Origin of the sequence: Sorangium sp. So ce185, assembly GCF_051526825.1 — a bacterium.
Taxonomy (GTDB): Bacteria; Myxococcota_A; Polyangia; order Polyangiales; family Polyangiaceae; genus Sorangium; species Sorangium cellulosum_D.
This window is the reverse complement of record NZ_CP150316.1, coordinates 5,533,673-5,591,146: the sequence shown is the minus strand read 5'-3', so window position 1 is coordinate 5,591,146 and position 57,474 is coordinate 5,533,673. Positions and strand designations below refer to the sequence as shown.

Sequence of the window (57,474 nt, the reverse complement as noted above, 5' to 3'; positions counted from 1 at the left end):
CTCGCCATCCCACGCCTCCTCCCCCCACGCCGCGCCGCCCTCCTCGAAGGGCGGCGGGCTCGCCGCGCGCCTCGCCGAGCTCCAGGTGAACCGGCCGGCGCTGCCGCTGCTCGCGACCGGGCTCCTCACCGTCATCGCCCTCTTCCTGGCGACGCGGCTCACGGTGCTGACCGGCTTCGAGTCGCTCCTGCCGGCGTCCCGGCCCAGCGTGCAGGAGCTCGACCGGGTCGCGGCCAAGACCGCCGGCGTGTCGACGCTCTTCGTCGTGCTGCAGGGCGGCGAGGGCACGCCCACGGTCGCGCTCCAGAAGGCCGCGGACGCGCTCGTGCCCGAGCTCGAGCGGCTCGGGCCGCCGTGGGTCGGCAGCGTCGAGGACGGCGTGCACGAGGCGTTCCGCTACCTCTCGCCGCGCGCCGGGCTCTACGTCGATCGCGACCGGCTCACGAAGCTGCGGGACGACATCGAGGCGCGCTACGCCTACGAGGTCAACAAGGCGACCGGCGCGCTGCTCGACGAGGACGAGCCGCCGCCCGAGGTGAGCGCCCGCTCGATCGAGCAGAGCCTCGGACTGAACGGGATCGACGCCGGGCGCTACCCCGACGGCTATTACCAGTCGAAGGACGGCAAGACCGTCGTCGTCGCCATCCGCTCGAAGGTGCTGGGGAGCGATTTCGCCGCCGGCAGCGAGGCGATCCGCCGCGTGCGCGAGGTCGTCGATCGCGTGCGCCCCGCCTCGTTCGACCCCGGGATCACCTACGGCCTCGCCGGCGATCTGCAGACCGGCATCGCCGAGTACGCGGCGATCAACGAGGACCTGACCGACGTCGGCGTCGCGGGCGCCGTCCTCATCGGGGCGGTCGTGTTCCTCTATTACCTGCGCGTGCGCATGCTCGTCGCCATGCTGATCACGATCGGCACCGGCGTCGCCTGGACGTTCGGGGTCACGCAGCTCGCGATCGGCCACCTCAACATGGCGACCGGGTTCCTCTTCTCGATCGTCGCCGGCAACGGGATCAACTTCGGCATCATCTACATGGCGCGCTACCTGGAGGCGCGCCGCGGCGGCGCGAGCCTGCTCGAGGGCGTGCGCGTCGCCCACCGCGAGACCTGGCTGCCCACGCTCACGGCCGGCTGCGCCGCCGCGGCCGCCTACGGCTCGCTGCTCGTCACCGAGTTCCGCGGCTTCCACGACTTCGGGCTGATCGGCAGCGCCGGCATGGTGCTCTGCTGGGTCGCCACGTTCCTCGCGCTGCCGAGCGTCCTCGCGGTGATGGAGCGGCTCAGCCCCCTCGATCGGGAGTCGCCGGGCCTCTTCGGCAGGCTCCGGCGGCGCACCCAGGGCGGCATCGCGTTCGGCGAGCCGTTCGCGCGGCTCGCGGCGCGGAGCCCGGTCGCGCTGACGGTCGCCGGCCTCGCCCTGGCCGCGGTCGGCCTCGTCGCGACGGTCGCCTACGTGCGCGCCGATCCGATGGAATACGACCTCCGGAACCTCCGCAACGACGAGAGCGCGCGCGCCGAGGAGATCCGGCTGAGCGCGCTCGCGGAGGAGATCACGGGCTACGTGGGCACCGACGGCATGGCGATCCTCGTGGATCGGCCCGAGCAGGTCGAGCCGCTGCGCGCGGCGCTCTACGCGCGGCGCGACGCGGCGCCCGAGGGCGAGAAGCCGTTCAAGGAGATCTACGCCCTCCAGGATCTGGTGCCGAAGGATCAGGCGGCGAAGATCCCGTTGCTCCTCGAGATCAAGGAGCGCGTCCTCCGGGCGAAGAAGCGCGGCCTCATCGGCGACGAGGACTGGAGCCGGATCCAGGCCATCATTCCGCCGGACGATCTCGCGCCGTTCGGGATCGAGGACCTGCCGGCGGGGGTGGCGCGGGCCTTCACGGAGACGGACGGGACGCGCGGGCGCATCGTGTACATCAGCCCGATCACGCCCGAGAGCGTGCACGACGCGCACTACCTCTTCCGCTGGGCGGACGCGTACCGCGAGACGCGGCTGCCGGACGGCAGCGTCGTGCGCGGCTCGGGGCGCGCGGTCATCTACGCGGACATGTGGGCGGCGGTCATCGACGACGTGCCGCCGGCGGTGCTCTTCTCGCTGGCCGCGACGGTCCTCGTCGTGCTCGTCGCCTTCCGCGGCGGCCGCCCGGCGTTCGCGGTGCTCGGCGCGCTGCTCGTCGGCGTCCTGTGGATGGCGGGGCTGCTCGTGCTGTTGGGCGTGAAGCTCAACTTCCTGAACTTCATCGCCCTGCCGCTGACGTTCGGCATCGGCGTCGACTACGCCGTGAACATCGTGCAGCGGTACGCGCGCGAGGGCGCCGGCGGCGCGCTGACCGCCGTGCGCGAGACGGGCGGCGCGGTGATCCTCTGCAGCCTCACCACGACGCTGGGCTACCTCGCCCTGGTGCGCTCGCAGAACCACGCCGTGCGGAGCCTCGGCGTGTCCGCGGTCCTCGGCGAGCTCGCCTGCCTCTTCGCCGCCGTCCTCGTGCTGCCCGCGGCGCTCCTCTGGCGCGACCGGCGGCGCCCGAAGGGCGAGGAGAGCTTCCTCGCCGTCGGCCGCCCGACGACCTGAGCGCTCCGGCAGCGGCTCCGCTCCATCCGGAACGCGCCCACGGGGCGCCCTCGGGGGGCCGCCGCGGGGGCCCGGGCGGCCTGCGTTTCAGCGCGGGCTCACCGCGGCTCGTGCTACAGACGCCGGAAGCGGAGCCATGCACCCGAGGATCGCGCGCCTCTACATCAACAACTACCGCTGCTTCATCAATTTCGAGCTGCGGCCGGAGCGACGCACCTTACTCGCGGGCTACAACGGCGCCGGGAAATCGTCGATCTTCGACGTGCTCGCCGCGATTCAGGATCTCGTCGCCTGGAACAGGGACGTATCCGAAGCCTTTCCGCCCGGGACTGTCACCAGGTTCGGCGGTTCGCTGGAGCAGCGGTTCGAGATCGACGTGACGTCCGAGTGGGGCGTGTTCCGCTATGCCCTGTGCGTGGCGCACGACCTGGATCGTGGCGAGGCCGCGATCGCCTCCGAGGAGGTGACGCTCGACGGGAAGCCGCTCTACCGCTTCGCCGAGCGGGAGGTGCAGCTCTATGGGGACGATCATTCGCCGGCGAGGGACACGTTCTCGTTCTCGCCGCGCAGATCGTTCCTTGCGTCGATGGAGCCGAGGCCGACGAGCTCGCGGCTCACCTGGCTCAGGTCGTTCCTTCACCGCGTCCGGGTGCTGCGCCTCGATCCTGCGCGCATGGCCGCGCTGGCGCGCACGGACAGCGACGTGCTCCTCGCGCGCGACGCCTCGAATTTCGCGTCCTTTTGCCGCTATCTCCTGCAAGAGGAGCCGGACGGCCTGCAGCGCGCGCAGGGGGTGCTCCGCGAGATCCTCCCCGGGTTTCAGCACCTCCGCGCGCAGGCGGCCGGTCGCGCGAAGGTGCTGACGGCCAGGTTCGGCTATCCGGGGGGCGAGGCGTACGACCTGGACTTCGACGCGCTGTCCGACGGGCAGAAGGCGCTCATCGTGCTGTACGTGCTCCTGCACGCCAGCCTGGGCACCGCGACGGTCCTCTGCCTCGACGAGCCGGACAACTTCGTCTCGATCCGCGAGATCCAGCCCTTTTTGGTCGAGCTCGCGGATGTCAGCGACGAGAGCGGCGTGCAGGTGCTCCTCATCTCGCACTCGTCCGAGGTGATCGACTACGTCGGGGCTTCGGAGACGCTCCTCCTGGAGCGGCCCGAGGGTGGTCACACGCGCGTCGGCGCGATCGCGGCGGGCGGGACGCTCCGCCTCTCGGAGCTCATGGCGCGAGGCTGGCATGTCGCGCCCTGAGGTCAGGCTGGTCGTCCCTCTACGAGGACAAGGCCCACGACAGCTTCCTGCGGCGTCTGTTCAAGAAGCGCCCTGGTCACGGGCGCGTCCGCTTCGAGAAGTGCGTCGATTCGAGCGGCGTGCTCGGCAGGCTGGGGCGCGAGGTCGACGCGCTGCGCTCGCAGAAGCACCAGCAGAACCTCGGCCTCGTCGTGGTCATCGACGCTGACGAGAAGGGCCTGTCCCAGCGCGTGGACGATCTGGAAGGTCGCATCGAGGCCGACGCCCGCGGCGGCGCTCGCGCCGCGGGCGAGCGCATCGCGTTCGTGGTCCCTGCGCTGGAGATCGAGACCTGGTACGTGCACCTCTGCGTCCCCTCGGCCCGCCCTGTCGACGAGACCAGGGACTACAAGGCGAGCGCCGCGTGGCGGGAGCTGGAAAAGGACCTCAGCGCCGCCTCCCGGCGAGCGGTGGACGCGTGGCCGTCCGCGCCGGATCGCCAGGATCCGCCGTCGTTGTCTGCGGCGCGCGACGAGCTGAAGCGCGTCGAGTGAGGCGTCGGTTCAGAACGCGCCATCGATCCGTTCGCGGCCCGGGTGCAGCGCCCCAGCCGGTACCCGCTCCGGCGCACTCGAACCGTTGCGGCCCCCCTAGCGCCGGCCCCTGCACGCGCACTCGAACCGTAGCGGCCCCCCTGGCGCCGGCCCCTCCTGACGGTTGCGATCCGTTACGCCCCCCTGGCGCCGGCCCCTGCACGCGCATTCGAACCGTAGCGGCCCCCCTGGCGCCAGCCCCTCCTGACGGTTGCGATCCGTTACGGCCCCCCGGCGCCAGCCCCTCCCAACGGTTGCGATCCGTTGCGGCCCCCCTGGCGCCAGCCCCTCCTGACGGTTGCGATCCGTTACGCCCCCCCGGCGCCGGCCCCTCCTGACGGTTGCGATCCGTTACGCCCCCCCGGCGCCGCCCCCCCGTCAACGGATCCGCTCCGACGTTAGCCCCCGCGGCCACCCCTCGCCGGACCGTGTGTGCTCGACATGGGCCCGCGCGCTCCACCCGCGCCGCTGCCTATCACCCGGAGCGGCGCCGCTGCGCGAAGTACTCCTTGATGGCGACGAGCTCCTTCGCGGTGAGGGCGGCGATCGACGGGGCGACCTTCTCCGGCTCGTGGCCCGGCGCGACGCCGAATTCTCGGGACCACTCGAGGAACGTCTTGCCCGGCTCGCTCGTGACGGGGCGGAGCCGGTACGTCGCGATGTACCCCTCCGCGCCCAGGACCTGCCCGAGCAGCCGGTACGTGACGGAGCGCTCGGTCTCGGATCGCGCGACCACTTCCTCCAGGGCCCTCTCTCCCGACGGATGGAGCGTGAACTCGAAGCGCGACGGGATCTTCTCCCCCGAGCCGCCGTCGATGTAACGGTAGTCCTTGACGGCGTCGCCGAAGACGATTGGCAGGAGCTTGACCACGTCGCGGAGCTCTCACCATGCGTCCTCGACGGGCGCGTCCACCACCGCCGAATCGTAGACGTGATACCGGGCTGCGAGCATCGATGTTCCTCCCCGCGGCGTCGCACGAGCGCGACTTCCTTCCGCGCAGCGGACGATGCTACCAGATCGCCCCGCGCCGCCGTGAACGCACCCCTCACGGCGTCTCGCGCAGATCCGCGCAGCAGCGCACGCCGGTCGAGTAGTCGAAGTACGTGAAATCGTGCGACGCGACGCGCGCCATGCACCCCTCCCGGGTCGCGCGCGCATAGAACCCGCCGACGAAGGTCCCCTCGGGATCGTCGATCCACTCGTCCAGGTTCCCCACCATGTCGGCGATCGCGTCGCCCTCCCACGCGCTCGCGCACGTCGCGGTCTCGCCCGTACGCCGCAGGAGCGGCGCCCCGGCGACGCGCACCAGGTTGAGCCGCGGATCGCTGTGCCCGAGGCTCACGTCGCGGTGGAGCACGCCGGCCGGGTGCGCCTCGCGGAAGACATTGCACTTCCCGTCCGCGTACGTCGGCCCGTACGGGAACTGCTCGTCGCGCTCGCCGCGGCACGCCGTCCGCCACTCGTCGAGCGTGCAGAGCCGCTTGCCCGCGTTCCGGCACGCGAGCTCCGCCTGCGCGCCGGTCGTGTAGCCCTGCGGGAGCACGCCCCGGCGCGACACGGCGCGCGGCTCGAACTCGCGCTGCTTCTGCCACCCGGGCAGCAGCGGCAGCTCCATGCTCCGCGCCTCCGCGTCGCCGAGCTGGAGCCGCATCTTCGACCACGCGCGCTCCACCGACGCGGCCGCCTGCCGCGACGGCGGGTAAAACGCCGAGATCTCGAGCCCCGTCTCCCGGTCGAGCAGCACCGCCTCGTAGCGATCCACGCAGAACCGGCGCGCCACCCGCACCATCTCCGGCGGGCAACGCGGCTCCGCGACCGGCGCCGGCGCCCTCGGCCCGGGTGGCGCCCCCACGAGCGGCGGCGCCGCCTCCACGGCGCCACCCCCCGCGTCCGCCGCGCCAGCCCCGCCGTCCACGGCGCCGGCCCCCGCGTCCGCCACGCCGCCGTCTCGCTCCGAGCGGCAGCCGGCGAGCGCCGCGCACGCGAGCGCGACGGCCGCGAGCGACGCGCCCGCGAGGCGGCGACGGACGGCGCGAGGCCGCGCGGAGCGCTCAGCGGATCGCGCCGGCATAGGGATCCATGGACGCGGGCGCCCGGCAGAAGAAGCGGCGGAGCACGAGGTAATGGTGGACCGGCAAGAGCAGCGTCTGCTCCCGCATCGAGAGCCCCATCCGGCTGATCTCGGCGCCCGGGAACGGCGTCTTCGGGTAGCAGCGGACGATCCCGGAGAGCGCCTCGTACTCGTCGAGCAGCCCGAGCACGTGCCCCACCTCGTGCGCGAGCACCGGCAGCGACCAGCCGGCCCGCATCGCGCTGAAGTACGGCGTCCGCCCGCAGGTCGGCGAGAGCGGCACCGCGAGGTCCACCCGGAGCGCCCTCCCGCGCGCGTCGTCCCCGAGCACGAACTCGAAGTCGTAGCGCACCGGCAGCCCGAAGGCGCGCGCGTCGCGGTTCCAGTACCCCTCGACCTCGGTCGACCAGCGCGCCAGCAGCGCGCGGATCGCGGCCGGCGTCGCCCGGGCCGAGAACTCGCCGGAGCCCGGGCAGGCGTCCGTCGAGCCGGAGCGCGCGTACGGCGTCCCGCGGCACGCGATCGCGCCCCCGAGCGCGCCGGCCAGCCCGCAGTCGGGCAGCTCGAGCCAGGCGCCAGCGCCCGCCGGCGGCTCGACCGCGATGCGGACCTCGACCTCCCAGGCGCCGCCGCGCCGCCGCACGAGGTAGCTCATCGGGCCGAAGAAGAGGCCATAGTGCGGCATCATCCCGGCGATCCGCCGCTCCCCCTCCGGCGCCTCCCCGTGGAAGACGTCCCGCGGCGCCGGAAGGCACAGGTAAGCGTCCTTCGCGATCGTGTCGGCCAGGATGTCCCGGAACGTGGCCTCGCGCCCTTCGAGGACGGGCCCGCTCATGGCCTCGAGCTCCGCGGCCGCCGCCGCGATCGAGACCTCGCGCCCGGCCGCATCGGCTCCTTCGCCCGCAGCCCCGCTGCAGCCCGCCGCGCTGAGCGCGAGCGCCGCGAGCGCCGCGAGCGTCGCGACCACCGCGCGCACCGCGAGCACCGGCCGGGCCGCGCCGCCGTGGACGCTTTGTCTTGCGCGAGCGCTCCGAAGCAAGCTACGTCGTACGTGGAACGCCGCGCGCTGGCCGGCCGTCCGAGCCGCAGAGGACACGCCGCCGGACGCGGTGCGCGCAAGGGGGGCTCGCGTGGGCCTGGAGGTCAACGCCGCTCACTTACGGGGAGTTGAAGGAAGAATCAACGCGTCCGAGGTGAAACCGCGCAGCCGGTCGGCCGTAAGGACGCGTAGCGAAGGGCTCGGCGCGGTCGAGGAGACCGGCGAGGCCCGAGGAGCCCACACGCGCGGGCCGCCATGCGGGCGAGGCGCGCGATGGGCTCGGTGCTCTCGATGAATGACGAAGGTGGAGGCTCCGATGGCGATGGACATGGGCAAGTCGTTGGCGTTCACGGCGGTGTCGGGCATGGTGGCGGGCCTCGCGGGCTGTGCCTCGTCGCCGCCGCCCGCCCCCGAGACCGGGGCCTCCCCGGCCGAGCCGGCGGCCGCCGAGGCGCCCGCGGCAGGCGCCAAGGAGTGCTGCGCCGGCAAGAACGAGTGCAAGGGCAAGGGCGGCTGCAAGAGCGACACCCACGGGTGCGCGGGCCAGAACGAGTGCAAGGGCCAGGGCGGCTGCAAGCCGGCCGACTGCGGCGGCCACTGAGCCGCTGAGCCGCGCGGCGCCCGGCCATGCGGGCCGGGCGTCGCCGCGGCGTGGTGACCCATGGCGACCCTCGAGCGCGCGAACCTCGAGCGCATGCGGCTCGGGCTCCCCGACCTCGGCGTCGGCGTCGGGCTGCGCATCCCGCACTACCGCCACATCTTCGAGCACCGGCCGCGGGTCGACTGGTTCGAGATCATCAGCGAGAACTTCATGGTCGACGGCGGCATGCCGATCGCCAACCTCGAGCGCGCCCTCGCGAGCTACCGCCTCGTCCAGCACGGCGTCTCGCTGTCGATCGGCAGCGCCGATCCGCTCGACTTCGACCACCTGCGCCGGCTGAAGGCGCTCCTCCGCAAGGTGGGCTCGCCGTGGGTGAGCGATCACCTCTGCTGGAGCGGCGCGCACGGCGTCCACCTGCACGACCTGCTCCCCCTGCCCTACACGGACGAGGCCGTGCGGCACGTCGCGGCGCGGGCGCGGGTGGTGCAGGACTTCCTCGAGGTGCGGCTCGCCCTCGAGAACGTGTCGAGCTACCTGACCTTCACCTCGAGCCGGATGAGCGAGTGGGCGTTCCTCTCGGCGGTCGTCGAGGAGGCCGACTGCGGCATCCTGCTCGACGTCAACAACGTCTACGTCTCCTCGCACAACCACGGCTTCGATCCGGGCGCGTACATCGACGGCGTGCCCCACCACCGGGTCGTGCAGATCCACCTCGCCGGCCATACGGACCAGGGCAAGTACATCCTCGACACCCACAGCGATCACGTGGCCGACCCCGTGTGGGCGCTGTACCGGCGCGCGCTGGGCCACACGGGCGACGTCTCGACGCTGATCGAGTGGGACGACGATCTGCCGGCGTTCGAGGTCCTCGCGGCCGAGGCCGAGAAGGCGCGCGCGATCCGGGAGGAGGTGGCGCGTGCGCGCGCCGCGTGACGCCGCGCCCCCGCCCGGGCTCGCCGCGATGATGGGCGAGCTCGCCCGCCTGTTCACGGCCGGCGCGCCGCTCCCCGACGACCCGGAGCTCGCCGCGCGCTGCCGCGCGCACGTCGCCGGGAGCTGTCGCCTCACGCCCGCCGAGCAGGCCGACATCTACCGGCGGCAGTTCTGGCTGCGCCATCGCGACGCCCTGCGCGAGGACTTCCCCGCGCTCGCGCACGTCCTCGGCGACGACGGCTTCGACGCGCTCTGCCGGGCGTACCTCGCGGCGCACCCGCCCGCGAGCTTCACCCTGCGCGATCTCGGGCGGCGCGTCGCCGACTTCGCGGCCGCGCATGAGGGGTTCCCCCCTGCCCTGCGGGATCTCGCGCGCGACGTGGCGCGCTACGAGCAGGCGCTCGCCGATCGGTTCGACGGCGCGTCGCCGCCGCCGCTCGATCCGGCGAAGGTGACGGGCATGCCGGAGGACGGCTGGTCCACGGCCCGGATCGTTCTCCATCCGCTGCTCGCGCTGATGCAGCTCCGCTACCCGGCGCACGCCCTCCGAAGCGAGCTCCGGCAGGGCAGGTCGCCGGCGCTGCCCGCGCCGCGCCCGGTCCGGCTCGCCGTCTTCCGCAGCGACGCCGATCTCACGATGCGGTGCGAGGAGCTCGAGCCCCCGGCGTTCGCGCTCCTCGAGGCGCTCGGGCGGGGTGTGCCGCTCGTGGCGGCGTGCGAGGAGGTGGCCGCCGGCGTCGACGGGGCCGAGGGCGCTCGCGAGGCCGCGGGCGAGGCGGCGAGCGCGGCGCTCGGCGCGCGGGTCGGCGCCTGGTTCCAGCAGTGGACGAGCTGGGGGCTGATCGTCGACGTCGCGCCGGGCTCCGGCGCCGAACGCGGCTAAGATGGCGCGGTGACCACCATCGTCCAGCGCACGCTCGAGGTCCGCACGAGCGGCCGCGGTTTCGTCGACATCACGCGCGAGGTCGCGCGCGTCGTCGCCAGCGCCGGCGTCGACGTCGGGCTCTGCGCCGTGTTCCTCCAGCACACCTCGGCGAGCCTCGTCATCCAGGAGAACGCCGATCCGGCCGTCCTCCGCGATCTGGAGCGCTGGATGTCGCGCCTCGCGCCGGAGGGCCGCGACTACGAGCACGACGACGAGGGCCCCGACGACATGCCCGGTCACCTCCGCAGCGCCGTCACCCGATCGAGCGAGGTGATCCCGATCTCCGGCGGCCGCCTCGCGCTCGGGACATGGCAAGCCCTGTATGTCTGGGAGCACCGTAGTTCTCCGCACGTGCGCCGCGTGGTGGTGACGGTAACGGGCACCACAGCTGCGGGTTGAGTGGTATACTCGAAGCGTTCGCATGCCCGATGACGGATGAGCACGGCGCCCCCGGAGGGCCGCTCGTCCGCCGCGCCCGGCAGGGCCTGATCGCGCGAGCGCGCACGCGACCCCTCACCCAGCGGAACCAGAGCGATGAGCCTTCATACGACGTTCATGGGAATCTTCGACACGGCCCGGATCTGCGTTCCGACCGTGGTGGACGCGATGATGGGCCGCGTGACGCTCGAGCGTTGCGATGAGCGGCTGGACTGGTGGGCGCGCAAGGTCCTTGAGGACGCCGACGTGGATCTCGTGGTGCGCGGGCGCGAGCATGCGGCGGGGATGCGGCCGTTCGTGGTGATGTCGAATCACCAGAGCCTCTTCGACATCCCGGTGGTGTTCCGGGCGATCCCGGGGCGGCTCCGGATGATCGCGAAGAAGGAGCTGTTCAACGTCCCCGTCTTCGGCCAGGCGATGAAGGCGGCCGGGTTCATCCGGATCAACCGGAGCGACCACGTCCAGGCGAGCGCGAGCCTGCAGGTCGGCGCCTCGATGCTCCAGGACGGCACGCGGGTCTGGATCGCCCCGGAGGGCACGCGGAGCCGGACCGGCGCGCTCCTGCCGTTCAAGAGCGGCGGGTTCAGGATGGCGATCGAGACGAACACGCCGATCCTCCCGGTCGCGATCGACGGGACGCGGCACGTGCTGAGGGCGAAGGATTACGTGGTGCAGCAGCACCACCGGGTGGTGGTCACGATCATGCCGCCGATCGATCCGGCGCCCTACGGCGCGGGCGGGCGCAACCGGCTCATGCGGGACGTGCGCGCGGCGATCGCGGGCGCGCTCGGGCATGATCCGGGGCTGGTCCACCGCGGGGTCGGGGTGGCGACGTCGTCGCCGGCGTAGGGGGTTGCGGCGGGCTTCGCGCTCGGGCGGCCCATGGTGCCGTCCTCCGTCTTCCGTCTCCCCTCTCCCGTCCTCGTCTGGCATCCCCGTGCGCGTGCGCGTGCGCGAGATCGTGCCCGGAGCAATTCAGAGCCGCTCGGCCTGCCGAGCGGCGGCCGGCTCGCTCTGCTGGAGCGCGCTCTCCGGCGGCTGCGCCCGCGATCGGTGCTCCTCCGGCGGGGACGGCCGGAGCGCCCAGGGGCTGCGCTTCGTCGCCTCGCCGCCCTCGCCCTCGCCCGGCGGCAGGTGCTCCGCCATGAGCCAGGCCCAGAAGGCGTCGGCCCAGCGCGCGCCGCCCACCTCGTTCGGGTGGATCTTGTCCTTCTTGCGCGGGAGGGGGCCGGGGACCAGCGCGTCGGAGTCGAAGAAGCGGCACGGCGCCGAGTTGGTCCGGATCACGTCGATGATCCCGGTGTCCTTCCGCCAGAGCGGCGGGGAGACCCACACGCACGGGCGGCCGCCGATCGCCTTGACGATGCGCCGGACCGCGCCGGCGTGGGCCGGGGGATTGACGTTCTCGACCTCGTTGGCGCCGAGGCTGATGATCACGAGGTCCGGCTGGTAGTTGGCGACCAGGAGCTCCATCCTGGAGGCCCACGTCACCGTGTACGAGCTGGTCTCCGCCTTCACCGCGTAGCGGACGCGGTGCGCCTCCATCCGAGGACGGAGCGCCTGCGCGAAGCCCGCGAGCGCGAACGAGTCGCCGATGTGCAGGACCGCCGTGTTGGGCGGAACCGAGAACTCCGGCGGCGCGGCCGGCGGCGGCGCGACGGCGGCCGCGGACGCCGCGGGCGGCCCAGGCGGCGCGGCGGCCTCCGGGGGGCGGGCCGGGGCCGGCGCGACCCCGGACGGCGGCGCGTCCGGTGGCGGAGCGGGCGGCCCAGGCGGCGGCGCGGCGCCGCACGCCATGCCCGCCGCAGCAACCCCGGCGAACGCCCATTTCCTGACCCGGATCCCGCTGCCCATGCTCGCTCCCAACGCCGCGTCGAGCGCGCGGCCGGAGGCGCCGGAGGGGCACGCGGCCGCGCGAAAAGGTCGCGCGGCGCACTCTAGGGCAGGCCGCGTCCGCACGGCAATCATTGAGCAGACGGCCCGCAGGCCTTATTACATGCGCATGAGCTTCCGTCTGTTTGGAGTCTCGGTCGACGTCCAGCTCGGGTTCTGGCTCTCCGCCGCGCTGCTCGGGTTCGGGATCTTGGCCAGGGAACAGTACCAGCAGTTCCTCGTGTGGGTCCTCGTGGTCTTCCTGTCGGTCCTCATGCACGAGTTCGGTCACGCGTTCGCCATCAAGCGGCACCGGATCGAGCCGGAGATCACGCTGCACTTCATGGGGGGGACCACGACATGGCGGTCGCTCCTGCCGCTCGGGCGGCTCCAGCACGTGATCATCAGCCTGGCCGGCCCCTTCGCCGGGTTCTTCGTCGCCGGCGTCCTGCACCTCCTGCTCCTCTATGTCCCGGCGCTCTACGCCCTCCCGATCATGGTGCTGAGCGGGATGGAGATGCTCATCACGGTCAACGTGTGGTGGGGCATCCTCAACCTGATCCCCGTGCTCCCGTTCGACGGCGGCCACGTGCTCGAGCACGCGCTCGGCCCGCGGCGGGCCCGGCTGACGGCGGGGATCTCGGGCGTCGCCGCCGTCCTGCTCGCCATCTTCTTCCTCCGCGCGGGGTTCTTCTTCTTCTCGCTGATCCTCGTCATGTCCGCCTTCCAGAGCCTGCAGCGGTTCCGCAGCGAGCCGGCGGCCTCGTCGCCGACGATGAACCGCCGGCGCGCCGCGCTCCACGAGGAACCGGTGCCGCCCGAGACGGCGGTCCTGCTCCAGCGGGCGCGCCGGGCCGTGGAGGACGAGCGGACGGACGAGGCGATGGCGCTGGCGAACGAGGTGCTCGCGCAGTCCCCGGCGCCGCCGAAGCGCGCGATCCGGGAGGCGCACGAGCTCATCGGCTGGTCGCACCTGCTCCTCGGCGACACGACGCGCGCGGGCGAGTCGCTCGCGCAGGCGCGCAAGCACGGCGAGCCGGATCCGGCGCTGGTCGGCGCGGTGCACCTCGCGCTCGGCGAGCTCCGGCAGGCGCGCAAGGTCCTGGAGGCCGCCCGCGAGGCCGGCGACGACCGGAAGGAGGTCGCCGGGCCGCTGATCCGCGTGCTCGTCGAGCAAGGCGAGGTGGCGCGGGCGGCCGCGGTCGCGCTCGACATCGTGGAGCAGCTCTCGGAGGACGACGCGCGGAGGATGGCGGAGATCGCGTTCGCGCACGGCGCGTTCGACTGGTCGGCGCGGCTCTACGAGGCGATCTTCCGCCGCGCGGGCCAGAGCGAGGACGCCTACGGCGCCGCGCGCGCGAGCGCCAAGGACGGAAACCTGGAGGGCGCGCTCGAGCTGCTCCGGCGTGCGGTCGAGGCCGGCTTCTCGGATCGGGCGCGAGCGTGGTCGGACACGGCGCTCGAGGCGCTCCGCGGCTCGGGGCTCGAGGCGGTGCTGCCGCGCCCGTGATCGCGGAAATCCTGACGGGATCGCCGGGGCGCTGAACTAGGCTCCGGCGCGTGCGCATCCAGGTGCCTTTCCTCCAGGTGGGATCCGTCGAGGTCCCGCCGCCCGCCTACAAGTCCGAGGGAGCCGTCGGGCTCGATCTCTGCGCCGCGGTCGACGCGCCGGTGACGCTCGCGCCCGGGGAGCGGAAGCTCCTGCCCACGGGCTACGCCGTCGCCCTCCCCGACGGCTACGAGGGGCAGGTGCGCCCGCGATCGGGGCTCGCCCTCCACCACGGGATCACCGTGCTCAACTCCCCCGGGACGATCGACCCGGATTACCGCGGGGAGATCAAGGTCGTCCTGATCAACCTCGGCGCGAAGCCGTTCACCGTGAGCCGGGGCGATCGGATCGCGCAGCTCGTGATCTGCCCGGTCGCCCTCGCCGACGTGGTCCTGGTCTCCGAGCTCGCGCCCACGGCGCGCGGCGCGGGCGGCTACGGCTCGACGGGCGTGCGCCGCGAGCCCTAGCGCCGCGCGCCGGCTCACCGCGACCTGAGCTCCTCGAGCAGGAAGCTCCACACGGCGGACACGCGGGGCACGTCGCGCAGGGCGCGGTGCCCGACGAGCCAGAGGTGGTCGGTCGGCCACTCGGCCGCGCTCGCCTCGAGCGCGCCCGCGAACCCGAGCGGCGTGAGCGCGTGCACGCGCAGGTACGGCTCCGGGACCAGCGCGGCGCCGAGGCCGAGCTCGGCCGCGGTGATCTGCGACCGGAAGAAGCTCGTGCGCAGCGCGATCTCCGCGCCGGGGGCGTGGCGCGCGAGCCAGAGCGCCGGAGGGAAGCTGGCGAGGTCGCGATCCCAGGTGATCCACGGCAGGGCGTCCCACGCCTCGACGCGGCCGGCGTCCCTCGCGACCTCCGCCGACGCCGCGGCGACCCAGCGCCCGGACGCGAGCCTCGTCGCGACGAGGTCCGCGCCCTCCGGCCGGACCGAGCGCAGCGCGAGATCCGCCTCGCGCCGGGTGAGATCGAGCACGCGCACGGACGCGTCGAGCTCGATCCGGATCCCGGGGTGACGGGCGCGGAGGCGCACCAGCGTCGGCACGACGAACGAGTCGGCGAACCCGGGGGCGACGCTGAGGCGCACGACGCCCTCCGCGTCCGCCTCGGCGCCCGAGGCGTCGCGCGCGAGGCGCCGGTGCGCCGCCTCCATCGCCTCGGCCGCGGGCAGCACGAGCTCGGCGACGCGCGTCGGGACGAGGCCCTCGCGCGTCCGATCGAAGAGGCGCGCGCCGAGCGTCGCCTCGAGCGCCGTCAGGCGGCGGCTCACCGTCGAGGTGTCGAGGCCGAGCCGCACGCCCGCCTGGCCCAGGCTGCCGTGGCGGTGGAGGGCGAGGAAGATGCGGATGTCGTCCCATCGCGCGTCGCCGAGGTCCTGCGATCTCGCGGCCATGGAGCGCGCTAGCGATCCGACGCGAACAGCCGGAAGACCGCGATCCCGATCCCCAGGACCACGAGGCCCACCGCGAGGTGGAGGAGCCGGAGCGGGCCCACGCCGATGCGCTCGCCGTCGAAGAGCAGCGACGCGGCCCCGAGATCGAGGAGCGTGATGACGACGGCCGCGCCCGCGAGCCGCACGGGCAAGGCGAACATGGCCATGAGCTCGCCGGCGCTCAGGCTGGGGCGCGCGGGCGCGCGGGCCATCATCGGGGGCGGCATCCGCGACGGCGCGTACGACGGCCGCGCGAAGGGCGGGGGCGCCGGGGGAGACCAGTCGAGCGCGAGCGGCACGACCGGCTCGGTGGGCAGGCTGTGCGCCGGGAGGCGGCCGCCGCGCTCCGGCAGATCGAGCTCCCGCGTGGCCTCGTCCGCGAACGACGCCGGCGACGTGAGCCCGGCGCCCGGGCGATCCAGCGCGCGCGTGGCTCGCGCGGCCGCGGGCGACGCCGAGGGGCGGCGGGCGCCGGGCGGCGCGGGGCCGCGGCCGGGCAGCGCGATCGGCGGCGCGCTCTGCGGGAGCCCGAGCGCCTGCTCGACCTCGTCCCAGAACGCGCCGAGGTCCCGGAAGCGATCGCGCGGATCCACGGCCAGCGCGCGCCGGAAGGCGCCCTCGAGCGCGTCGGGCACGAGGACGCCCTCGCTCCTCGGGGTGGGGCGGCGCTTCTCGTCGAGCACCGTGCCCATCATGGCGACGTGATCCCCGGCGATGATCTCGCGGCCGGCGAGCGCCTCGACCGCGGTGACCGCGAGGCCCCAGACGTCGGTCCACGGGCCCGTCTTGCCGAAGCGCTTCGGCGCCCACTGCTCGGGCGCGCCGTACGCGGGCGTGAACGCCGTCGAGAGGCCGCCCGACGTGGTCGCGGTCTGGCCGGCCATGACCGTCGCGGCGTCGCGGGCGCGGGCGATCCCGAAGTCGAGGATCTTCACGACCTCGGCGCCGTGGGTCTGGGCGAGGAAGATGTTGGCCGGCTTGAGATCGCGGTGCACCACGCACGTGGGGCCGCTCGGCCCGGGGAAGCGGTGCGCCGCCTCGAGCGCCCGCGCCACCGGGGTGAGCAGCCGGATCACCTCGATCGGCGAGAGCGGCGGCCGCCGCTCTGCAGCGCGGGCGGCGATGTGGCTCGCGAGCGTGCTGCCCTCGAGCCACTCCAGCGCGATGAACGGGACGAAGACGCCGCCCGCGGTCGAGATCACGTCGTGGTGCAGCGGCCGGACCACGGCGGGGATCGCCGCCGAGAGGCGGAACAGGAGCTCCGCCTCCTCGCGGAATTTGTCGAGGAACTGCGCGCGCAGCTCCTCGGGCAGCGTCCCGGGGACCTTGAGGCACTTCAGCGCGACCGGCGCGCGGAACGCCTCATGGTACGCGCGGTACACGACGCCGAACCCCCCTTCGGCGACGACCCGCTCCACCTTGAACGCCCCCTGGGTCGTGCCGACGATCCCGAAGACGTCATCGGCCATCCGCCGGAGCGTACACGAGCTCGGCGCGGCCTCGAAAGGCCCGGGAGCATCGACCTCGCGGCGCCTGCCTCGCCTGCCCTGGCTGCGCCCCTGCCTGCCTGCCCGCCTGTCTGCCTGTCTGCCTACCCGTGCGCACTGGGCGCCTCGAGGGCCGGGCTCCCCGCCCACCCGCTTCCGCTCCCGCCTCACCACGAGCGCCCGATCGGACGCGCTACCCCCGCGACGTCGGACGGAAACGCAAGATAAAGATCAATCATTCTCACGACTTTTATCTTCACGTGAAATCTTTCTTCTCAAACAGAGGCCCTCGCGAGCTCAGCCGGCACCCCGCTGCCGCCCGCCAGGGCGCTCCCGGCGCGTCCGCGGCCGCCGCGAGCGCCCTCGCCCCCCCTGCCCCGGCACCCCGGCCGCGCTCTCGCGCCGCCGGTGAGCTCCATCACCTTCCCCCCGGGAGCGCCCGACAGTCCGCCCGGGCCACACTCGGTGGTCCGTTTTACGCCGCGTCGCGCTAGGCTCGCCGCATGCCGCCGCGTCGCCGCGAGGTCGATCGACCTCTTCGTAAAGAAGTTCGCCTGCTTGGCCGCCTGCTCGGTGAAGTGCTGATCGAGCAGGAGGGAGAAGATCTCTTCGCGCTCGAGGAGCGCATCCGCACGCTCGCCATCCGGAGGCGTCGCGGCCCGAGCGACGGGCGCGCGCACGCGGAGGCGGAGCTCAGCAAGCTGCTCGCGAGCCTGCCGCACGATCGCATCGAGCCCGTCATCCGCGCGTTCACCGTCTACTTCCGCCTCGTCAACCTGGCGGAGCAGCACCACCGCATCCGCCGCGCGCGCGCGTACGCGACCGACCCCGACGCGCGCCCGCAGCGCGGCTCGCTCGAGGCCGCGATGCGCGCGCTCAAGGACGCGGGCGTGCCCGCGGAGCGCGTGCGCGCCGCGCTCCGCTCGCTCGACGTCACGCTCACCCTCACCGCGCACCCGACCGAGGCCGCGCGGCGCACCGTCCTCGAGAAGCTCTACCGCATCGCGCGCAACCTCGAGGAGCGCGACCGCTGCAAGCTCACGCCGGACGAGTCGGCGAAGAAGCTCGCCGAGATCCGCGAGGAGATCACCGCGCTCTGGCAGACCGACGAGGTGCGCCGCGATCGGCCCACCGTCGGCGACGAGGTGAAGAACGTCGCCTGGTACATCGAGGAGATCCTCTGGGACCTGCTCCCCGAGCTCCCCGCCGCGATCGGGCGCGCGTTCGAGGCCGCGTACGGCGAGCCGCTCGACGCCGAGTTCGTGCCGCTCCGCATCCACTCGTGGGTCGGCGCCGACATGGACGGCAACCCGCTGGTCGTGCCCGCCGTGCTCGAGGACGCGCTGTTCGCCTACCGCATCCGCGGCCTGCGCCGGCTCATCCGCGCCGCGCGCGAGCTCGGCGGCGCGCTGTCGCAGTCGCTCCGGCACGTGACGCCGCCGCCCTGGCTGCTCGCCTCGATCGAGGAGGACGCCGCCGCGATGCCGGAGGTGGCCGCGCACTTCGGGCCGCGCACCGAGGGTGAGCCGTGGCGCCGCAAGCTGCGCTTCATCGAGGCGCGCCTCACCGCCACGCTGGAGCACGCCGAGCACGGCCGCGCCGAGGCCCGCGCGCGCTACGGCCAGGGCCCCGCGCGCGAGGGGCGCGCGTTCGTGCGCCCGGAGGAGCCGACGCTCGCCGCCCCGTACCGCGAGCCCGCGGAGCTCGAGCGCGACCTCGCGCTCGTCGCCGACAGCCTCCGCGCCGCGCGCTCCGGGCACTCCGGCGAGCGGCGCGCCCGCGCGCTCCTGTCGCAGGTGCGCGCGCTCGGGTTCGCGCTAGCCGAGCTCGAGATGCGCGCCCCCGCCGAGGACGCCCGCGCCGCGGCGGCCGAGGTCGCGGAGGGCCGGATCGAGCCGGCGCAGATGGGGCCGGAGGCGCGCCGCGTCTTCGAGGCGCTCCAGCGGATCGCCGCCGCCCAGCGCGACAGCGGCGAGTCGGCGTGCCGCACGCTCGTCCTGTCGATGACCCATAGCGAGAACGACGTCCTCGCCGCGCTCGCGTGCGCGAAGGCCGCCGGGCTGTGGGACGAGGCCCGCTCGTGCGCGCGCATCGACGTGGTCCCGCTGTTCGAGTCGCTCGGCGCGCTGAACGACAGCGCGCGGATCCTGCGCGCGCTGCTCGCCCACCCGGAGTACCGCCCGCACGTCCTCGCCCGCGGCGTGCAGGAGGTGATGATCGGCTACAGCGACTCCGGCAAGGAGGTCGGCCTGCTCGCGGCGAGCGCGGCGCTCCGGCGCGTGCAGGAGACGCTGCCGAAGATCGCCGCCGAGGCCGAGCTGCCGCTCCGCGTCTTCCACGGCCGCGGCGAGTCGGTGGCGCGCGGCGGCGGCCCGGCGCACCAGGCGCTGCTCGCCCTGCCGGCCGGCAGCGTCGGCGGCCGCTACAAGGCGACGGAGCAGGGCGAGGCGCTCGACCACAAGTACGCCCGGCCCGAGCTCGCGATGCGCACGCTGGAGCTCATGCTCAGCGGCGTCATCCTGCACACGCTGGGCGCGCAGCCGCGGCCGCCCACCGCGTCCGAGCTGCGCTACGCCGCCGCGTTCGACGAGCTCGCCGAGACGGGGCGCCGCGTCTACCGCGGGCTCGTCTGGGAGGAGCCCAAGTTCGTGGAGTTCTTCACGGCGGTGACCCCGATCGACGAGATCGCGCGCCTGCCGCTCGGCTCGCGCCCGAGCAAGCGGCGCGCGGGCGGCCTCGAGTCGCTCCGCGCGATCCCGTGGGTCTTCGCGTGGACGCAGAACCGGGCGATCCTCCCGGGCTGGTACGGCGTCGGCAGCGGCCTGGAGGCGATGGGCCAGCGGCCCGAGGGCGCGGAGCTGCTGAAGGAGATGATGGCGTCGTGGCCGTTCTTCCGGGCGGTCATCGACAACGTCGAGATGGTGCTCGCGAAGGCCGACATGAACATCTTCGCGGGCTACGCCGAGCTCGCGCCGGCCGCGGCGCGGAAGGCGGTCGCGCCGAGGATCATCGCCGAGTACCGGCTGACGCGGTCGTGGCTCAAGCGGCTCACGGGCAACCGGCGGCTGCTCGACAGCAACCCGACGCTCCAGCGGTCCATCTCGCTGCGCAATCCTTACGTCGACCCCCTTTCATTCCTGCAAGTCGAGCTCCTGCGGGCGAGCCGCGGCGGGGACTCCGATCGCGATCGCTCGCTCCTGCTCACGCTGAACGGCATCGCTGCCGGCATGCGGAACACGGGGTGAGCGGCGCGCCGCCGCGTCGCTCGCCGCCGCCGCGTCGCTCGTCGACGCGGCGTGCTCGCCCGACACCACGCGGCGCGGCACGATCGGTCGACGCCCAGCGTCGCCGGGCGACGGCTTCGAACGCGTGACAATCGCTCGGCCAACGCGGGCGTCGCGTGGTAGAAGGCCGGCGCCATGACCAGCATCGTCGAGTTCGGACGTCCCGACACCCTTCCGGCATCGGACAAGCGCCTGCTGCTCGTCTTCGACGGCGGCAATGCCCCCGGCTACTCCTCGGTCGCTGTCGCGCTGACCGAGGAGGCGGCGCGACGAGGCTTCGAGGTGTGGGCCGCGACCGAGGGCTTCCGCTCCCTGACCGCGGACGCGCGCGCCCAGCCCCATTTCGAGCGCCTCATCATGAGCCGCCGCCAGCGCTACTCCCTGCTCGCGCAGGGCATCCCGGCGCGCTCGATGGGGCGGCGCGTGCTCGACGCCGGCAGCGACTTCCGGAGCGAGCGCTACACCGGCTTCCTCGATCGCGAGAAGCGCAAGCAGGCCGCCGTGACGTTCAAGGAGCAGGGGTTCACGCACCTCATCTGCGTCGGCGGCAACGGCACGTTCGAGGGCATCAAGGCGTGGCTCGACGAGTTCGAGGTTCGCCCGCAGTCCGGCTTCGTCAACGTCTCCATCGACAACGACCTGGAGGGCGATCGCGCGATCGGCTTCCTGTCGGGCGTGGAGACGGGCGCCAACATCGCGCGCGGGCTCTACGAGGACGCGTACACGCACAAGCGCATCTACATCCTCGAGATGATGGGCAACCGCAGCGGGCGGCACGCGCTGCACTGCGCGGTGGCGGCGCGCGCGCACCTCATCGTGCTCCCCTTCTTCCGCTTCCCCCAGGACGTGCTGGGCGAGCTCGCCGAGGGCCTCGGGCGCGCCGACTACGCGCTCGTGATCGTCGCGGAGGGCTACGAGGCCGAGCGCCGCCGCAAGGAGCACCCCGGCGTGTCGGCGAGCGTGTTCCTGAAGCAGCAGCTCGAGGGCGCGGGGCTCCGCGACACGCCGGACAAGCGCGTCATCGCGGAGCCGTTCAGCCGGTACATCCGCGGCATCCGCCCCGCCTTCCTCGACGTGTCGGCCGCGTTCCTCAAGGCGTCGCTGCTGCTCTCGGCCTTCGACGAGGGGCGCACCGAGGTGATGCCGTACGTGCTGGCCGCGAACGACGTCGGCGTGCTGGATTTCGCCTCCATCCGCCGCGAGGACGGGGTCGAGCGCGCGTTCCTGCCGCTGCTCGATCGGCTCGACCTGCAGCGCTTCAAGACCTGGATCCTCGACCATTTCATCAGCCTCGGGGGCGGCCGGACGAGCCGCGCGCCCGGGTCGCACGGCTGAGCCGCGCCGGCTCTCAGGCGACCGCGCGGGTGAGCGCGCCCGCGAGGTGCTCGCGCGCCCAGTCCTCGAAGCGCCGCCACCCGACCTCCGGGGACAGGGCGCGGAGGGCCGCGATGTCGACGCCGGGGCCGCCGCGGGCGAGCCAGCGGAACATCGCGGCGAGGCCCTCGCTGCGCGCGCGCACCTCGGCGAGCGGCACCTCGGCGTAGCGGATCTCGCGGCCGGCCACGCGGGACAGCGCCGCGCCGGCCTCGGCGCCGGTGAGCTCGTCGGACGCGAGCTCGACGCGGCGCCCGAGGAAGTCGCGCCGGCGCTCGAGCACGAGCGCCGCGAACCGCCCCAGGTCGTCGGCGGCGAGCTGCTGGAGCCGGCAGCCCGCCGGGAGCGGGACGGCGTAGACGCCGCGCTGGAGGCCGAGGAGCGCCGCGGGCGAGAGCAGGTCCTCCATGAGGTGGACGGGCGCGAGGATCGTGCAGGGAACGCCGAGCGCGGCGATGCGCCGCTCGGCGGCCGCCTTGCTCTCCAGCTGGGGGATCCCCGTGCCCCGGTCGGCGCCGGCGGCCGAGGCGTAGACGAGGTGCGCGCCGCCGGCGGCCCTGGCCGCCTCGGCGGCGGCGAGCCCGCGCCGCACCTCGGCGTCCCAGGCGCCGGGGCCGCCGTCGAGCGGCGCGCCCACGGCGAAGACCGCGTCGACGCCGGCCGCCGCGCGCGCGGCCGCGCGCGGCTCGTCGAGGCTCCCCTGGACGACCTCGGCGCCGAGTTCGATGAGCCGCGCCGCGCCCGGGTCGTCGGGCCCGCGGGAGAAGGCGCGCACGCGGTGCCCTCGGGCGAGCAGCGCCCGCGCGATCGCCCCGCCCTGCGCCTCCGCCGCCCCCGTCACCAGCGCCCGCATGGCCGCGCTATGGGGACGCGGGGCGGGCTCCGTAAGCCCTCGCCGCGCCGGGCGAAGGCGCCGGGAGCGCCGGCGCGGCGAGCCGCCGCGCCCGGCCAGGCGGTCAGGGCACGCCGCTGATGAGGCGCGCGACGGTGTAGACGGTGGCGGCGAGGATGGCCGAGGCGGGGATCGTGAAGATCCAGGCCCAGACGATGCGGCCGGCGACGCCCCAGCGGACGGTGGAGAGGCGCCCGCTGGTGGCGCCGACGCCGACGATCGCGCCCGTGATCGTGTGGGTCGTGCTCACGGGGATGCCGAGCGCCGTGGCGCTGAACAGCGTCGCCGCGCCGGCCGTCTCGGCGGCGAAGCCGCCCACCGGCTTCAGCTTCGTGATCTTCATGCCCATCGTCTTCACGATGCGCCAGCCGCCGGAGAGCGTGCCGAGGCCCATCGCGGCGTGGCAGACGAGCACGACCCAGAGCATCGGCTTCGGCTCGTGGCCGCCTTCCTGGAGGCCGGCGGAGATGAGGAGCGCCGTGATGATGCCCATCGTCTTCTGGGCGTCGTTGCCGCCGTGCCCGAGCGAGTAGGCGGCGGCGGAGAGCAGCTGCAGCCGGCGGAACCGGGAGCTCACCTTGCCGGGCGTCCAGCCCTTGGCGAGCAGCCGGATGCCGTGCATGAGCGAGAACCCGATGATCGCGCCGAGCAGGGGCGACACCAGGATGAACGCCGCCGTCTTGCCGAAGACCGTCGCGTCGAGCACCGACAGCCGCCCCGCGCTCTTCACCGCCGCCCCCGCGAACGCGCCCATGAGCGCGTGCGACGACGACGACGGCAGCCCCCACCACCAGGTGAGCAGGTTCCAGATGATCGCGCCGAGCAGGCCGCCCAGGATGACGTTCGGGGTGATGAACGCCGGCTCGACCCCCTTCGCGATGTTGCGCGCGACCGTGGGCTCGAACAGGGCGAACGCGATGAAGTTGAAGGCGGCGGCCCAGATGACCGCGGTGCGGGGCGACAGGACGCGCGTCGAGACGACGGTCGCGATCGAGTTCGCGGCGTCGTGAAAGCCGTTGATGTAGTCAAACACCAGCGCGATCACGAGGATGGCGAGGATGTAGGTTGTCATGCGTGCTCGAGCACGATGCCCTCGATGATGTTCGCGACGTCCTCACAGCGGTCCGTCGCGTTCTCCAGGAGGTCGTAGATGTCTCGCCACTTCATCACGAGCAGCGGGTCGTTCCCCTTCTTGAAGAGCGCCGCCAGCGCCGTGCGATAGTGGCCGTCGGCCGCGTTCTCGAGCTTGTTGATCTCGACGCAGAGCTCGAGGAGGTTCGGTTGCCGCTTCAGGTCCCTGAGCGACTGGACGGCGGAGCTCATGGCGGTGCACGAGTCGACCACCGCCTGCGCGAGCTGCCGCGCCTCCGGGAGGGCGCTGCCGACCTCGAAGAGCACGATCCGCACGCTCGCCGCCTCGATGCAGTCGAGGACGTCGTCGAGCCGGGTGATGAGCGCGTGGATCTCCTCGCGATCGAGCGGGGTGATCCAGGTCTGGTGGAGGGCGGCCAGACATCCGTGGGTAATTTTGTCGCCTTCGTCCTCGAGGTCGGAGATCCGCCTCGCCAGCGCCGGCGCCTCGTCGAGCTGGTCGAGCATCTCCAGGAGGAGCTCGCTTGCCGCGACGCTCCGCTGCGCGTGGTTGGCCAGCGCGTCGAAGAAGACGGCATCACGGGTCAGTCCCATGGAGCGGGCCGTTTACCCGTCTCCCCGCATCACGTCAACGAGTCGTCACGGACCAGACAAAACTAGGTAACATCATCCACTTCGCGCCGTCGCGCACGTGGCGCGCGCCGGGCGCTCGGCACGCGGGTGACATGGGTATTCGGAGCAAGCTCATCGCGTTCGCCGTGGGGATCGCGGTCCTCGCGGCGGTGGTGTTCGACGGTTACGTCGTGAAGACGCTGGGCGCGGAGCTCGGGGAGCACACGGCGGCCGACCTGGCCGCGCGGACGGCGCTCGTCACCGAGGCCGCGGCGAGGGCGGTCGACCTCGCGGCCGAGGCGCCCGCGCTCGCGTCGGCGCTGTCGGCGAGCGCGGGGGCGCGCGTCACGCTCATCGATCCGAGCGGCGCGGTGCGGGGCGACTCGTCGGTCGCGCCGGAGCGGCTCGGCGGCCTCGAGGCCCACGCGACGCGCGACGAGGTCGCCGACGCGCGGCACCACGGCACGGGGCGCAGCGAGCGCGTGAGCAAGACGACGCGGATGAGGATGCTGTACGCGGCGCAGCGGCTCGACCGGCCGGAGGGGCCCTGGGTCGTGCGGCTCGCGTTCGAGCCGGTCGCGATCGACCGCAGCCTGTCCGCCGCCCACACGCGCGTCGTGGAGGGGACGATCCTGGCGCTCGTGCTCGCCGTGGGCGCGGCGCTCGCCGGGGCGAGCGCGCTCTCCGGGCGGCTCGTCTACCTGACCGGCGTCGCGCGGGAGATGCGCGCCGATCTGAGCCGGCGCGCGCGCGTGCAGGGGCGCGACGAGATCACCGCGCTCGGCGGCGCGCTCGACGAGCTCGCCGAGAGCCTGGAGCGCTCGCGGCGCGAGCTCGGGGGCGAGGGCGAGCGGTTCGGCGCGGTGCTCGAGTCGATGCGCGAGGGCGTGCTCGTCACGGACGAGCGGGGCGACATCACGCTGGTCAACCCGGCGCTCTCGCAGCTGCTCGGCATCCGCAGGGACGCGGTCGGTCGCCCGCCGCTCGAGGTGCTCCGCTCCGCGAGCCTGCACGAGCTCATCGAGGAGGTCGCGCTCGCGCGCGCGGCGGCGACGCGCGAGATCCAGATCGCGCCGGCGTCGCCGGGCGCGGCGGGGCCGCCGGGGCGCCGGATCCTCGTCGTGAACGCGGCGCCGCTCACGCTGCCGGCGCAGGGCCGCGGCGCGGCGGGGGTCGTCGCCGTCTTCTTCGACGTGACGGAGCTGCGGCGCATCGAGGGGCTGCAGCGCAACTTCATCGCCAACGCGTCGCACGAGCTGCGCACGCCGGTCGCGTCGATCCGCGCGAGCAGCGAGACGCTGCTCGGCGGCGCGCTGGACGACCCGGCGGCCGCGCGGGATTTCGTCGAGGTGATCGAGCGGAACGCGGCGCGGCTGCACCGGCTCGTGAACGATCTGCTCGACCTGTCGCGCATCGAGGGCCGCGAGCGGTCGCTGTCGCCGGGCACGCTCGACCTCGCGGCGCAGGCCGAGGCCGCGGTGGCGCTGCTGCGCGGGCGCGCCCGGGAGAAGCGGACCGAGGTGACCGTCGACGTCGCGCGGGGCACGCTCGTCGAGGCGGATCCGCGCGCGCTCGACCAGGTCCTGACCAACCTCGTCGACAACGCGATCCACCACACGCCGGAGGGGTCGCGCGTGGAGGTGCGCGCGAGGGCCGCGAACGGGCGCGTGATCCTGGAGGTCGAGGACGACGGCCCGGGCATCCCGGCGGCGCACCAGGCTCGCGTGTTCGAGCGGTTCTATCGGGTGGATCCGGGGCGCTCCCGCGCGTCGGGCGGCACCGGGCTCGGCCTGTCGATCGCGAAGCACCTCGTCGAGGCGATGAGCGGCGACATCACGGTGTCGACCGGCGAGGCCGGCGGCGCGCTCTTCCGCGTGACGCTGCCGGGCGCGGCGGCCGCGGCCCCGAGGTAGCCCGGGCTGCCGCCCCCTGCCCGCGCGGCGGGCGCTACGGCGCGCAGGCGTCGCGGCAGTCGTCGAACGACTTCTGGCACGCCGCCGGATTTTCGATCTTCGGCAGGCCGCCGTCCGCGGGGAATTTCGGCGTGAGGCAGGTCTGGAGGATCGACTGGCACTTGGCGCCGCACGCCGCGAGCTTGCCCGAGAGCGCCCCCGCGTCGAGCGTTCCGGTGGGGCCCCCGTCCTTCGGCGCGCCGCCGTCGCCGCCGTCGGGCGAAGCGCCCGCGTCCGCCTTGGTGCCCGCCGCGGGCTGCGCCGGGGAGGCCTTGGCGGGCGCCGCGGGCGCGGCCGGCGTCGCCGGCGTCGCGGCGGGCACGGTCCCGGTCGCCGCGGGCAGCGGCGCCGTCGCGGTCGGCGCGGCGATGTCGGCCGGCGCCGGGCCCGCATCCTCGGGAGCGTCGCTCGACTTGCACGCCGCGATCAGCAGCGCTGGCGAGGCGATCATCACGGCGAGGGCGGCGAAGAGCTGGTGGGCGCGCATGGGTGCTTCATGCTGCGCCTCCGCCGAGAACGCAACCCTCGGGCGAGGCGCGCGGCGCTGGGCAGGGCGCGCGGCGCGAGAGACGCGCGTGGCGCGAGAGACGCGCGGCGGCGCGAGTCGCGCGCGGGTAGCGTGGAGTAGAGCGGTCGCGAACAGGGGCCCTGCGCGCGGCAGGAGGGCTATTCGGTCCTGAAGATCACGTGGAACCCATAGCGGGTCTCCACGACGTCGCTGAGCTGGTGGAGCTCGAGCTCGAACGCGGCGTCGGCGAAGGGCGGCAGGACGTCGGCGCGCTCCACGGTGCCGAGCGAGCCGCCGCGCGAGGCGGCGCCCGCCTCCTCGCTGTACTGCGCCACCACCTCGTCGAAGTCGGCGCCGCCGCGGATCTTGTCGCGCGCCTCCATCGCGCGCAGGCAGGCCTCCTCGCGCGTTCGCGTCGCGCCCTCGGCGCGATCGGCGCCGGCGTAGCGGACGAGGACGTGCTTCACGCCGATGCGCGCCGGCTCGTCGGCGCGGGGTTGCCGCTTCGCGTTGGCGGCCGCGAGGCATGCGGCGGCGCTCGGGGCGCTCGCCTCGACGGGGGCAGCCTCGCCCGGGGCGGCGCTCGGCGCCGGCTGGGGCGCGCCGCACGCGGCGGCGAGCGCCGCGCCGAGGACGAGAGGGACGAGACGAGGGCGTCGTTCGAGCGGGCGCATCGCCCGCGAGCATAGCCAGGCGTTCACGCGATCGGAACACGGGCGCGGGTGCGCGCCCGCGTGGCTGGTGGTCTGCCTGCCGGGAGGCGCCTGTCCTGCGGATCGGCGTCGTCCGCGATGCGCGGGGTTTGCATCGCGCGTCTCATCGCTGGTAAGAAGGCACCATGCAGCGCCTCCTCCTCTCGGCGGCACTGGGTGCCGCGCTGATCGCCGGTTGCAGCACCCCCTTCCGGGACAAACGCACGCCTTCCGGTGAGTTCTGCAGCGACATGCACGTCGTACCGGCAGGCCAGCTGCCCGATCGCGAGTACCATCGCCTTCAGCCCATCGCGAGCGATCCCGAGGCTCGGACCGAGGCGGAGCGCCTCGAGTCGCTCCGCAAGGCTGCGTGCGCCGTGGGCGGCGATGCGGTCATCGAGGCGGTGAACGAGGAGATCCGCACCGAGGACGGCCGTTATGCCAGCGTCGCGAGCGGGACCGCGGTGATCTGGGTCCGCCGCACGGAAGGCGAGGCGAAGCCGCTGACGTTCCATCCGGCGACGAAGCCCGCCGACTCCGCGGCGGCAGCCGAGCCGGAGGCGCCGCCGGCGGAGGAGGCTGCGCCTGCGTCCGACGAGCCGTACGAGGACGCCGCTGCGCCTGCGGCTTCGACGGCGCCAGGCAAGCCCGGGCAGCCGCCCAAGCCTGGCGCGAAGCCCTCGTCGCCGTCCGCGGCCACGTCGGCCAAGCCGTCGTCGTCCGCGCCCCTGCCATCGCCGTCCGCGCCCACGTCGGCCAAGCCGCCGTCCCCCACGCCCCCGAAGACCGCGCCCAAGAAGTAACGCGACCCGGCGCTTCGAGCGCCGCTGCGCTCTTGTAACGGGCGCGGCGCGCGCTCGACCTGCGCGGTGGATCCCGTGCGCCGCGCGAAGCACGCCGCCACCGCGGGCCGGGCAGCCTGCCCCGGCCCGTCGTACCTCCGCTGTCCTGCCTAGCTAGAGCAACGCTCGAAAGAGCAGAAGCTCGAACCACCAAGCCGCCAAGATCTTTTTCTCTTCTTGGCGTTCTTGGTGGTGACCCAATTTGCCCCGGAGTGATTCCCATGAACGCGGGAAGGCAGGAAGATCATTGATCTTTTCTTCCCGCCTTCCCGCCTTCTTGTTCAAATCCGGCCACCACCGCGTTCTTGGCGGTTCATCTCTCCGCCATCGACGCGATCGACGCCTCTAGCGCGGCGCCGGCGGCGGCTTCTGCGGCGGCGCCGGCGGCTGAGCCGACGAGGAGGGGGCCGGCGGCGTGGTGCTGCCGGACCTCGGCAGGACGCCCGATTTGCTCGGGAGCCCCCCCGCCTCGCTGCGGTTCGGCAGCGGCGCCGCGCCGCCGGGCACCGCGCCCGCTGACGGGAGCGCCGATCCGCCGCTCGGCAGCACGTTCGGCTTGAGGACCCCCTGACCCGGCAGCGTGCCCTGGGTCGGCAGCGTGCCCTGGCTCTTCTGCGGCAGCACCCCGCCCGACGGCAGGATCTGCTCGCTACCCTCGGGCGACCCGGTGAGCGGCTTCGGCGCCGCGTTGCCGTAGCGCAGGATGCGGAAGACCACGCGCCGGTTCTTCGATGTCATGAACTGGCAATCGGGCGTCAGCTGGTCGTCGCGCCCGACGCAGCCCGTGTCGTCGTAGATCGGTTGCGTGTGCCCGTACCCCTTCGCCTGCAGGCGCGACGGGTCCACGCCCTTCGCGATCAGGTAGGCCATGACGCTCGCCACGCGGCGCTGGGACAAGGCCAGGTTGTAGACGTCCGTCGCGCGCACGTCGGTGTGGCCCTCGATCCGCACCTCGCGGATCTCCGGGTTGTCGATCAGCACCTGCGCGACCGCCTCGAGGGTCGGATTCGAGTCCTCCAGGATGATGTCCCTGTCGGTCGCGAAGTGGACCTGCTCGGTGATCACGATCTCGTCGCCCCGCACGAAGGCGAGCGGGCAGCCGTCCTTGCCGTGCGGGCCGGCGGGCTTGTCGGGGCACTTGTCGTCGCGATCGAAGACGCCGTCGCCGTCGGTGTCCAGGTCCGGACAGCCGAAGTTCTCGGGGCTCCCGGGGACGTCGGGGCAGCGGTCCGCGGCGCCGATGAGGCCGTCGCGATCCGGATCGTCGTTGTCGCGCTGCTGCAGGCGGTTGATCTCCTCCTGCTCCTGCGAGGTCTTCGGCTGCCACGTGATGACGTTGAAGAAGCGGATCGCGGGCGCGCCGAAGCCGCACGCCGCGCCGAAGCTGCCGCCGAAGGTGATCGTGATGCCGTGCTTGGTCTGCCAGCGCAGGCCGAGGAGCGCCTCCGCGGGGATCTGCCCGGGGTCGTCGGGGTAGCTCGTCATCGACGGGTAGCCGTACACCTCGCCGATGACGGACAGGCCCCAGCGCTGCACGACGTACTGCTCGGCCGCCACGCCGAACTGCGCCATGTCGCCGACGCGCACGCCCGCGAACTGGTTGTCGGGCCGCAGCCAGATGCCGGCGTTCGCGGCGAGGAGCAGCCCGAAGTTGAACCGGTAATCGGCGATGAGCGTCGCGCCGCCGCTCAGCGCGCCGTCGCTGGCGAACGCGTTCTGGTCGCCCGTGGGGAAGTTCAGGTTGCCCGCGATCGCCATCCCGAACCCCTCTTTGACCTGCTCCTTCCGGTTCAGGTACGGGAGCGAGACCTTCGTGGAGAGGCGGAGATCGCCGACGGTGGTGCTCTTGACCGACCCCTCGGTGCCGAACCGACGCAGGTTGCCGCCCTCCTGGAAGAGGATGAGCGGCATGGTCATCGTGACGTCGAACACGTCGAAGAAGCCGATGCCGGCGAGGAGGGCGAGCTCGAGCCGCCCGGTGATGGCGTTGACGGCCTTGTTCGTGTCGTCGCCCGCGAGGAAGAGCACGAGCGGGTCGGCCGCGATGTCGCTGTAGAGGCCGACGGTCGGCGAGAGGTTGCCGATGACCTCGGACTTCTGGACCATCACGAGGTCGCGCGGGGCGGCCGCGGGCCGGAAGACCTGGGCGTCGAAGCGCCCCTCCTCCGCGAGCGCGGGGCGCTCGGCGAGCAGGCCGGCGAGCGCGAGGAGCGGGAGGAGGAGCCGGCGCATTCTCACGAGGCACCTCCGCTGCGCCGGCGGCGCGTCCGTTCGAGCAGGGCGAGCATCGCGAGGGCGAGGAGCCCGGCGGGCCGCCGCGGATCGGCGCCATTCTCGCCGACGACCGAGACGCTGCAGATCTCGGCGAGGGTGCCGCCGCACGCGACGTTGTCCGGCATCGGGCCGAGCGCGCACTCCTTGGCGTCCGCCTCGTCGGTCCAGCGGCAGTGCTCGTTGCCGAGGCAGTCCAGGTTCGACTTGCAGGAGATGTCGCAGGTGTTCGTCTCCAGGTCGCAGGTGTTGCCGCAGGGGCACTGGGTGTCGGCGTAGCACTCGACGCACCGCTGGCCGTCGCAGTACGGGGTATCCTCGCCGCAGGTCGCCATGCACCCGGGGTCGCACTCGTGCGTCTCGGGGTTGCACGTCGTGCCGGCGCACTGCTCGTCCGAGGTGCAGCGCACGCACACGGCGAGCTCGGCGAACTGGCCGGAGCAGAACGGCGTGTCGCCGCCGCAGCTGTCGCAGCGCATCCCGCAGCGCCGGTCCTCGACGCACGCCTTGCACTCGCCGCTCAGGCAGTACTGGCCCTCGGAGCAATCCATGTCGTTGCGGCACGCGGCGCACGCCGTCCCGACCGGCCCGGGGAGGCAGAACGGCACCGGGGGTGTCTGCGGGTCGTTCGGGTCCTCGGGGTGCATGCAGTCGACGCAGCCCTCGCCGCAGCAGTTGGGCAGCGCGTTCGTCGGGAGGGGCCTGTCGACGCAGTGGCCCGTGGGCACGTGGCACACCTTGTCACCGGGGCACTGCGCGTCGGTGAGGCACTCGACGCACATCTCGATCCCGCCCGGCTCGACGGCCGCGCAGTCCATCTGCGTGCCGTTGATCCCGTTCGGACAGCAGTTGCACGAGTTGCCGGCGCACCGGTCGGCCGTGTCGCACGGCGTGCAGGTGTGGTCGACGCAGATCTCGCCGCGCGGGCAGTCCGGGTCGACGTTGCACTCGTTGCAGACGTGCGTCTCGGGATCGCAGCTGAAGCCCTCGTCGCAGTCGGCGTCGGTGCGGCACTCGGCGCACTGGAACTCGTCGTTCAGGTTGATGCAGAACTGCTTGTCACCCACGCACTTCGAGCAGGACTCGCCGCAGAAGAACGCGGTGTCGCACGGGGCGCAGAGCGCGGCCTCGTTGCAGTAGTAGCTGCCGGGACAGCCGTGGTTGCCGGGGTCGCCGATGAAGTCGCGGTTGCACTGCTGGCACTGGTCGAGATCGGGGAACGACGGCGATCCGCTCAGCGTCTGGAAGAACTGGGTGGGCTGGAAGAGGGTGAAGCCGTCCTCTTTGAGGCTCCTGCTCCCGGGCTCGCTCGCCCCTAGCTCGTAGTCGGTGAAGTCCCCGATCAGGTACGACATCTCGAGCGCCGAGTGCTCCGCGACCGCGACGTAAAGGATCTCGACCGGGTACAGGCCCGGCTGCTCGAACGTCACGGTGTTCGTGGTGCGCCAGGTCGGCTTGCCGAGCTGCGTCGGGCGGACGAGCACGGAAACGGCGCCGAGATTCAGATCGTAGAAGGTTAGGCTTACGGCGTCGTCCGTATAGAAGCCGAAGTGAATCGGCTTGCCGGAGAGATCCGGTGTGACGTTCAGAAAGCCCCGAAAACGTGTGGCGAACGACGTATTCGGATCGTTTAGGTCGTTGACGTACTCGCCAGGATTGTCCGGATCGGGCTCCCGGTAGAATGCGCACCCGCCGAATTCACACTCGGGCGACATCGACCCCGTGAAGTCGCCGTGGCTCAGCTGGAGGCCTGTGTTGTTGTTGTTGCTGAGATCGAAGATGGTCCGGACGACCTTCTCGAGTCGACCCTCTTCGTAGGTCCTGTGCTCCTCCATGAAGCCGTTGACGCCGGCGTTGTACGTGCTCGGGGTGAGCAAGCCGAATTTGCTGAGAGGGTCCGTCGTGATGGCCGACGCGGAGCAGAGGCCGGTGCCCTCGATCTCCAGCGGATCCATGTAAGGCGTGTAGAGCTTTACCGGCACGGCGTAGGCAGACGTCGGGAGCAGCGTGAAGAGAGCCGCCGCGGCCAGAACAGCTCGTCGATTTCGCATGGCTCTGCCGGTCTTTAGCATCGACTCTCCAAGAGCACGGTCAGTAGGCTAACCGGTGGCCACAGCGCTCCGCAAGAAAAGAAGGCGGGGCGCGCCGTCTCCAGGTGTAGGGGACGGCCCTCCACGCGCTCGTGCTTCCATGCCGGCGGGGACGGCCGGCGCACCGCGGCGGCGAGCGATCGCTCCCGGGGAAGCGTGGGCGCTATCACCGCAATGCGTTGATGCCCGTGCAGGGAAGTGCGCCCGCGTCGGATGACGTACGCATGACTTTGCGGCTAACGCTTTGCGGCAAGGGTCGCGACGGCGACCTCTCTCGAGCCTCCGCGCTCGCCCCGTCCAGGAACAACAGTCTGCTCGCGATCCTGGACGGCTCGGCGTAAAGGAGTGCGCCATGACCACGACCTCGGGTCTTGCCATTGTCACAGGCGCGTCGTCCGGCATCGGCGCGGCGCTCGCGCGGCAGTTCTCGGCGCGCGGGCAGCCGGTGCTCGCCATCGGCCGGCGGGCTCACCGCTTGGAGGAGCTCTCTGCGGAGGCGCGCGCCGCCGGCCACGCGCCCATCCACCCGTTCGGTCTCGACGTGACCGCCGAGGGCGCCGCGCAGCGTGTGCGGGATCGGGCGCGCGCGCTGGGCGGCCCGGGCTGGCTGGTCAACAACGCGGGAGCGACGCGGCTCGGACCGTTCCTGGAGGGCGATCCCGCGGCGTATGCCATGCTGGTGCGGCTCAACTGCGAGAGCGTCGTTGCGCTGTGCGCGGCGATCGTGCCCGATCTGGTGGCGCGCGGCGGGGGGCGCGTGCTCAACGTCGCCTCGCTCGCCGCGTTCCAGCCGACCCCCGGGCATGCAGTCTACGGAGCCACCAAGGCATTTGTGCTCTCCTTTTCAGAGAGCCTGGCGGAGGAGCTCGATGGGAGCGGCGTCACCGTGACGGCCCTGTGCCCGGGGCCGGTGACCACGGAAATTTTTGACGTGGGCGCACCCGGCGTGTCGCGCCGGAAGCCCCGGTTCGAACTCTCCGCCGAGGACTGCGCGGCCTACGGCATCGCGGCGGCCGAGCGTGGCGACGTGGTCGCCGTCCCGACCGCGTTGAGCAAGGCCACGGCCCAGCTCGCCCGCGTCCTCCCTCGTGCGGCGATACGCCGGCTCTCGGCGCGGATAGGGCTCTCGTTCCTCGGCTATGGCGCACCGCCGCGAGGCGCTCAGCGCTAAACCGAAAGCCCGGCTCCTCCCGACGATCGATGAGAACGAGGCGGTCGAGCGCTGCGCGGGCGTGATAATCTCCGCGCCAGCGTCCGGAGAGCCCTGTCGACGGCAGCTTCCGAGCGCACACGAGATGATGCAACGAAGAGCACAACCTTACGCGCTTGCTTCCCTTCTCAGCCTGGGCCTGTGCGCGAGCGGGTGCGCGCTGCTGCTCGGACTCGAAGAGTTCACCGATCAGCCGCTGGACGGCGCTGGCATCGGCGGCGCCGGAGGTTCTGGTGGCGAGGCTCCCACATGCACGCCAGATGCGTCGGAAACGTGCTACGGCGGCCCAGCGGTCACCAGGAACGAGGGCGCGTGCCGGGAAGGGAGGCGCACCTGCGGCGTCGATGGGACCTGGGACGTGTGCGAGGGCGAGGTCCTGCCGGCAGTGGAGCGATGCGATGCCACGGACGATGAAAACTGTGACGGACTAGAGTGCATCGTCTGGGCGACGACGTACAAACAAACGGGAGACATCCACCCGATGGGCGTTGCAAGCGACGCCGAGGGGAACGTGTTCGTCAGTGCTGCTTTGTTTGGGACGGTCGCCATTGGCGGTGAAACATTCGCTTCGGCCGATACGACAGACGCGCTGCTCCTGAAGCTGAGCCCGGCTGGCGATGCCCTATGGGCCAGGAAGTTCGGGGACTCCTCGGCGGACAACCCGTGGGGACTGGCCGTCGACTCCTCGGGGAGCCCTATTATGGCCGGCCAAACCACCAGCGGTTCGACCGATTTCGGTGACGGGCCGCTCCCGAAGGGCGCGTTTGTCGCACGACTCGACGCATCGGGCGAGCACATCTGGAGCAAAGGACTGGGGGGCGGCTACGACAGCGCAATTCGTGCTGTCGCGACCGACGCAGATGATGATGTAATCGTGGTGGGGTCTTTCGACGAGTCAATCGACTTCGGCGGCGGGCCGATCGTGCCCGACGACGGCTCGGACATCATCGTAGCGAAGCTCGACGGCGCAACGGGCCTCGCGACCGCGCCGGGCTGCTGGACGCGCAAGCTCGGCGGCACAGGGGGCCAGGCGGCCAACGCCGTCGCCGTGGACCGATCGAACAACATCTTCGTCGCTGGCTGGTCCAGCGGAACTTTTCGCATAGGAGGGGTGTTTGAGATCGAAAATAGCAGCTTCGTCATGAAGCTGACCCCATCCGGGGCACCGGTCTGGGCTACGACGATGGGCGAGGCGGCGACGGTGCAGATGGCGGGTATCGCGGTGGACGCGTCAGGGCGACCTGTCGTGACGGGATTTTACAGGGACGAGCTGCGTGTGGGGCCGCATATTCTAACGGCCTCAGGCGAAAGCGACGCCTTCGTCGTGCAACTCGAGGCTGACGGCACCGTCGGTTGGGTGCGAGCGGCCGGCGGCAACGACGGTCAGTGGGCGGGCGGAGTCGCTCTGGACACCTCCGGTAACATCGTCGTTGTTGGAGAGGCCGCCGATGAGATCGACTTCGGCGATGGCCCGCTCGCGGTGACGGATACCCAGGGCTTCGTTGCCAAGCTCACGCCCGACAACGAGCTCCTATGGAGTCGGCTCCTGGGTCGTCGCGTCAGCATGTCCGACGTCGCGAACTCCCCGAACGGCGAGACCCTCGTCGCGGGCTGGACCAAGGCGGTGGACGCCGACTTCGGCACGGGCCCCCTCCCCTGGACCAGCGACGGCACCCTGCAGCACCTCGTCATCGCCAAGCTGGGCCGGTAACGCGCCGCCGCTCCGCCGTCGTCGCCGCCACCGTCTCCAGCGACCGCGCCGCGACCGCTCTCGTCGCCCCTCGCCGCCCCAACGTCAACGCCCCACGCCCCCACGAGCGTAGCGAAACGCCCCAGTGTGGCGCCCGCGCCGACCTTCCCATCGCCCAGCGAGCGAGGCCATCGGCTTCCAGCCCGAAACTCCGACCTCTCGAGATGGCACCTCCGTTGCTTTGCCCACCGAGCACCCCGACACGGGGCCGGAGGTCCATCGATGAGCAAGATTCTGCGTGGGATTGCGGCAGGCTATGGCGCGAAAAAGCTCGGGGGCGGGTGCTTCAGCACCATCCTCATCTTCGTCCTGCTCTGGTGGGTGCTGGGGCACTTCGGCATCTTCCGCTGATCGCCGCCGCGCGCCCCTCAGCGCGACCGGCCCTTCTTCCGCTGCGCCTTGCGCGCGAAGAACGCCCGCCGCGCGTCCGACGATTTCGCGCCTTGCCGCTTCTTCACCTTCGGCGGGGTCTTCGCGAGCGGGACGTCGACCGGCGGCTCGCCGAGGCGGCCGCGCGGCGTGAGCGACGCGCGCTGGTAGGTGATGAGCTCGCCCGCCTTCTCGAACGAGTCCTCGCGCACCTCCACGAGCCCCGCGCGCACGAGGCCGCCGAGGAGGTGCTCGAAGTCGCGCCGCTCGAGCGATCCGCCGGCGAACGCCTCGCGGTGGAGCCGGCCGGTCGGCTGCTCGCCGTCGCGCAGCGCCGAGAGGATCCTCGCGATCGCCTGCGCCTCGTCGCGGCTCGGCGCCCGGAACTCCCGCGCCGCGCACGCGGCCGGCGCGCAGACGTCGCAGAGGCCGCAGGGCTCGCCGCTGTCCTCCTGGTCGCCGAAATGGCGGACCAGGTGCAGCATGCGGCAGCCGTGGCTCTCGGTGAACCGCGCCATCTGCACGAGCTCGGCGAGCTTGTGGCGCCGCTGCGCCTCGTAGGGCCCGCGCCACCCCGGCTCGCCCAGGGCCACGCCCCCGTCCGGATCCACGCGCGCCCCGCCGTGGATCCAGAGCTTCTCCAGGGCCTTGTCCGCGACCTCCGGTTCCATCCCGAGATCGCCCAGGATCTCCTCCCGCGGGCGCGGCTCCGCGGAGAGGGCCCCCTCGATCCTCTGCAAGACCGCCGGATCAGGGTAGTCGCGCTCGTGGAAGAACTCGTGCATTCGCCGGTCGACATACGAGTGCATCAGCACGGCCCGCGACGGGAGCCCGTCGCGACCCGCTCGGCCGATCTCCTGGTAATACCCCTCCAGGCTCCCGGGCAGCCCAGCGTGGATGACCGTGCGGACGTCGGGCTTGTCGATGCCCATGCCGAACGCGATCGTGGCGACGATGACCTCGGTGCTGCCGTCGAGGAACGCCGCCTGGATCCGGTCGCGGACCTGCGGGGCCAGGCCCGCGTGGTACGCCTCGGCGGGGAGATCTTCCGCGAGGCCGGCGGCGAGCGACTCGGCCTCTTTCCGGGTCGGCGCATACACGATCGCGGGCGTGCGGCCCTCCTGCCCGAGCAGCGCGCGCACCCGGGCGAGGCGCTCTCCCGGGCTGACCTCGAGGAGCTCGATACCCAGGTTGCTCCGCCGGAAGCCGTGAATGAAGCGCGCCGCGGAGGTGAGCCCGAGCTGCTCGACGATGTCGTCCTGCACGACCGGCGTCGCGGTCGCGGTGAGCGCGATGACCGGCGCTGGACGGAGCGCCGGGAGCCGCTGGCCGAGCATGCGGTAATCAGGGCGGAAGTCGTGGCCCCACTTGGAGATGCAATGGGCCTCGTCGACGGCGACGAGCACCGGCTTTCTGCGGGCGAGCAGCTCGGGGAAGCCGGGCACGCGGAGCCGCTCGGGGGCGATGAACAGGAAGTCGAGCGCGCCGTCCAGGTAATCGATACAGGCCTTGCGGGACTCGGGCCGGCTCCGGCCGGAGTGGATCCGCTCGGCGGCGAACCCGCACGCCCGGAGCTTGGCGGTCTGATCCTCCATGAGGGCGATGAGCGGGCTCACGACGAGCGTCGTGCCGCCGCGCGCGATCCCGGGGAGCTGGTAGCAGAGCGATTTGCCGGCGCCGGTGGGCATGACGAGGAGCACGTCGCTCCCCGCGGCCGCCGTCCGGCAGACCGCCTCCTGGTAGCGGCGGAACGCGCGGAAGCCGAAGCACTGCTGAAGCAGCTGGAGGAGATCCGTGGGCCGGCGCGCCGGCGGTGACGCAGCGATCGACGCGCGCGCCGCGGAAGGCGCGGCGCCCGCCGTGGCGCGCGGAGGCGGCTCGACGATCGCGGCAGCGCGCGACGACGGTGGAGGCGAGAGCGGCGCGACGGCCGTGGCGGCACGCGCTGGCGGTGGAGGCGAGAGCGCCGCGGCGCGCGCCAGCGTGGGCGCCGCCGCGGCAGCGACCGCGCCCGCCGCGGCGGACGAGCGCACCCCGGCCGCCGCGCGCGCCCGGGTCGGCAGCGGGGATGCGGCCGCCCCCGTGAGCGCCGGAAGGGCGCCGCGCGAGGCGGTGCCCGGCGCGCCCCCTGCGCCGCCGGCCGGCGCGCGCCGGGGCGTCGCGCGCGGCGCCTCGCGGTCGCGCCGGGCCTCCGGCGACGCGATCGCGGCGCCGCGGCCGCTCCCGAGGCCCGGCCGCTCGCCGCGCTCCGGAAACGGAGACGACCGCTCCTCCGGCCGGGGCGCCGCGCCCCCCACCGGGCGCCGCCCGGCGCTCACCTCCCCCACCACATGGCGCACGTACGACTCGATGCCCGCCATGAACGAGGCCAGATCGCCGCCGCCCCGAGCCATGCGGGCGAGCTTCGCCTCCCACGCGCCCGTCATCGCGGGGCTCTTCACGTCCGCGTGGACGACCTCGATCAGCCCGATGCCCTTGTCGGTCGCGTGCAGGAGCTTGCCCTTGCGCACGAGGTACTCGCGCCGGAGGAGCGTCTCGATGATCGCCGCCCGCGTGGCCGGGGTGCCGAGGCCCGAGTCCTTCATCGCCTCGGAGAGCTCCTTCTCGTCGAGGCTGCTGCCCGCGGTCTCCATCGCGGTGAGCAGCGTGGCCTCGGTGAAGCGCGGCGGCGGGCGCGTCTTCTTGGACAGCGCCTGCGCGTCGAGCACGAGCTGGACCTGCCCCCGCGCGAGGCCCGGCGGGAGCAGCTGATCCGCGGTCTCGCGCTCGCCCTCCCCCTCGTCCGCCTCGCGCCCCTCGCCTCCCTTGGCGTCTCCCTTGACGTCCGATTCCCCCTTCTTGCGCGGCCTCGCCGGCGGCTTGCCGAAGCCGATGTCGAGCACCTTCCACCCGACCTTCTCCACGACGCTGCCCGCGCTGTGGTAGCGATCCACGATCGGCGCCCCGGCGCCCTCGCCCCGGGCGCGCGTGGTGATCGCGGTGATGACCGTGGTGATCGCGGTGACGTGATCCTCGTGCCACGCCGAGAGCAGGCGGCGGCAGACGAGATCGAAGATCTTCTGCTCGTCCGGCGAGAGCTCCGCCCGCGAGGCCCGGGCGCCGGTAGGGATGATGGCGTGGTGATCGCCGACCTTGCCGTCGTCGACGAAGCGCTTGCCGAGCGGCCGGGTCCCCGTCCCCGGCGCGAGCATGCCCTGGTAGGCGCCCTCGATCGCCTGCACCACGGCGCCGAGCGTGGCGGCCACGTCCGTCGAGAGGTGGCGGCTGTCGGTGCGCGGATAGCTGATGAGCTTCCTGCGCTCGTAGAGCGCCTGCGCGACCTCGAGCGTCTTCTGCGCGGAGAAGCCGTAAAGGCGGTTGGCGTGCCGCTGGAGCTCGGTCAGGTCGTAGAGCAGCGGCGGCGGGAGGCGGCGGGACTCGGGCCTCACCGCCTCGACGCGCGCCTCGCCGCGCCGGGCCCGCTCGATGATGCGCCGCGCCTCCTCGCCGTCCGGGGGCAGGCGCCGCCGCGACGGCGCGGTCTCGGCCTTCTCGCCCTCGCCCGCGGGGCCCGCCGGCTCGCGCGGATCGCTGGCCAGCGGCTGGTCCCGGAAATACGTGCCCTTGTACGACGCGTCCGCGGCGCCCTCGCCGCCCTCCCGGAGCGGGCAGAAGGTCGCGACGACCTCGAGGTACGGCTCCGGGACGAACCGCCGGATCGCGAGCTCGCGCTCGACGACCATGGACAGCGTGGGCGTCTGCACGCGGCCGACCGAGAGATCCTGATCGAAGACGAGGCTGTAGGCGCGCGAGAGGTTCATACCGACGAGCCAGTCGGCCCGGCTGCGCCCGCGCGCGGCGTCGGCGAGGCCGTCGTAGCCGCGCGCGTCGCGCAGCCGCCGCAGGCCGTCGCGGATGGCGTCGGGGGTGAGCGACGAGATCCAGAGCCGGTCGACCGGCTTCTTGCAGGCGGCCGCCTCGTAGATGTAGCGGAAGATGAGCTCGCCCTCGCGGCCCGCGTCGGTCGCGCAGATGACGCGCTCGACGTCGCGCCGGCCCAGGATCTTCCGGACGATCTCGAACTGCGCCCGCGTCCCGGGGAGGACGACGAGCGGGAACCGCGCGGGCAACATCGGCAGGAGGTCGAGCCGCCAGCGCTTCCAGGCGGGGTCGATCTGGTGCGGCTCGGCGATGGCGACGAGGTGCCCCACCGCCCACGTGACGACGTAGCCGCCGCCCTCGAGGAAGCCCTCGGCGCGCCGCGAGGCCCCGAGCACCGCGGCGATGTCGCGGGCGACGGCGGGCTTCTCTGCGACCACGGCGATCATGCGAAGACCATGCGACCACCGGGAGCCACGGGCGTCGCCCGCGCCTCCCGCGGGGCGTTGATAGCGCGTGCCGCGCTCGGGCGGTATGGAGAAGCGCGCCGGACGGCCGCGAGCGACGCGCGGACGGGAGGGTGGCGCCCTCAATCGCCCCGAGAAATTCCACGGAACGGCGGGAACGCAGCGCCGAGGCCGATGCCCGTCGAGGCTCCCCTCCCCGCCTCCGCGCTCCGACGACGGCGCGCCCCGCGCGCGTCGCGCGCTGCCTCCGGCCGCCTCTCGAAGCGCGGTCGACATGGACTCGGCCCTATCGTGAGCCGTCGCGCGTGGCCGCCTGTCGTCCCCGAAGGACAGCGATGACACGACGTCGTCCGCGCGCCACACACACACCACACATCGGTCGACTCCCGATCTCTCCATCCACGCTTGACGGCCGCTCACCGCCGCTGCGAGCATCGGCGCTCCGCAACGATAAGCACCCTTCCAATGGCGAAGCTCTGCGGGTGGCGGTGGTTGCTCTGCCTCCGCGCCACCACGCAGATCCCCACCTCGCACGGCATGCTGGTGCGCGCCGCCTACGCGGAGGAGCGCCCCGAGGTCGTCGTCGGTCTGCCCCGCGCGATCGTCGAGGCAGACCGCATCTTCGAGGGCGATCCCGAGCGACAAAGCGAGCTCATCGAGCATGTGACCGGGGTCGGCGCCGAGGTGGCCGACATGTCCCACGGCCCCCTCGGGAGGTCGCCGCACGCTGCGTCTACGCCTTCAAAAGGATTCGAGAATTGGGTAACGTGACGAGCGGGTCGCGCCCGGGCGCGGCAGGTCCCTCATGAGGCACGTTGCAGGAGACCCCACCGCGCCGCCGAGACCTGCGCGTCGGAGGAGGAGAGGCGGTTGAGAGCCCTGGTCGTCCGCGCCCGCTCGTGGGCTTGCGCGCTCCCGCTCACCGCCGTGGTCGAGACCATGCGCGCCCTCGACGTCCGGAGCGTCCCCGGCGCGCCGCGGTTCGTGCGCGGGCTGGCCGTCATCCGCGGGGCGCACGTGCCCGTGATCGACCTCGCGGCGCTGTTCGGCGTCGCGGACGGGCAGCGTGGGGCGCGCCTCGTCTCGGTCCGCGCCGGAGCGCGGCCGCTCTCGCTCGAGGTCGACGAGGTGCTCGGCATCAAGGAGCTCGACCCGGCCGCCCTGGAGCAGACTCCGCCGCTCGTCGCCCAGGCCCTGCCGGAGTGCGTGGACAGCCTCGGCACGCTCGACGGGCAGGCGATGGCGCTGCTCGAGACGGCGCGGCTCCTGCCCGAGGCCGCGTGGTCGGCCCTCCGAGGCACGGCGTGAGCGCCGCCGAGCGCGACCTCGGCCCGCTCGAGGAGCTCCTGGAAGAGCGCCTCGGGCTCTCGCGCGCGTCCCTGCACCTCGGCGCCGATCTCGAGGCCGTGCTGCGCGAGCGGATGCGCGCCCGGGGGTGCTCCGATCTGGGCGACTACCGGCGAGCGCTCGACCGGCCCGAGGTCGCCCGAGAGGAGCTCCACGTGCTCGCGGGCCAGCTCACGGTCGGGGAGACGTACTTCTTCCGCGAATGGCAGCAGATCGAGGCCTGCGTCGAGATCGCCCTGCCGGAGCGCTTCGCCGCGCGCCAGGGCGGCGAGCCGATCACCGTGCTCTCGGCGGGCTGCGCCTCGGGCGAGGAGGCGTACACGCTCGCGATCGCGCTCCACACCGCGTACCCGGGGCTCCTGCCGCACCGGATCAAGGTCGTCGGCGTCGACGTCAACCCGGGCGCCATCCAGAAGGCGCAGCGGGCGCGGTACTCGGAGTGGGCCCTGCGGGCGGTCCCGGACGACATGCGCCAGCGCTTCTTCGCGCGCGCCGGGGCCGACGTCGCGCTGCGCCAGGAGATCGTCAGGCTCGTCGAGTTCCAGGTCCGGAACCTCCTCGACGACGACCCCGCTTTCTGGAGGCCCGGCGCGTTCGACGCGATCTTCTGCCGCAACGTCCTCATGTACTTCGCGCCGCAGAAGATGGCCGAGGTGCTCGACCGGCTCCACGCCGCGCTCGCGCCGCGCGGCTTCCTGTTCCTCGCCTCGAGCGAGTCGCTCCGCGCCGCGAGCGCCGCGTTCGAGGCGGCGCACTCGCACGGCATCTTCTACTACCGGCGGAGCAGCGCGCCCCCCCGCCCGGCGCGCGGCGACGCCCCGCGCGCGACCCGCTGGGTCGCGCGCATCCACGAGGCGTCCGCGCGCGTCGCCGAGGTGGCCCAGCGCGTGTCGCCGCCCCCGCGGGGCGACGCGCCGGCCTCGCCGACCGCGCAACGCGCGTTCCCATCGACGAGGCCCCCGCCGACGAGGCCCCCGTCGACGAGGCCCCCGGCGCTGGCCGAGCTCGCGGCGATCGACAGGGCGCTGGAGCTCATCGGCGGCGAGCGGTTCACCGACGCGATGGCGGCGCTCGCGGCGCTGCCCCAGCGGGCCGCGCCGAGCGCCCGGGTCGAGCTCCTGCGCGCGGTGATCCTCTGCCAGCAGGGTGAGCTGGCCCGCGCCGAGCGCGCCTGCCAGCGCGCGCTCGACGCGGGCGACGCCGGGGACAGCGGCGCGGCCCACTACGTGCTCGGCCTCTGCCAGGAGCAGGCCGGCGACGCCGCGGGCGCCGCGCAGCACTACAAGGCCGCGGCGTCGCGCGATCCAAGCTTCGCCATGCCGCACCTCCGGCTCGGGCTGCTCGCGAAGCGCGCCGGCGACCTCGCGACCACGCTGGACGAGCTCGGCCGCGCGGCGGCGCTGCTGGTCTCGGAGCGGCAGGAGCGCCTCGTGCTGTTCGGCGGCGGCTTCCCGAGGTCGGCGCTGATCGGCCTCTGCCAGGCCGAGCTCACGGCCCGGGGAGGGCGCGCCGGATGAAGCGCGCCCTGCTCGCCGAGCGCCTCGCCGCGCTGCAGGCCGCCTTCGACGCGTCCTTCGCCGAGCCCGCGCGCGCCCGCGCCGAGGAGCCGGCGCGCGCGCTCGCCGTCCGCGCGGGCGACCGCAGGCTCCTCGTGCGCATCGAGGAGCTCGCCGCCGTCGAGCCGTGCCGCCGGATCGTGCCGCTCGCCGGCGGCCCGCCGGGGCTGCTCGGGCTCGTCGGCCTGCGCGGCCGGCTCGCCGCGGCGTACGACCTCGCCGCGCTCGTCTCCGGCCGGCCGCGCGCCGGCGTGGGCGCGGCGGCGGCCGGGCCGGCGCCGCGCTGGCTCCTCGTCTGCGCCGAGCACCCCGACATCGCGCTCGCGATCGACGAGATCGAGGGCCACGCCAGCGTCCCGCGCGAGGGCGCGCGCTCCGCCGCCGCCGAGCGCGAAGGCGCGGGCGAGCTCGTCACGGAGACCGTCGAGGTCGACGGCGAGCCGCGGGGCCTCCTCCGCGTCGCCGCCGTCGCGGACACCGTCTTGCGCCGGGCCGAGCGAGGCGCAGAGCGTCCCAAGGAAGATCGATGAAGACCACGTGGACCATCCCGCAGCAGATCGCCGCCAGCCTGTTCTTCCCCCTCGTCGTGCTGATCGCGCTGGGCGTCGTCTCCGTCCACAAGACGGCGAGCCTGCTCGAGATCAGCCAGGAGCTGAAGCACACCTACCGGGTGCTCACCGAGCTCGACGAGCTCCACGCCCACTTCCTCGACGCGGAGACGGGGCAGCGGGGGTTCATCATCACCGGCGACGACGCGTTCCTGGAGCCCTACGAGATCGCGCTGCACTCGATCGACGCCGACTACGAGGAGCTGCGCCGGCTGACCGAGGGGAACCTGGGCGCGCAGGGGCGGCTCGACCGGCTCCGGCCGCTCATGCGGGACAAGCTCGAGGAGATGCGCCTCTCGGTCGAGCAGCGCCGCCGCGAGGGCGCCGCGGCCGCCGCGGCGACGGTCGCGAGCGGCCGCGGCCGGCGGGCCATGGATGACATCCGCGCCGTCGCCGGCGAGCTCCGCGCCGAGGAGATGCGCGCCCTCTCGGCGCGAGAGCAAGAGGCCGCGGCGAGCGAGCAGCGTCTGCTCGTCACCCTCTCCGCGGGCTCCGCGCTCACCGTCCTCGTCGTCGCCGCGGTCGGCTTCCTGATCATCCGCGGCATCAACCGCCGCATCCACTCGGCGACCCGCCGCATCGAGAGCTCCGCGACGGAGCTCCAGGCCGCCGCCACGCAGCAGGCGCAGGGCTCGAAGGAGCAGGCGACCACCTCGACCGAGGTCTCCGCCACCATGCGGGAGCTGCTCTCGACGTCCCACCAGATCGCCGAGAGCACGCAGCGGGTGACGCAGATCGCCGCCGACACCGCCGCGGCCGCGCGCGCCGGCGACGAGACCGTGAAGCGGGCGCGCGAGGGCATCGACGGCGTCCAGCGCCAGGTCGAGCAGATCGTCCTCCACATGCTCGATTTCGGCAAGAAATCCCAGGAGATCGGCGGGATCCTCCAGATCATCAACGAGCTCGCCGAGCAGACGAACATCCTCGCGATCAACGCGACCATCGAGGCCGCCGGCGCCGGGGACGCGGGCCGGCGCTTCGGGGTGGTCGCCGACGAGATCCGCAAGCTCGCCGACCGCGTGGGCGGCTCGACCAAGGAGATCCGCGCGCTCATCGAGGAGATCCGCGCGGCCGCGAACACGACCGTGATCGCGACCGAGAGCGGCTCGAAGGCGGTCGACGCGAGCGCGCGCCAGTTCGGCGAGGTCGCCACGAGCTTCCGGCAGATCTCGGAGCTCGTCAGCAGCACCGCCGAGGCGTCGCGCGAGATCGAGCTCAGCACCAAGCAGCAGGCCACGGCGGTCGAGCAGGTCAACGCGGCGCTGCTCGACGTGGCGCGCACCGCGCGCGAGACGGAGGCGAGCTCGTCGGTCACGCTCAAGACGTCCTCCGAGCTCGCGACGCTCTCGAAGGACCTCGTCCGCCTCATCCAGCGGCCAGCCGGGGCGTAGGAGCACCGCTTGGGGAGCGATCTTTACAAATACTTCCGGATGGAGGCCCAGGAGCTCGCGGACGGGCTCGCGTGGAGGTTGCTCGATCTCAAGGAGCAGGGCGGCCAGGGGGAGCCGCTCGACCAGTGCTTCCGGCTGGCGCACACGCTGAAGGGCGCCGCCGGCGCGGCCAAGCAGCTCAAGATCGCCGAGCTCGCCCACACGGTCGAGGACGTGCTCACGCCGTTCCGGCGGGACCGCCAGCCGATCCCGGCGGAGCACATGGGCGAGCTGATGCGGCTCATCGGGCTCATCCGCGACGAGGTGTCCCGCCTCGCCGCGGATGAGCCCTGCGACCCCGAGCGCGGCCGCCCGGCCCGGCGCAGCGCGCACGAGGAGGTGGCGCGCGTCGATCTGGCCCACGTGGGCGCGCTGGCCGACGAGATCGGCGAGGCGATCGTGCAGCTCGAGTCGCTGCGGAGCAGCGCGGAGGCGCTCGATCGGGCCGAGCGCCTCACGGAGGCGCTCGGGAGCGTGAGCTCGCCGGAGGAGGTGGTGCGCAACCTGGGGGAGCTCGGCGCGCGGCGGGCCGGGGGGCTCTACCGCGAGCTCTGCGCCGCGCTCGCGGCCGCGCGCGCCGACCTCGCGCGGGGCATCGACCGGCTCTCCACCGAGCTCCGGCAGGCGCAGGCGCGCACGCGCGAGCTGCAGCTCCTGCCGTGCGCCGGCGTGCTCGAGGCGGTGGAGCTCGCGGTGCGCGAGGCGGCGGACTCGCTCGGCAAGCGCGTCGATTTCCAGGCGAGCGGCGGCGACATCCGGCTCGACAGCGCGGTGATCACGGCGCTGCGGGACGCGGCGCTGCACATGGCGAGGAACGCGGTCGACCACGGGATCGAGCCCGAGGCCGCGCGCCGCGCCGCGGGGAAGCCGGTCGCCGGGCAGATCCAGCTCCGGGTCGAGCAGCGCGGCAGCCGGGTCGCCCTGATCTGCAGCGACGACGGCCGCGGCGTCGACGTGGCCGCGGTCCGGAGGGCGGTCGTGCGCGCGGGGCTCCGCCGCGAGGAGGAGGCGTACGACCTCACCGCGGAGGACGCGCTGGAGCTCATCTTCGGGCCGGGGGTGAGCACGTGCGAGGCGATCACCTCGCTCTCGGGCCGCGGCGTCGGCCTCGACGTGGTGCGCGAGACCGCGGCGAAGCTGAGCGGCACGGCGAGCGCAGAGAGCCAGCCCGGGCGCGGGACCACGATCGAGCTCGTGGTCCCGATCTCCCTCTCGTCGGTGACCGCGCTGCGGCTCGAGGACGGCGGCCACACGGCGCTCCTGCCGCTCGACGCCGCGCGGCACGCCCTCCGGCTCGACGCGGGCGCGATCGTCCGCGGCCCGGAGCGCGACGCGATCGTGATCGAGGATCGCCTCGTGCCGTTCGCGCGCCTCGCCGCGGTGCTCGGCGCGGCGGAACCGGAGGGCGAGCCGCGCTGCGCGGTGGTCGTCGGCGCAGGCGCGTCGCAGGCGGTGCTCGGGGCCGATCGCCTCCTCGGCGCGGTGCCCGTCGTCGTGAAGCCGCTCCCCGCGGCGGCGGGGGCGCCGCCCGCGGCGCTCGGGGCGAGCCTCGACGTGCGCGGCGACCCGGTGCTCGTCCTCGATCCGCGCGGCCTGGTCGAGCTCGTGCGCGCGGCCGGCCCGGGCGGCGCGCGGAGGCGCGAGCGGCGCCCGCCGCCGCCGATCCTCGTCGTGGACGACTCGCTCACCACCCGGATGCTCGAGCAGAGCATCCTCGAGTCCGGCGGGTACGAGGTCGATCTCGCGTCCTCGGGCGAGGAGGGGCTGCGCAAGGCGGCCGAGCGGCGTTACGGCCTGTTCCTCGTGGACGTGGAGATGCCGGGGATGAACGGCTTCCAGTTCGCCGAGCGCGTCCGCGCCGATCCGGCGCTGCGCGAGACGCCGCTCGTCATCGTGACGTCGCTGTCGTCGGCGGCCGATCGCCGCCGCGCCAGGGATGCGGGCGCGGACGACTACATCGTGAAGGGCGAGTTCGACCAGCGGCGGCTGCTCGACACGGTGGCCGGGCTCCTCGCCCGAGCGCGGGGGGCCCCGTCGTGAGCCGCGCGCCGCGGGCCGAGCCCCGCACCCCTTCGCGGAAGATCCGCGTGCTGGTGGCCGACGACTCGCGCACGGTCCGCAGGCGCATCGTGGACGCGCTCGAGGCGGACCAGGAGATCGAGGTGGTCGGCGAGGCCGGCGACGGGGAGGCCGCGATCGCGCTGTGCGAGCAGCTCCGGCCCGACGTGCTCACGCTCGACATGATGATGCCCAAGGCGAGCGGGGTCGCGGTGACCGAGCACGTGATGGCCTACTGCCCCACGCCGATCCTCATCGTCTCGGCCTCGCTCGAGCGCGGGGAGGCGCTCGGGACGTTCGACGCGCTGGCCGCGGGCGCCGTGGACGTGCTCGACAAACCGGCGGCCGGCGCCGAGGGCGACGCCTGGGATCTGCGGCTCGTGAGCGCGGTGAAGCTCGTCGCGCGCATCAAGGTGATCACGCACCTGCGCAGGAAGCTCCGGCCCGCGCGCCCCCTGCCCGCCGTGGAGGCGCCGGCCGGCGCGCGCGCGGATGACGGCTGGTGCCGGGTCATCGCGATGGGCGCCTCGACCGGGGGGCCGTCGGCCATCGTCGAGGCGCTGAGCCCGCTGCCGGCGTCGTTCCCGGTGCCCATCCTGCTCGTCCTGCACATCGGCGCGCCGTTCGCGCCCGCGTTCGCCGAGTGGCTGGCCGGGCGGCTCGCGATCCCGGTCTCGATCGCGACCGACGGCGAGCCGCTCCCGCGCGCCGGCCAGCCCGGCGTGAGGCTGGCGCTGCCCGACAGGCACCTCGTGGTCGAGAAGGGGCGGCTCCGCCTGACCGACGGTCCGGAGCGGCACTCGTGCCGCCCCTCGGTCGACGTGCTCTTCGCGTCGATCGCGATCGAGGTCGGCGAGCGCGCCATCGGCTGCCTGCTCACCGGCATGGGCCGCGACGGCGCCGAGGGGATGCTCGCCATGAAGCGCGCGGGGGCGACGACCCTCGCCCAGGACGAGCCGTCGTCCGTCGTGTTCGGGATGCCGCGGGAGGCCATCGCGCGGGGCGCGGCGCAGCACATCTTATCCGCAGGGGCCATCGGCCCTACGTTGCTGGCGCTGTCCAGGAGCACGAGGAAATCGCCATGAAGCCGCACGTCCTGATCGTCGATGACAGCCTCACGATACGCATGGATCTCCGGACCCTGCTCACCACCGACGCCGGGTTCGTGGTGACGGCGTGCGAGACCAAGGCGCTTGCCCAGAAGGTCCTGAAGACGAGGGCGTTCTCGCTGGTGATCCTCGACGTGCTCCTGCCGGACGGCGACGGGCTCGACCTCCTCCGGGAGATCCGCACCTCGGAGGATCTCGCGCACATGCCGGTCATCCTCCTGTCCACCGAGATCGAGGTGAGGCACCGGATCCACGGGCTGAGCATGGGCGCCGACGAGTATGTCGGGAAGCCGTACGACGGGAGCTACCTCGTGCACCGGGCGATGGAGCTCGTGAGCGAGCGCAGCAGCGCGCGCCGCGCGGCGGAGGGCGGCGGATCGGGCCTGAGCGGCAAGAAGATCCTCGTCGTGGACGACAGCCCCACGTACCGCGCCTCGCTCGCGCACGTCCTGCGGCAGGACGGCTGCGACGTCATCCCGGCGCAGTCGGGCGAGGAGGCGCTGAGCCTGCTCTCCGTCGAGGGGGTCGACTGCGTGATCATGGACCTCCTGATGCCGGGGATGGGCGGCCTGGAGGCCGCGCGGCGGATCAAGCAATCGAGCGGCACGAGCCACATCCCGGTGGTCATCCTGACGGGGCACGACGACGCCGCGACGCGGGCGGAGGGCGCGCGCATCGGCGTCGACGACTTCGTGCTGAAGGCGCCCGAGCTGACGATGCTGCGGTCGCGGCTGCGGGGCCTGTTCCGGAGCAGGCCTGCGCCGGCCGCGGGCGGCGGGGCCGCCGCGCGGCGCGCCGGGAGCAGCCCGGATCTCCCGCCGCCGAGCTCGCGGGCCGGCAGCCGCGCGCGCAGCGTGTTCCCGGGGGCCGGGTCGCTGTTCGATCAGGTCGTCGCGGTGAGCGGGCTCTCGAGCGTGATCGGGCCGAGCACCATCGTGCGGGCGTGCCGGCGCGCGGGCATCGAGCCGTGGTCGATGTCGCCCGAGGACCTCCACCGCGCGCTGCCGGCCATCCGCGAGACGCTGCGCATGTTCCTGAGCGAGGAGGACGCCGAGCGCGGCATCGCGGCCATCAGCCTGCTCGCGCGCGACGCGGCGTCCGCCGCGAGCTGAGCGGGCTCGCTGGAATCACACGGCAACGGACGATGTCGGACGCTCGAGGAGGATCACGGGAGATCCGTGTCGTCGCCTTGACGCGCGCGCGCCGAGCGCGTTGACGTATTCCCTCGACGCTCGCCGCCGCGCCGGGGCGCGCGGGGGCGCGAGAGAGGGGCATCGCGATGCGGGATTTGAAGGGGATCATCGAGGTGGAGCTGCTCGTCGAGGAGAACGGCGCGCTCGCGCCGGCGCGGGAGTACGTTCACCGCGACACGACGTACGTCGAGGGGCGGTCGGGCCAGCGCTATGCGCTGCGCGTGCGGAACCTGACGGGCGGGCGCGTGGAGGTCGTGCCCTCGGTCGACGGGCTCGACGTGCAGAGCGGCAAGGACGCCTCGTTCGACCTGCGCGGCATCGTGATCCGGCCGCACGACTCGTTCGATTTCACCGGATTCCGCATCAGCCACACCGAGGTCGCGACGTTCCGGTTCGGGAGCATCGAGCAGTCGTACGCCGCGCAGATCGGCAAGCCCCGCAACGTGGGCGTCATCGGCCTGGCGGTGTTCCAGGAGCTCGCGCCCCCTCCCCCGCCCCCGCCGCCTCCGTTCACACCGCCGCCGCCGTCGTTCGGCGGGCCGCCGGGCGGCGCGCCGCCCCCCGCGGCGATGCGCCCGCGAGCCCCGGCGCCTGCTGCGCCGCCGGCCCCGGCGCCGGGGTACGGCCCGGCGCCCGCCGCGCCGCAGGGGCTCGGCACGAGCTTCGGGGAGCGGCGCGAGTCGCGCATCTCGTCGACGCAGTTCGACCGGGCGACGCCGAAGCCCGCCGCCGTGCTGGTGATCCGCTACGAGCAGCGCGAGGGTCTGCGGGCGCTCGGGATCGACGTGGACGGGCTCTACCAGCGCGAGACGGCCAGCCCCTTCCCCGCCGAGACCGGCTTCGCCAAGCCGCCGCCCGGCTGGAAGGGGTGAGCGCCGGAGAGCTCGATTCCACGCATCGGCCCCGCGTCAGGGGCAACGGCATCTCCGCTGTCGACCGCGGGGCCCCCGCTACTCGTCCCAGATCCGGCCGGCCCCCGCGTAGCTCATGACCAGCGCAGGAACGTCCTCCACCGGGTCCGCATCGTACGGGTACATCGCGGCAGGATCGAACGCCGTGCCGCGCGCCTCGCAGACCGGCGTCGCGGGAGGCGGGGGATCGTTCGGGTCCTCGGACGGCGGCGGCGGCATGTTCGTCTCGATGATGTTGTCGCGTTCGACGATGTCCCCCGGCTCGGAGTCCGCATATCCCGCCCGACACGGGAACCACGTGTTCAAGAAGTAGTTCCCCTCCACGACGACATCGGCCTCCATGCGCGACGCGACCCCGTAGGAGAGGTTGTCGAGATAGTAGTTGTTGAACACGTGCACCTCGCCGAAGCGGACGCTCGGATGCCGGGTCTGGGTCCCGTCGAACCAGTTGTGGTGGAGGGTAACCTTGAGGAAGCCGGCGTCCGACGAGGCCGCGTCGGAGTGGCCGATGAGGATCGTCTTGTGGTGGTTCCTGAAGACGTTCCACGACAAGGTCACGTACGACGACTCCCGGACGATATCGATCAGGCCGTCGGCCGCGTTCATGAACGTGCAGTGATCGATCCAGACGTTCGTGGTCTCGGTGGTGATGCCGATGGCGTCCTCGTTCGCGTCCTGGAACGTGATGTTCCGGATGATGACGTTCTTCTCCCGGTACAGGTACAGCCCGCCGCCGACGATCGTCGCGTCGGCGCCGAGGCCGATGATGGTCTTGTTCGAGCCCACGTCGTTCATGCCGGACAGCTCGATGGTCCCGGAGATCTGGACGACGCGCGGCTCGGTGCCCGCCATCGCCTCCAGGAGCGACGCCGCGTCCGAGACCGTCACCACCGTGCCGCCTTCGCCGCCGGTCGTCCCGCCGTTCAGCGACGCGAACCCGACGGGGACGTTCTCGGGCGCGGGCGGCGGCGGATCCGTCGGGGGATCACCGCCGGTGGACGCGCTCGACGTGCCGCTCGCCGCGCTGGCGGCGGCGGTGCCGCCCGTGGCGCCGCTGCCCGTCGTCGCGCTGCTGCTGGCCATCGCGCCGCTGCCGGCCGTGGCGCCGCTGCTGGCCGTCGCGCTGCTGCTGGCCGGGGGCGCGCCCCCGGAGCCGCCGGCGCCGTCGACCGCTCGTGGGGTGGCTTCGTCGCCGCCGCACGCACAGAGGCCGAGCGCCAGCAGCGCGAACGGGAACACGAGAGTCCGACCTGACTTGCTCCTTGAGGTCATCCTTCTTCACCTCTGCCGCAACGGGGATGCTGGCGTCATCGCGTTCTCCGTCGTCGAGGCAGCGGACGTCGGATCATCGATGGATGGCGCTCGCCGGCGGCGCCTCATCCGGGCTCCCGCGGCGCGCCTCGTCGTTCCTGCGCGACGCGCGGCGCGAAACGCACACGCAACCGTTGTGCCGTTCGCCGCCGCGCCCGCACGGGCGCGGTTCGCTTCAGAATTTTTCCGCGGGAGTGGCCGAGATGGTCGGCGCTGACGTGAGCGGCTGTCGATGAGGCGCTGGCGAAGCTCCCGCCGATAGCCGCTGGTCAACGCGCGGTTGACGTGGCGTGCGTCGGCGCCGTCAAGCACGTCAACCCACGGTTGACTCGGCGAGCTCACGGCGCGCTGCGACAAGCGCTTTGGCGCCGCGAGCGCGGCGCGGCTTCCATCAGGCCGGAATGTCCGTCGGCGGGCGGCTCGGAGAGGGCGGCACCGACATTGCTTGTCGCCCCATCACGATTCGGAAGGATGGATTCATGAAAGGCGCTGTTCTCTCGTTGGTCCTCCTGGGTTGCGCGGTCGTGGTCGGCTGCTCCGGCGCGGCGAGCTCGCCCGGGCCGAGCGAGGAGGCGGCCGGACAAGGCGGCACGGGAGGCGGCGCTCCGGGCAGCGCGAGCGGACAGGGCGGCGGCGCAACCTCGGCCGGCCACGGCAGCTCTTCGGGCGCGGGCGGCGGGGGCGCCGGCATCGGCGGGGGCGCCGGCATCGGCGGGGGCGCTGGCACCGGAGCGGGCGGCAACGGTGGGGGCACGACCTCGAGCGGCCACGGCGGGGCCGGCGGCGCGCCGCAGGGGCCCGGGGACGGGCCGGACGGGTTCGCGAGCGTGGAGGGCTACGGCGTCAGGACGACCACGGGCGGCGCGGGCGGCCCGGTCGTCACGGTCACCACGACCGAGGAGCTCCTCGATTATATCGCGCGCCCTGGGCCGTACGTCATCCAGGTCTCCGGGACGATCGCGCTGCCCACCGGCGCCACCGACGGCATGCACGACGTGACGTCCCACAAGACGATCCTCGGCCTCGGCGCGGACGCGACGCTCACCGGCGGCGGCCTCAAGATCGGCCTGCCGGTGGACGACGCCATCACCTCCCCTCCGCCCGACGCGGTCCACAACATCATCATCCGCAACCTCAAGATCACCGGGGCCTCGGACGATCTCATCAACATCCAGATGTTCTCTCACCACATCTGGATCGATCACTGCGATCTCTCGAACGGTGGCGACGGCGCGCTCGACATCAAGCGGGGCTCGGACCTCATCACCGTGTCGTGGAACCATTTTTACGACCACACGAAGACCTGCCTCCTCGGGCACGACGAGCTCGGCGCCCCTCAGGACGTCGGCCGGCTCCGGGTCACCTATCACCACAATTTCTTCGATCGTTCGGATCAACGCAACCCGCGGGTCCGCTTCGGCGAGCCCGTGCACGTCTACAACAACTACTACAACGACAACAGCTATGGCATCGCGTCCACCTGGAACGCAGGGGTGGTCGCCGAGGGCAACTACTTCTTCAGCGTCAACAACCCCGGCCGGGTGCTCTTCGAGGACAACAACCCTGGCCGCATGGTCGCTCGGGACAACACCCTCGTCGATTGCAATCACGAGATCGAGGTGGCTGGGCCGGTGGTCGAGCCGGGCACCTACTACGACTACACGGTGGCCAGCAGCGCGGATGTCCCGGCGATCGTGATGGCCGGCGCGGGCGTGGGCAAGATCGGGCTTTGAAGCTTCCCTGCAGAGGCGGACCCCTCGGAGCTGGGTCCGCCTCAACAACGGAGAGACCAGTGCACATTCGATTCCTCTGCGCTCGCCGGGCGTCCGACGCGGCCGCCTTGGCGATGCTCATGATGTTCGCGGCATGCTCGACCGATCCCGAGGGAGGCGCGGCGACCAGCGGATCGGCCGGCGGCCCCGGCGGCTCAACCACCATCGGCTCGGGCGGCGCCGGCGGCTCGGGCGGCGGCAGCAGCTCCGCCACCACCGGTCCGGGCGGCGCCGGCGGGTCAGGCGGCTCGGGAGGTCCGGACGGGACGGGCGGCTCGGCCACGGTCGGCTCGGGCGGCGCAGGCGGCTCGGCCACTGTCGGCTCGGGCGGCGCAGGCGGCTCGGCCGCTATCGGCTCGGGCGGCGCTGCAGGCGCAGGCGGCTCTGCCACCGCCGGCTCCGGCGGTGCAGGAGGCTCCGGCGGCGTAGGCGGCTCGGGACCCGTCGAGGACGTAGGCACGGTGATCAAGGTGACGACCCTCGACGCGGACGGCCCGGGATCGCTGCGCGATGCGATCGAGACGCCGGGCCGACGCATCATCGTGTTCGAGGTCGGCGGGATCATCGATCTGAACAAGGCCCGCCTCGACATCACCAAGCCGTTCGTCACGATCGCCGGCCAGACCGCGCCCTCGCCGGGCATCACGCTGATCCGCGGCGGCATGCGGATCAGCACGCACGACGTGCGGATCCAGCACCTCCGCTTCCGCATGGGCGACGCCGGCGCCGCGCCGGCGTCCGGGTTCGAGCCCGACGTCACGACCGACGGCCCTTCCGCGTACAACATCGTGATCGATCATTGCTCGGTGGCGTGGGGCGTGGACGAGAACCTGTCCGTCTCGGGCCCCCGCTTCAACGGCCCCGCCGGCACATCGCACCGCGTAATCCTCAGCAACAACATCATCGCCGAAGGGCTCCACGAATCCGTGCACGCGAAGGGCGCGCACTCGATGGGCACCCTCGTGCACGACTACTGCACCGATGTCACCGTCGTCGGCAATCTCTACGCCCACAACTACGAGAGGAACCCCTGGTTCAAAGGGTTCGCGACGGGGACGATCGTGAACAACGTCGTCTACAATCCCGGGAAATGGGCGATGCGGCTGGGCCCCGTCGTCAAGGAGTGGGAGAGCTCGGGCATCACGCCGGAGCCGCCCAGGGTCAGCATCGTCGGCAACTACATGCAGCACGGCGTGGACACGCTGCCAGGACTCCCGATGGTGGGCACCAACTCGATGGGCTCGGCGTACCTGGAGGACAACATCGTCGTCGACGCGAGCGGTGAACCGGCGCCGCTCGTCTCCCCGGAGGTCGTCATCCTCCCCGAGAGGCCCGTGTGGCCCGACGGCCTCGTCGCGCTCCCCGCGGCGTCGGTCGTCGACGCGGTGCTCGCGCACGCGGGCGCGCGCCCCAGGGACCGCGATGAGGTCGACCTGCGCATCATCGAAGACTTCGTGTCGGGCGGCGGCATGCTCGTGAACAGCCAGGACGAGGTGGGGGGCTACCCGACGGCAGAGCCGACCACGCGGCCGCTGGTCGTCCCGGCCGACGACATCGAGGGCTGGCTCGAGAGCTTCGCGGACGATGTCGAGTGACGGGCGCTGGCCGTCCGGCGGGATCGCGGCGGCCAATCACCGCCCAGTGACCGCGCTGTCAACGCCGGGTCTGTCAACTCCGGATTGACAGTCAACTCCGGATTGACAGTCAACTCCGGATTGACAGTCAACTCCGGATTGACAGTCAACTCCGAGTTGACGACGACCAGCGCCGGACGGCGCAGGCTTCCTGTCATTCTGCCGTACGATCACTCATCAGCTCGCGGAAGGCCCCGAGCTCCGGGGCGGCGCGACCGCGCCGGCCTTCGCGCTCGTGGAAATCGAGCATCGAGGAACAGCAGCCATTGCACGCGAGTTCCTCATCACTATAGAAGAGGACCATGCTTCGACTGCTTCAACTTGGGAGATCCAGGGTCACGCTCGCCCTGGCGGCCGCGGCGATCGCCGGCTGCACTGGGCAGCTTGGAGACCGCGACGGCTCACGACCAGGCGGCGACGGCGACGGCATCACGCTGCCGGATGGAACGGAGAGCGTGAGCCTGCTGCCCGCGCGCATCCGCCGCCTGACCAACGCCGAGTACGCCGCCTCGGCACGCGCGCTGACGAGGACCACCGCCGACCCGAGCGGAGGCTTTGCGCCGGACTCGCGGCAGGACGGCTACACCGTGAACGACGCCCAGCGCGTCGACCCGGTGCTGGCCAAGCAGCTCGCCGCCTCGGCGGAGGCGCTCGCTGCTGAGGTGAAGAGCAAGCTCGCGGAGTTCGCTCCCTGCGCGGACCCGGCCGCGCAGGGGGAGAGCTGCGCCACCGATTTCATCAGGTCGTTCGGCGGACGCGCCTACCGCCGCCCGCTCGACACCGCGGAAATCGACGGGCTGCTTACGGTCTATCGGGTCGGCGCGAAGGGCGCGACCTACGCGGACGGCGTCGAGCTCGTCGCGCGCGCGGTCCTGCAGTCGGCCGGCTTCCTCTACCTGACCGAGATCGGCGACGGCTCCGGGGGATCCGCGCTGGAGCTCACGCCGCACGAGCTCGCGAGCTCCCTCTCGTACCTCATCACCGCCGGCCCGCCCGACGACCCGTTGCTCGAGGCCGCCGCGTCGGGTGCGCTGTCGACCCCCGAGGGCCGGGAGAACGAGGTGCGCCGGCTGCTCCAGACGTCGGCCGCCCGTGATCGCATCGTGCGGGTCGTCCGCGAGTGGCTCGGCATCGACCGGATCGCGATGACGGCGAAGGACTCGAACGTCTACGGCGAGTTCGCCGCCGTCAGGCCGTCGATGGAGATCGAGACGGAGGCGTTCGTCAACGAGGTCCTGTCGAGCTCCACCGGCACGGTCGGCGAGCTGCTCGGCGCCGACTGGAGCGTCATCGACGAGCCGCTCAGGGGGTTCTACGGAGCTCAGGGCGCGGGGCGCGTCTCGCTATCGAACCGGCGAGGGCTCCTCAACCAAGGCGCCTTCCTCGCAGTCTACGCGCACGCCACCGAGACCGCGCCGGTGCTGCGCGGGGTGACCGTCCTCCGCCGCGTCACGTGCAGCGACATCCCTTCACCGACGGAGCTGAACATCAACGTCGTCCCGCCGGTGCCCGATCCGAGCAAGACGACGCGCGACCGCTTCGCGATCCACTCGACCGACGCGGAGTGCAGGTCGTGCCACGACCACATCGACCCGTTCGGCTTCTCCTTCGAGCAATTCGACGGCATGGGCAAGATCCGCGAAACCGACAACGGACACCCGGTCGACAGCGCCGTGACCGTGGCGATGGGCGCCGACATCGACGGCGCGTACGCCGACAGCAACGCCCTCGCGCAGGCTCTCTCCAGGAGCCCGATGGTGCGCTCTTGCTTCGCCCGCCAGGTGTTCCGCGCCTCGGCGGGCCGCAGCGGCAAGGGCGCAGCGGAGAGCGAGGAGTCCTTCCTGAGGGCGTGGGAAGCCGCGCCGGAAGCAGAGCAGGGCAAGATCGTCGAAACGCTCGTCACCTACATCAAGAGCAGTCTCTTCAGCCATCGGAGGCCCCAGTGAATCGCCGGTCCACACGCCGCTCGTTCCTCCGCGCCGTGGGCGCGGGGCTCGCGACGCTCCCTTTCGTGAACATGCTCGGGGACTCCGTCGCCCAGGCGGGCGGCGAGGCGCTGCCGCTCAAGTTCGTCACGATCTACCACCCCCACGGCATCTCGGCCGAGTACTGGGCCATGCGCGCCGGCGAGACGGAGACGAGCTTCGACATCGCGTACGAGAACTGCTCGCTCCAGCCGTTCGACGATCCGGCGACCTACGGCCGGAGCTTCAAGGACAAGATCCTCGTCGTCGAGGGGATCGACCACCTGTCGAACGCCAACGGGCACGACTCGGCCGGCACCATCCTGACGGGCAGCCGCATCGACGGGAAGAAGCCGCTCAACGTCTCGCTCGACCAGTTCCTCGCGGTGGAGAAGGGCCTCGGCGCCGACACGCGCATCACGAGCGTCGCGCTCGGCGTGGGCATGGACGGAGCGGACTCCGGGCAGACGCTCTCCTTCGGGGCAGGCGGCGCGCCCCTGCCGAAGATCATCGACCCGGTCGAGGCGTTCGACCTGCTGTTCGCCGGCCTGGTCGTGGGCGACGACCCCGAGGC

Annotated in this window: 46 protein-coding genes (2 of these 46 only partly in view); 30 read left to right on the top strand and 16 right to left on the bottom strand. The window is 73.0% G+C overall.

Annotated features, from left to right (window positions below; translation table 11 throughout):
- From WMF26_RS20505 to WMF26_RS20495, 3 genes are all read left to right on the top strand, one after another.
- On the top strand, positions 1-2,575 hold the 3' portion of the coding sequence (locus tag WMF26_RS20505; RefSeq protein ID WP_438001706.1) for an efflux RND transporter permease subunit. The gene continues 44 nt to the left of window position 1, outside the view; the window shows 2,575 of its 2,619 coding nt (coding positions 45-2,619); its start codon lies beyond the left edge, outside the window; its stop codon occupies positions 2,573-2,575.
- Between the two features lie 136 nt (positions 2,576-2,711).
- Positions 2,712-3,827: an AAA family ATPase gene (locus tag WMF26_RS20500; protein WP_438001705.1), complete on the top strand. Its 1,116-nt coding sequence runs from the start codon at positions 2,712-2,714 to the stop codon at positions 3,825-3,827.
- A gap of 119 nt (positions 3,828-3,946) precedes the next feature.
- Positions 3,947-4,360: a hypothetical protein gene (locus tag WMF26_RS20495; protein WP_438001704.1), complete on the top strand. Its 414-nt coding sequence runs from the start codon at positions 3,947-3,949 to the stop codon at positions 4,358-4,360.
- 514 nt (positions 4,361-4,874) lie between these two features.
- On the opposite strand, the gene WMF26_RS20490 is transcribed toward WMF26_RS20495, so the two are convergent.
- The 3 genes from WMF26_RS20490 to WMF26_RS20480 all read right to left on the bottom strand — a co-directional run bounded on the left by WMF26_RS20490 (position 4,875) and on the right by WMF26_RS20480 (position 7,510).
- Positions 4,875-5,270 (bottom strand): SRPBCC family protein, encoded by a 396-nt coding sequence (locus WMF26_RS20490; RefSeq protein ID WP_438001703.1) that lies wholly within the window; start codon positions 5,268-5,270, stop codon positions 4,875-4,877.
- A 175-nt stretch (positions 5,271-5,445) separates the two neighbouring features.
- Positions 5,446-6,471 carry a hypothetical protein gene (locus WMF26_RS20485; protein WP_438001702.1) on the bottom strand — a complete coding sequence of 342 codons (1,026 nt, stop codon included), beginning with the start codon at positions 6,469-6,471 and terminating at the stop codon, positions 5,446-5,448.
- Positions 6,452-7,510, bottom strand: a complete 1,059-nt coding sequence (locus WMF26_RS20480) for a hypothetical protein (protein ID WP_438001701.1) — start codon at positions 7,508-7,510, stop codon at positions 6,452-6,454. The genes WMF26_RS20485 and WMF26_RS20480 overlap by 20 nt, the downstream gene beginning before the upstream one ends.
- A gap of 328 nt (positions 7,511-7,838) precedes the next feature.
- Here WMF26_RS20480 and WMF26_RS20475 point away from each other — a divergent pair, with 328 nt between their 5' ends.
- From WMF26_RS20475 to WMF26_RS20455, 5 genes are all read left to right on the top strand, one after another.
- Positions 7,839-8,111, top strand: a complete 273-nt coding sequence (locus WMF26_RS20475; protein ID WP_438001700.1) for a hypothetical protein — start codon at positions 7,839-7,841, stop codon at positions 8,109-8,111.
- A gap of 60 nt (positions 8,112-8,171) precedes the next feature.
- Entirely contained in the window at positions 8,172-9,044 is an 873-nt protein-coding gene (bufB, locus tag WMF26_RS20470) for an MNIO family bufferin maturase (protein WP_438001699.1), read from the top strand.
- Complete coding sequence (locus WMF26_RS20465) at positions 9,028-9,927, top strand: HvfC/BufC family peptide modification chaperone (RefSeq protein ID WP_438001698.1); 900 nt, start codon at positions 9,028-9,030, stop codon at positions 9,925-9,927. Before bufB ends, WMF26_RS20465 begins: the two co-directional genes overlap by 17 nt.
- A 9-nt stretch (positions 9,928-9,936) precedes the next feature.
- A complete protein-coding gene (locus WMF26_RS20460; RefSeq protein ID WP_061623647.1) occupies positions 9,937-10,368 on the top strand; it encodes a secondary thiamine-phosphate synthase enzyme YjbQ in 432 nt (143 codons plus the stop codon).
- Between the two features lie 135 nt (positions 10,369-10,503).
- Positions 10,504-11,256, top strand: a complete 753-nt coding sequence (locus WMF26_RS20455; protein WP_438001697.1) for a lysophospholipid acyltransferase family protein — start codon at positions 10,504-10,506, stop codon at positions 11,254-11,256.
- Between the two features lie 126 nt (positions 11,257-11,382).
- Here the strand turns inward: WMF26_RS20455 and WMF26_RS20450 are convergent, their stop codons facing one another.
- The gene (locus WMF26_RS20450; RefSeq protein WP_438001696.1) at positions 11,383-12,261 is read right to left on the bottom strand and encodes an SGNH/GDSL hydrolase family protein; all 879 of its coding nucleotides are present in this window, start codon (positions 12,259-12,261) and stop codon (positions 11,383-11,385) included.
- Positions 12,262-12,409: 148 nt separating this feature from the next.
- On the opposite strand from WMF26_RS20450, the gene WMF26_RS20445 reads away from it, so the two are divergent.
- A complete protein-coding gene (locus WMF26_RS20445) occupies positions 12,410-13,789 on the top strand; it encodes a site-2 protease family protein (protein ID WP_438001695.1) in 1,380 nt (459 codons plus the stop codon).
- A 50-nt stretch (positions 13,790-13,839) separates the two neighbouring features.
- Positions 13,840-14,295 carry a dUTP diphosphatase gene (gene dut, locus WMF26_RS20440; protein ID WP_438001694.1) on the top strand — a complete coding sequence of 152 codons (456 nt, stop codon included), beginning with the start codon at positions 13,840-13,842 and terminating at the stop codon, positions 14,293-14,295.
- 14 nt (positions 14,296-14,309) lie between these two features.
- Here dut and WMF26_RS20435 read toward each other — a convergent pair whose 3' ends face one another.
- Positions 14,310-15,218 (bottom strand): LysR family transcriptional regulator, encoded by a 909-nt coding sequence (locus tag WMF26_RS20435; protein WP_438001693.1) that lies wholly within the window; start codon positions 15,216-15,218, stop codon positions 14,310-14,312.
- 8 nt (positions 15,219-15,226) lie between these two features.
- Positions 15,227-16,726 (bottom strand): serine/threonine-protein kinase, encoded by a 1,500-nt coding sequence (locus tag WMF26_RS20430; RefSeq protein WP_438001692.1) that lies wholly within the window; start codon positions 16,724-16,726, stop codon positions 15,227-15,229.
- 521 nt (positions 16,727-17,247) lie between these two features.
- Between WMF26_RS20430 and WMF26_RS20425 the strand changes: the two genes are divergently transcribed.
- Positions 17,248-19,989 (top strand): phosphoenolpyruvate carboxylase, encoded by a 2,742-nt coding sequence (locus WMF26_RS20425; protein ID WP_438001691.1) that lies wholly within the window; start codon positions 17,248-17,250, stop codon positions 19,987-19,989.
- Between the two features lie 174 nt (positions 19,990-20,163).
- Positions 20,164-21,363, top strand: coding sequence for a 6-phosphofructokinase (locus tag WMF26_RS20420; protein ID WP_061622868.1), 1,200 nt, complete (start codon positions 20,164-20,166; stop codon positions 21,361-21,363).
- 13 nt (positions 21,364-21,376) lie between these two features.
- Here WMF26_RS20420 and WMF26_RS20415 read toward each other — a convergent pair whose 3' ends face one another.
- The 3 genes from WMF26_RS20415 to WMF26_RS20405 form a co-directional block, all read right to left on the bottom strand.
- A complete protein-coding gene (locus WMF26_RS20415; protein ID WP_438001690.1) occupies positions 21,377-22,255 on the bottom strand; it encodes an NmrA family NAD(P)-binding protein in 879 nt (292 codons plus the stop codon).
- 103 nt (positions 22,256-22,358) lie between these two features.
- Positions 22,359-23,366, bottom strand: coding sequence for an inorganic phosphate transporter (locus WMF26_RS20410; RefSeq protein WP_061621731.1), 1,008 nt, complete (start codon positions 23,364-23,366; stop codon positions 22,359-22,361).
- The gene (locus WMF26_RS20405; RefSeq protein WP_061621730.1) at positions 23,363-23,980 is read right to left on the bottom strand and encodes a DUF47 domain-containing protein; all 618 of its coding nucleotides are present in this window, start codon (positions 23,978-23,980) and stop codon (positions 23,363-23,365) included. The genes WMF26_RS20410 and WMF26_RS20405 overlap by 4 nt, the downstream gene beginning before the upstream one ends.
- A 131-nt stretch (positions 23,981-24,111) precedes the next feature.
- On the opposite strand from WMF26_RS20405, the gene WMF26_RS20400 reads away from it, so the two are divergent.
- Positions 24,112-25,911, top strand: coding sequence for a HAMP domain-containing sensor histidine kinase (locus WMF26_RS20400; RefSeq protein WP_438001689.1), 1,800 nt, complete (start codon positions 24,112-24,114; stop codon positions 25,909-25,911).
- 34 nt (positions 25,912-25,945) lie between these two features.
- Here WMF26_RS20400 and WMF26_RS20395 read toward each other — a convergent pair whose 3' ends face one another.
- Positions 25,946-26,437, bottom strand: coding sequence for a hypothetical protein (locus tag WMF26_RS20395; RefSeq protein WP_437338735.1), 492 nt, complete (start codon positions 26,435-26,437; stop codon positions 25,946-25,948).
- A 179-nt stretch (positions 26,438-26,616) separates the two neighbouring features.
- A complete protein-coding gene (locus WMF26_RS20390) occupies positions 26,617-27,132 on the bottom strand; it encodes a peptidylprolyl isomerase (RefSeq protein ID WP_438001688.1) in 516 nt (171 codons plus the stop codon).
- Positions 27,133-27,296: 164 nt separating this feature from the next.
- On the opposite strand from WMF26_RS20390, the gene WMF26_RS20385 reads away from it, so the two are divergent.
- A complete protein-coding gene (locus WMF26_RS20385) occupies positions 27,297-27,953 on the top strand; it encodes a hypothetical protein (protein WP_438001687.1) in 657 nt (218 codons plus the stop codon).
- Positions 27,954-28,337: 384 nt separating this feature from the next.
- On the opposite strand, the gene WMF26_RS20380 is transcribed toward WMF26_RS20385, so the two are convergent.
- Together WMF26_RS20380 and traA are read right to left on the bottom strand one after the other, a co-directional pair.
- The gene (locus WMF26_RS20380) at positions 28,338-30,224 is read right to left on the bottom strand and encodes an OmpA family protein (protein WP_438001686.1); all 1,887 of its coding nucleotides are present in this window, start codon (positions 30,222-30,224) and stop codon (positions 28,338-28,340) included.
- 2 nt (positions 30,225-30,226) lie between these two features.
- Positions 30,227-32,314: an outer membrane exchange protein TraA family protein gene (gene traA, locus WMF26_RS20375; RefSeq protein ID WP_438001685.1), complete on the bottom strand. Its 2,088-nt coding sequence runs from the start codon at positions 32,312-32,314 to the stop codon at positions 30,227-30,229.
- A gap of 391 nt (positions 32,315-32,705) precedes the next feature.
- Here traA and WMF26_RS20370 point away from each other — a divergent pair, with 391 nt between their 5' ends.
- From WMF26_RS20370 to WMF26_RS20360, 3 genes are all read left to right on the top strand, one after another.
- Entirely contained in the window at positions 32,706-33,524 is an 819-nt protein-coding gene (locus WMF26_RS20370) for an SDR family NAD(P)-dependent oxidoreductase (protein ID WP_438001684.1), read from the top strand.
- Between the two features lie 124 nt (positions 33,525-33,648).
- Positions 33,649-35,274, top strand: coding sequence for an SBBP repeat-containing protein (locus WMF26_RS20365; protein WP_438001683.1), 1,626 nt, complete (start codon positions 33,649-33,651; stop codon positions 35,272-35,274).
- A gap of 261 nt (positions 35,275-35,535) precedes the next feature.
- Complete coding sequence (locus WMF26_RS20360; RefSeq protein ID WP_020736078.1) at positions 35,536-35,664, top strand: hypothetical protein; 129 nt, start codon at positions 35,536-35,538, stop codon at positions 35,662-35,664.
- Positions 35,665-35,681: 17 nt separating this feature from the next.
- On the opposite strand, the gene WMF26_RS20355 is transcribed toward WMF26_RS20360, so the two are convergent.
- The gene (locus WMF26_RS20355; protein ID WP_438001682.1) at positions 35,682-39,989 is read right to left on the bottom strand and encodes a DNA topoisomerase 3; all 4,308 of its coding nucleotides are present in this window, start codon (positions 39,987-39,989) and stop codon (positions 35,682-35,684) included.
- A 483-nt stretch (positions 39,990-40,472) separates the two neighbouring features.
- On the opposite strand from WMF26_RS20355, the gene WMF26_RS20350 reads away from it, so the two are divergent.
- The 9 genes from WMF26_RS20350 (at position 40,473) to WMF26_RS20310 (ending at position 50,180) form a co-directional block, all read left to right on the top strand.
- A complete protein-coding gene (locus tag WMF26_RS20350; RefSeq protein ID WP_438001681.1) occupies positions 40,473-40,778 on the top strand; it encodes a hypothetical protein in 306 nt (101 codons plus the stop codon).
- Between the two features lie 99 nt (positions 40,779-40,877).
- Entirely contained in the window at positions 40,878-41,315 is a 438-nt protein-coding gene (locus WMF26_RS20345) for a chemotaxis protein CheW (RefSeq protein WP_437947812.1), read from the top strand.
- Positions 41,312-42,871 (top strand): CheR family methyltransferase, encoded by a 1,560-nt coding sequence (locus WMF26_RS20340; RefSeq protein ID WP_438001680.1) that lies wholly within the window; start codon positions 41,312-41,314, stop codon positions 42,869-42,871. Before WMF26_RS20345 ends, WMF26_RS20340 begins: the two co-directional genes overlap by 4 nt.
- A complete protein-coding gene (locus WMF26_RS20335) occupies positions 42,868-43,440 on the top strand; it encodes a chemotaxis protein CheW (protein ID WP_438001679.1) in 573 nt (190 codons plus the stop codon). Before WMF26_RS20340 ends, WMF26_RS20335 begins: the two co-directional genes overlap by 4 nt.
- On the top strand, positions 43,437-44,909 hold the full coding sequence (locus WMF26_RS20330; protein ID WP_438001678.1) for a CHASE3 domain-containing protein: 1,473 nt from the start codon (positions 43,437-43,439) through the stop codon (positions 44,907-44,909). Before WMF26_RS20335 ends, WMF26_RS20330 begins: the two co-directional genes overlap by 4 nt.
- A gap of 9 nt (positions 44,910-44,918) precedes the next feature.
- Positions 44,919-46,988, top strand: a complete 2,070-nt coding sequence (locus WMF26_RS20325; protein ID WP_438001677.1) for a hybrid sensor histidine kinase/response regulator — start codon at positions 44,919-44,921, stop codon at positions 46,986-46,988.
- Complete coding sequence (gene cheB / locus WMF26_RS20320; protein ID WP_438001676.1) at positions 46,985-48,091, top strand: chemotaxis-specific protein-glutamate methyltransferase CheB; 1,107 nt, start codon at positions 46,985-46,987, stop codon at positions 48,089-48,091. Before WMF26_RS20325 ends, cheB begins: the two co-directional genes overlap by 4 nt.
- Positions 48,088-49,227, top strand: coding sequence for a response regulator (locus tag WMF26_RS20315; RefSeq protein WP_438001675.1), 1,140 nt, complete (start codon positions 48,088-48,090; stop codon positions 49,225-49,227). The genes cheB and WMF26_RS20315 overlap by 4 nt, the downstream gene beginning before the upstream one ends.
- A 167-nt stretch (positions 49,228-49,394) precedes the next feature.
- Entirely contained in the window at positions 49,395-50,180 is a 786-nt protein-coding gene (locus tag WMF26_RS20310; protein WP_438001674.1) for a hypothetical protein, read from the top strand.
- 78 nt (positions 50,181-50,258) lie between these two features.
- Here WMF26_RS20310 and WMF26_RS20305 read toward each other — a convergent pair whose 3' ends face one another.
- A complete protein-coding gene (locus tag WMF26_RS20305) occupies positions 50,259-51,491 on the bottom strand; it encodes a pectate lyase family protein (protein ID WP_438001673.1) in 1,233 nt (410 codons plus the stop codon).
- Between the two features lie 518 nt (positions 51,492-52,009).
- Between WMF26_RS20305 and WMF26_RS20300 the strand changes: the two genes are divergently transcribed.
- Positions 52,010-53,263 (top strand): pectate lyase family protein, encoded by a 1,254-nt coding sequence (locus WMF26_RS20300; protein WP_438001672.1) that lies wholly within the window; start codon positions 52,010-52,012, stop codon positions 53,261-53,263.
- A 119-nt stretch (positions 53,264-53,382) separates the two neighbouring features.
- Complete coding sequence (locus WMF26_RS20295) at positions 53,383-54,897, top strand: pectate lyase family protein (protein ID WP_438001671.1); 1,515 nt, start codon at positions 53,383-53,385, stop codon at positions 54,895-54,897.
- Positions 54,898-55,090: 193 nt separating this feature from the next.
- On the opposite strand, the gene WMF26_RS20290 is transcribed toward WMF26_RS20295, so the two are convergent.
- The gene (locus WMF26_RS20290) at positions 55,091-55,240 is read right to left on the bottom strand and encodes a hypothetical protein (protein WP_438001670.1); all 150 of its coding nucleotides are present in this window, start codon (positions 55,238-55,240) and stop codon (positions 55,091-55,093) included.
- Here WMF26_RS20290 and WMF26_RS20285 point away from each other — a divergent pair.
- Both WMF26_RS20285 and WMF26_RS20280 read left to right on the top strand, forming a co-directional pair.
- Positions 55,239-56,882 carry a DUF1592 domain-containing protein gene (locus WMF26_RS20285; protein ID WP_438001669.1) on the top strand — a complete coding sequence of 548 codons (1,644 nt, stop codon included), beginning with the start codon at positions 55,239-55,241 and terminating at the stop codon, positions 56,880-56,882. The genes WMF26_RS20290 and WMF26_RS20285 overlap by 2 nt on opposite strands.
- Positions 56,879-57,474, top strand: the 5' portion of a protein-coding gene (locus tag WMF26_RS20280) for a DUF1552 domain-containing protein (protein ID WP_438001668.1). The gene runs 850 nt beyond the window's last position; only the first 596 of its 1,446 coding nucleotides appear in the window; the start codon lies at positions 56,879-56,881; its stop codon lies beyond the right edge, outside the window. The genes WMF26_RS20285 and WMF26_RS20280 overlap by 4 nt, the downstream gene beginning before the upstream one ends.

Bases quoted from the DNA above. Each gene is read 5' to 3' on its own strand.
- WMF26_RS20360 (WP_020736078.1), top strand. From the start codon at position 35,536: ATGAGCAAGATTCTGCGTGGGATTGCGGCAGGCTATGGCGCGAAAAAG.
- WMF26_RS20415 (WP_438001690.1), bottom strand. From the start codon at position 22,255: ATGCGGGCGCTGGTGACGGGGGCGGCGGAGGCGCAGGGCGGGGCGATC.
- WMF26_RS20290 (WP_438001670.1), bottom strand. From the start codon at position 55,240: ATGGTCCTCTTCTATAGTGATGAGGAACTCGCGTGCAATGGCTGCTGT.
- WMF26_RS20435 (WP_438001693.1), bottom strand. From the start codon at position 15,218: ATGGCCGCGAGATCGCAGGACCTCGGCGACGCGCGATGGGACGACATC.
- WMF26_RS20385 (WP_438001687.1), top strand. From the start codon at position 27,297: ATGCAGCGCCTCCTCCTCTCGGCGGCACTGGGTGCCGCGCTGATCGCC.
- WMF26_RS20500 (WP_438001705.1), top strand. From the start codon at position 2,712: ATGCACCCGAGGATCGCGCGCCTCTACATCAACAACTACCGCTGCTTC.
- WMF26_RS20390 (WP_438001688.1), bottom strand. From the start codon at position 27,132: ATGCGCCCGCTCGAACGACGCCCTCGTCTCGTCCCTCTCGTCCTCGGC.
- WMF26_RS20350 (WP_438001681.1), top strand. From the start codon at position 40,473: ATGGCGAAGCTCTGCGGGTGGCGGTGGTTGCTCTGCCTCCGCGCCACC.
- traA (WP_438001685.1), bottom strand. From the start codon at position 32,314: ATGCGAAATCGACGAGCTGTTCTGGCCGCGGCGGCTCTCTTCACGCTG.
- WMF26_RS20365 (WP_438001683.1), top strand. From the start codon at position 33,649: ATGATGCAACGAAGAGCACAACCTTACGCGCTTGCTTCCCTTCTCAGC.
- WMF26_RS20300 (WP_438001672.1), top strand. From the start codon at position 52,010: ATGAAAGGCGCTGTTCTCTCGTTGGTCCTCCTGGGTTGCGCGGTCGTG.
- WMF26_RS20310 (WP_438001674.1), top strand. From the start codon at position 49,395: ATGCGGGATTTGAAGGGGATCATCGAGGTGGAGCTGCTCGTCGAGGAG.
- WMF26_RS20400 (WP_438001689.1), top strand. From the start codon at position 24,112: ATGGGTATTCGGAGCAAGCTCATCGCGTTCGCCGTGGGGATCGCGGTC.
- WMF26_RS20485 (WP_438001702.1), bottom strand. From the start codon at position 6,471: ATGCCGGCGCGATCCGCTGAGCGCTCCGCGCGGCCTCGCGCCGTCCGT.
- WMF26_RS20475 (WP_438001700.1), top strand. From the start codon at position 7,839: ATGGGCAAGTCGTTGGCGTTCACGGCGGTGTCGGGCATGGTGGCGGGC.
- WMF26_RS20380 (WP_438001686.1), bottom strand. From the start codon at position 30,224: ATGCGCCGGCTCCTCCTCCCGCTCCTCGCGCTCGCCGGCCTGCTCGCC.
- WMF26_RS20410 (WP_061621731.1), bottom strand. From the start codon at position 23,366: ATGACAACCTACATCCTCGCCATCCTCGTGATCGCGCTGGTGTTTGAC.
- WMF26_RS20335 (WP_438001679.1), top strand. From the start codon at position 42,868: ATGAAGCGCGCCCTGCTCGCCGAGCGCCTCGCCGCGCTGCAGGCCGCC.
- WMF26_RS20445 (WP_438001695.1), top strand. From the start codon at position 12,410: ATGAGCTTCCGTCTGTTTGGAGTCTCGGTCGACGTCCAGCTCGGGTTC.
- WMF26_RS20330 (WP_438001678.1), top strand. From the start codon at position 43,437: ATGAAGACCACGTGGACCATCCCGCAGCAGATCGCCGCCAGCCTGTTC.
- WMF26_RS20315 (WP_438001675.1), top strand. From the start codon at position 48,088: ATGAAGCCGCACGTCCTGATCGTCGATGACAGCCTCACGATACGCATG.
- WMF26_RS20285 (WP_438001669.1), top strand. From the start codon at position 55,239: ATGCTTCGACTGCTTCAACTTGGGAGATCCAGGGTCACGCTCGCCCTG.
- WMF26_RS20450 (WP_438001696.1), bottom strand. From the start codon at position 12,261: ATGGGCAGCGGGATCCGGGTCAGGAAATGGGCGTTCGCCGGGGTTGCT.
- WMF26_RS20455 (WP_438001697.1), top strand. From the start codon at position 10,504: ATGAGCCTTCATACGACGTTCATGGGAATCTTCGACACGGCCCGGATC.
- WMF26_RS20420 (WP_061622868.1), top strand. From the start codon at position 20,164: ATGACCAGCATCGTCGAGTTCGGACGTCCCGACACCCTTCCGGCATCG.
- WMF26_RS20395 (WP_437338735.1), bottom strand. From the start codon at position 26,437: ATGCGCGCCCACCAGCTCTTCGCCGCCCTCGCCGTGATGATCGCCTCG.
- WMF26_RS20370 (WP_438001684.1), top strand. From the start codon at position 32,706: ATGACCACGACCTCGGGTCTTGCCATTGTCACAGGCGCGTCGTCCGGC.
- WMF26_RS20405 (WP_061621730.1), bottom strand. From the start codon at position 23,980: ATGGGACTGACCCGTGATGCCGTCTTCTTCGACGCGCTGGCCAACCAC.
- WMF26_RS20430 (WP_438001692.1), bottom strand. From the start codon at position 16,726: ATGGCCGATGACGTCTTCGGGATCGTCGGCACGACCCAGGGGGCGTTC.
- WMF26_RS20305 (WP_438001673.1), bottom strand. From the start codon at position 51,491: ATGACCTCAAGGAGCAAGTCAGGTCGGACTCTCGTGTTCCCGTTCGCG.
- bufB (WP_438001699.1), top strand. From the start codon at position 8,172: ATGGCGACCCTCGAGCGCGCGAACCTCGAGCGCATGCGGCTCGGGCTC.
- WMF26_RS20295 (WP_438001671.1), top strand. From the start codon at position 53,383: ATGATGTTCGCGGCATGCTCGACCGATCCCGAGGGAGGCGCGGCGACC.
- WMF26_RS20355 (WP_438001682.1), bottom strand. From the start codon at position 39,989: ATGATCGCCGTGGTCGCAGAGAAGCCCGCCGTCGCCCGCGACATCGCC.
- WMF26_RS20425 (WP_438001691.1), top strand. From the start codon at position 17,248: ATGCCGCCGCGTCGCCGCGAGGTCGATCGACCTCTTCGTAAAGAAGTT.